The sequence below is a fragment of the Erwinia sp. JH02 genome, assembly GCF_013074405.1.
Lineage (GTDB): Bacteria > Pseudomonadota > Gammaproteobacteria > Enterobacterales > Enterobacteriaceae > Erwinia > Erwinia rhapontici.
On the sequence record NZ_JABANZ010000007.1, the window covers coordinates 115,344 to 173,014 of the forward strand.

The following is a 57,671-nucleotide window of genomic DNA, read 5'->3' on the forward strand; positions in this document are numbered from 1 at the left end:
TATCATCTTAATATGAAAAGGAGAGCATAAAGCAGTAGAGGAGCCAGATAACTGTTGCATTTCGTATTATCTGACTCACTCAATTCCTAATCCGTGATTAATGAATAATCACGGATTAATTACCCGCCAAGTATTCAGGGGTTTTATGGGTAACTCAGGGTATACAGGGCTGTAGCGGTAACAAGACCTGGGGTTGTTGCAGCAGTCGCATAATAACCACCATAATAGCGCATTGTTGCTGTTCCTCCTTCCTGAACATCAAATGATGCACCCGTATCACCCAGTAACAGCTGATTCTGCTCTGCATCAGAGTTATACAGACGGATTTGAACACCTGTTGCCGGTTTATCTTCGCCTACAGTCACTGCCTTATTTTCCAGGTTGCCTGTTTTTGAATCCACGCCAGTGCTGCCAATGGCTTCAAAGTGTGCTGCAACCTTTGTTATTTCAGTAGGGCAATCTTTAACCTTGATCTCAAAAACCTTACTACCTGCTGTGGCACCAGCAGTTGCGAGCGTTTTTATCGATAATGTTGGCAGGGGAACGATAATATCATCCATGCCATCTACAAGCTGACAGGTTTCAGTAATCAGTTTTCCGTTGAATGTCACTTTACCTTGGCCGACCCCTAGATCTTCAGCATAAGAGTAAGAAGCTGTGAGGCTAAGTGCCAGAACGGTTGCATAAATCTTCATCTTTTCCATGATATATAACCTCTATAATCCTAGTGATAATGTTTTTGTACTTAAACTATTGCGCTGCTTGCCCTTTTGACTTTTCCTTTTTGTGAAATCTCCTTTTCTGGGAATAGTATGGTTATTTCCTTATCCGCATTTATGCTTAAGTTGATATTTTTTCCATCAACACCATTTTCACTGCTGAGTATTTTACGTGCCATCTCTGGCATGATGTTTTGCTCAATAAAACGAATTAGCATACGTGCACCTGTTTCTGCGACAGGACACTGTTCTACAACGAACTTCACCAACTGATGATCATACTGAAGCGATGCATGATGTTGTTCATGTAAACGTTTTCCGATTCTATCCAAATGAACTCTTACAATATGCTCAAGTGTAGAATGTTGTAATGGTAAGTAGGGAACAACACTGACACGCCCTAAAAATGCCGCTGGGAATGTTTTTAATAGCTCTGGTTGTAATAATTTTCTTAAGCCATTTATGTCTGGGGCCGTATCAATATCCGCATAGACACTGCTGATCACTTCACTACCCGCATTACTCGTTAACAGTAAAATAGTATTTTTGAAATTTATGTGGCGCCCCTCACCATCCTCCATCCAGCCTTTATCAAAGACCTGGAAAAATAGCTCATGAACATCTGGATGCGCTTTCTCAATTTCATCCAGCAATATGACGCTGTAGGGTTTCCGGCGTACGGCTTCCGTTAAGACACCACCTTCACCGTATCCAACATAACCTGGAGGCGATCCCTTTAGCGAAGAAACGGTGTGGGCTTCTTGATATTCACTCATATTGATAGTGATAAGATTCTGCTCACCGCCATACAGTTGCTCAGCCAGTGCCAGTGCAGTTTCTGTCTTTCCTACACCAGATGGCCCCACAAGCATAAACACACCAATAGGTTTTCCGGGATCGGCTAAACCTGATCGGGAGGCCTGAATACTCTGGCTCACCAAATCTAAAGCATGAGGCTGGCCTGTCACTCTTTCCTCAAGACGTGATGGCAACTCCAGTACAGTCCGAATATCATCCTTCATCATCTGGCCGACGGGTATACCTGTCCAGTTAGCAACAATACTGGCTATGACTTCGGCGTTAACCTCAGCCTGGACCAGCGGATGTTCCTGTCGGCTCTTTTTGAGCTTTGTTTCCAGTGCGCCAAGTTTCTTCTGGGCTAGGCTGATCTCTTCTGATGATGATTCTTGTTGGATGAGTGTATTGAGCTCTTCTCGGGTTGCGACGATGTCAGCAACCAGTGTTCTTTCCTGCTCCCAACGTGAAGAAAGAACCTGTGCCTGCTCTTCGTATTGCGTAATATCTTGCTGTAACTCATCAATGCGCTGACGTTGCTCTTTACCGAACGCAAGTGCTTTCTCTGCGAGTGATAGCTCAGTTTGGGCTGTTTCTGCCTGGAAGTTTCTGAGCAGAAGCTCAGCTGGCGGTGCATATTGCATGACTGCAACACGTGCGCACGCCGTATCCAGTAAACTGATCGCTTTATCAGGCAACTGACGGGCAGGAATGTAACGATGAGAAAGTCGCACTGCGGCCTGTAGTGCTTCGTCCATTATCCAGACTTTATGGTGCTTTTCGAGCATAGGAACCAGACCACGTAACATTGAAGTAGCGGTGTCTTCATCAGGCTCCTCGACTTGCAATACCTGAAAACGTCGCGTTAACGCAGGGTCTTTCTCAATGTGACGTTTAAATTCACTCCAGGTGGTTGCACCAATCGTACGAAGCTGGCCACGGGCAAGAGCGGGCTTAAGCAAGTTGGCTGCATCGCCAGTTCCTGCATTGCCTCCTGCACCAATAAGCGTATGGACTTCATCAATAAAGAGAATAACGGGTTGGGGTGATCCAATGGCTTCATCTAGCACGGATTTCAGGCGTGCTTCAAACTCGCCTTTCATACTGGCACCCGCAGAGAGAGCAACGATATCCAGAGATAACAGGCGTACTTGAGAAAGCGAAGGTGGAACTTTACCAGCAACAATCGCCTGGGCTAATCCTTCCACTACTGCTGTCTTACCTACGCCAGCTTCACCGGTTAATAGCGGGTTATTTTGGCGTCTGCGCAGCAGTATATCGACCATGGTATTGATCTCATGGTCTCTGCCCAGCACGGGATCAATTTTCCCCTCACGTGCTAATGCAGTAAGATCTGTGGAGTATTGCCTTAGAGACGCTGAGTTTTCATTTGTATTGATAGCATTGCTGGCCTGACCCGGCAGATCGCTATCATGTTGTACATCATCTTCTGACTCATTTGCTTCAGTAGATGAACGCGTAATGTAGTTAAAATCTTTAGTTAATACATCAAGTTGAACATTGTCGAATACTGGAGAGATCGCGGATAATACACGCCGCAATTCCATCGTCGTCAGCATCGCAATCAATAGGTGACCGCTTCTGATACGACTGGCGTAGCATTCCAGACTTGCATAAATCCATGCACGCTCAATGGCGAGCTCAATGTGATATGAAAAATCAGAAATAGTACTGGCACCTGTAGGTAATCTGATGATTGCTTCAGAAAGATTCCGCTCCAGGGTAGCAGCATCAAGTTCAAAATGCCTGAAAATACTTTTCAGATCACTGTCTTCTTGCTGCCATAACTGGTTGAGCCAATGGGTTATTTCGACATATGGATTGCCGCGAAGTTTACAATAAGTTGTCGCACTTTCAATGCTTTTAAACAACGAATTGTTAAGTTTTCCAAATAAGTTTTTTCTTGTGATAGCCACTAATTCATCCCTTAATCCTAATGAAGAAGAAGCTGATAAAATTAACTTCATCTGTTTCTCAATAGTACTAAATTTCAATATGGCAACTGAAGATAAACTTCTTGTCTGAATTTGATTTAGGAATATGAATCGGTCAATATTCCTAAAGTCATTTTTTGGACAATTTTTGTGGTTTTGTTTTTCTTTTTTTATGTTATGTTCTTTCGTCTATATAGATGAAGTAGAACCTTGAAAATATAAAAAGGGTCGATTTCCATCATTAGTGGAAAATAGCTAGCGAAAAATCATTATTCGCTAATAAGAGTGGCTGATACAAATCTAGTGAGAAATGTCAGTGGAGCATAAATTTCTTGATTATTATAATCAGGAACTTACGTTTATGAAAGAAATGTCACGTGAGTTTGCTGAGAAACATCCTAAAATTGCTGGCCGCCTGGGAATGCATGGCATAGATGTTGCTGATCCTTATGTTGAAAGACTTATTGAGGCATTTTGTTTTCTTTCCGCCCGAACTCAAATAAAACTGGATGCTGAATTCCCTAAATTTACTCAAAGGTTATTGGATGTTGTCTATCCAAATTATAACTCTCCTACTCCTTCAATCGGTGTTGTGCAATTACAGCCTAATCTGAAAGAAGGTGATTTGATGCAGGGGTATTTAGTTCCCCAAAATAGCACTTTTCATACCAGGATTTTACCGGGCGAGGCTACCCGTTGTGAGTTTCGCAACGGACAGGATCTCACACTTTGGCCGGTTGAAATTATTGACGCACGCCTGACCTCTATTCCTCCTGATCTCCCCAATCTGGAGCGATATCGCATATCTAATTCCCGACTCAAAGGTGCGTTACGCATCAAGCTAAAATTACAGGGTGATATCGTATTCTCACAGCTAGAAGGTCTCGACCAGTTACCTTTTTATATTGATGGTGATGAAAGGATCGTCTCACATATTTTTGAACTATTACATACCAGCCATGTGGCTATGGTTGTGCGCGCAGGTGATGCATCAGGTGAGACTAAGGTAGAAGATGTCGTTGTCAGTGAAAAACCACTTACCTTCGAGGGGCTAAAACCGGAACAAAGCGTTTTGCCGCTTTCATGGAACATGTTCCACGGCCATAACCTCATCCAGGAGTATTTCTCCTGTCGTCAGCGATTTTATTTTTTCACGTTAAATCATCTGGCAAATAGTCTGAAAAAAAATAACTCCAATGAGGCTGAACTCATTATTTTACTTGACCGATTGCCACAAGATTTAATCGGCCATATTGACGCATCCCGGTTTCTTCTGCACTGCACCCCGGTTATCAATCTTTTTCCTAAGTTAGTTGATAGAATCGAAGTTAACAGGGCACTGAATAGTTTCCATGTTGTTCCTGACCGGAGCAGGCCTTTAGACTATGAAGTTTTCTCAGTAAATCGGCTATTGGGGCAGAAAGCTGAAAGCAGTGATGAGGTTGTTTTTAAACCCCTGTACCATACCCGACATTCTGATGATGGAAACTTTGGGCGCTATTTTTCTATTCGTAGAGAAGCCAGAGTCAAGGATAGAAATACCCGAAAATATGATACTCGGATCCCCTATGTGAGCACTGAAGTATTCGTTTCACTGGTCGATCAGAATGAGGCGCCTTTTAGCGATGATATCAGGTATCTGTCTATTGATGCGATGGTGACTAATCGGGATCTTCCTCGCCTTATCAAGGCAAGTGGTAGCTTCGATCTGACAATGCCAGGTTCAGTTCCTGTTCATGGTGCAACGTTTGTCTGCCAACCCAGTACTCCGCGTGCGGCATTTGCCTTGGGAGAAGCATCATGGCGGTTAATTCGTCAACTAAGTTTTAATTACCTTCCACTCTCGGATATGGACCATGGGTTAGGTGGGGAATCGCTGCGTAATATGCTTAGCCTCTTCCTCAATGGTGCGGATCAGGAGTCGATCGCTCAGGTTAACAGTCTTGTGGGATGCAAAAGTGAACCTGTCATTCGGCGTATTCCAGGAGATGGCCTGCTGGTTTACGGTCGGGGAGTTCGCTGTACCTTAACGGTAGATGAAGAGGGATTTTCGGGCATTAGTCCATACTTATTTGGCCTTATCATGGAAAACTATCTGGCTCGCCATGCTGCGATAAATATTTTTACTGAGACAGAATTACACTCAATGCAGAGAGGGCTTATTGCACGCTGGGGAGCGCGGCCTGGAAGGCGTGGAGCACTTTGAATATGAAAGACAATTCGCATATTCAACCAACAGCCTCCGAGCTAGACACGTGGTTCAAGCAGGATGAACCCTGGAATGCGGGCTACATTAGCTTAATGCGTGCAATAGCGGCAAAGACGACTGATATGCCACCGATTGGCAGGGCTAAACTTCCTGTGCAGGAGGCTTTCCGGGTCGGGCAGTGTGCTTATATGGCTTTTGCTCCGCGTGAAATATCGGCTATTTCAATGGAGAACGGCAAGGTTAACCTTGAGCTATTTGGTTTAGGAATATGGGGCCCTCAGGGGGCGATGCCGCTGCATTTTTCTGAGTTGGCCTATTCTCGATCAGAAGCTTACGATAATACGCTGATTGATTTTGTTAATATATTTCATCATCGCGCATTATCGTTGCTGTATCGTGCGTGGTTTTTATCGCAGGATACGGCCTCTCTTGACCGTAAATATGATGAGAGATTTTCATTTTATATCGGAAGCCTAATCGGTATTGATGCACAAGAACTTGAACATTCTCACTTACCGCCACACGCTCGATTAGCATCATCTTCTCACCTGATTCGTGAATCCCGTAACCCGGAAGGGATCATTGGCGCTTTACATTATTATTTTCAGGTACCTGTGCGAATGGAGGAGTTTGCAGAACAGTGGATACGTCTGGATAAGTGCGATCAAACTATTTTAGGCGATGATGCCTGTGCGATGCTGCTTGGCGACGGGGCTATTCTAGGCAATACCGTGAGAGATTGTCAGCACAAGTTCAAACTCATTTTAGGCCCTCTAACCCTTAAAGAATATATGCAGTTCAGTCCCTGGGGAGATGATCTTCCAGTCTTGCAGGAGTGGGTAAAAAACTTTGTTGGGTATGAGTATGCATGGGATATACAGCTGGTTTTGGCTGCAGAAGAGGTTCCTCATGCAACGCTAAATGGTACACATCAGCTTGGCTATGCGACCTGGCTCGAAAGACTGAATAACATAGAACCGGTTTCTGGCATGAGCTTTGAACCGGAAATTTATTGCCACAGCTAGATGGTCTGTGGTTTTTATCTCGTGTATGCCGGGGATGGGCATATATGCCAGAGGTTAATTAGGAGGGAGCCTGTGTCTGATACTATCATCACTGAACTAAGTCAATTTTATAGTGGATTTTTGCAGCCTGTTTCGGATGAATTTCCATGTGGCGACAGTCTTGAGTATGATTCAGCCTTTATTCTTCTCCTGTCTAAAATTCAACCGAAACAGGGTGCTGAATACGGTAATTTTGTTGAACAGGCAGAACCTGTAAATTGGTCAGAGGTTCAGCGCGAGTGTGCTGCCTTGATGCAGAAAAGCAAAGATGTACGTTTGTTTATTATTATGATCCGCTGTCGCTTAAGGCAAATCGGTTTACTGGCGGTAGAGGAAGGAATCACAGCCTTAAAAGCCCTCATCGAAATTTATCCTGAACAGTATTACCCCTTATTGCTTGATGAAGGTGACTTTGAGCCCGTCATGCGGGCCAATGCATTTTCAGAAATGGATGATGCTTCGGGGTTAATTACAGACTTAAGAAATCACAAATTGCCTAAAGCGGCGGGCCAGGTTATTTCCTTAAAGGATTTTGAGAAATCATTCGCCACTCCTCGTGAACCGGATGCGCTTCCCGAAGCGATGATCTCTGCAATGTTAGAGGAGTGGCATCAACAGGCTGATAAAGAGATTATCTCTTTGAACTGTGCAATGAAATCTTTGCTGGCAATCCGGCACTCCTTGAGGGACAGCCTCGGTGAAGAGGCTCCCGAGTTGCCGGTTATCACCCATCTCCTCACTCTTTTTCCACAATCGTCATCTGTTGTTGAAGCGGATTTATCTGAACCTGAAAGCGATGAAACCCATCTTGAATCAGTGCAGGACGATGCCAGCACCACACCACGTGAAGTGCAAAAAGGTGCATTGCAGTCTGCAAAGTGCTCTGTTTCAACAGCGAAAATTAACCATAAGATAGAAAATCGCCAGGATGCTTTAGCACAGTTAATTGAGATTAGATCGTGGTTTACGCGTATGGAGCCAAGTAGTCCAGTGATCTTATTACTGGAACTAACAGAAAGCATGGTTGGAAAACGTTTCACTGAGCTAATGAAAATCCTTCCATCAGAACTCATTAATAAAATTGACAGCGAGAACACATAAATGAAATTTTTTGGAGTGAAAATTTTAATGGCATGTTGTGCGTTAGTCAGTACCGCTTTGCAGGCTGAATGTACCCTCGACACAACCGGGGAATCAGATAGGGGCCCCCCCGTTACGTTTATTCTCCCTGCGCAGGTTTTGAGTATCAGTGCCGATAAGCCCGTCGATACCGCCATGCCATTCGCTACGATCACTTCCCCCCTGGCGGGACACGCTGTGACCTATATCAACTGTACGCCTGGCATCTCTTATGGAGGAATGCCTTACGGTCTTCCTACTCCGGATGGAAATAATATGTACTCTACCAATATTCCTGGTGTGAGTATGAAAATTCGGTGGGATAATGGCACTGTTAAAAAAGACATCCCTTATGCCGGTAATCTCCCTATGCAGTTAAGTCGCATAGTCTATTTTGCTAATTCTTATTTCGTAGTTGAGTTTTTTAAAACGGCAGAAGTGATTCGTTTGATGCCTAATAAAGAAAATGTTGTCTTTGATGGCGGTGATTCCGCCTATAATTATGTTGGTGTCAATGCAATGTCGAATTATGCACAAAAACTTAATATAGGAAAAATTACACTCAATAGTACACCGGCCTGTACTTTTGAGAGCACAAAAAACATCGATTTTAATACTGTCACACCAGCCCTGGCGGATTCAGGGGTTGAACGTCCCCTCGACTTTGAAATGAACTGCAGGACTGACTATGGAAGCTATTCTGTCTTTGCTTCAATCATTGCGGACGCCCGTACCCCTGATGGTAAATATATTACTGTCACCGATGCCGGAGGATATACGGATCGTCTGAGAATTCAAATAAGAGATAATGAAGGAGCCAGTATTGCCGTGGATGGTTCAAGTTTGAGAAAAGTAACAAGCAACGATAAAGTCCCTGCGCAGTTTAAATGGACGGCGACATTAGCGTCACCTGGCAAGACAAGTAAAAGACCCACCGGTGGTAAATTTGATGCCAGAGCTGAGATTGTATTACAAGTAAATTAACACATATTTAATATTTAAGATGAGGGTATAAAATGGATAATGTACCTTGTGTTTTTGTTAGCATCGCGAGCTATCGCGATTCAGAACTTATTCCTACTTTAATGGATATGATTTCTCAGTCTGTCAGCCCACAGTCCCTACATATCAGTATTTGCTGGCAGTGTGATGAAGACATCTCTATTTTTCTCGATAAAGGAATGCAGCTTACCCAGCAGCGACTTCATCATGGCTTTCAACTCTATCTCTTCAGCTATCGAGGCGCGGTGATCCATGTGATAAGCGTTCATTATTACCAGAGCCAGGGTGCCTGTTGGGCCAGACATATTGCAGAAACACTTTATAATAAGGAAGAATACTTCCTGCAGATTGACTCCCACTGTCGTTTTATATCCGGCTGGGATAGCCAAATGGTTGAGGTATTGAATTATTTAACTGTTTTGAGTCCTAAACCTATTCTCACATGTTATCCACCGTCCTATCAACCGGATAATTTAGAGGATAGAAAAAACGATCTGACTCGATTAATGTTCAGAGGGTTTTCTCAGGAGAAAATTTTACAGCTGAGCCCTTATGTGATGACTGACGATGTTACGTACCCGGTCAGAGGAAGTTATCTTGCTGGAGGATTTATTTTTTCATTAGGGAGCTTTGTTACAGAAGTTCCTAATGATCCTCAGATATTTTTTGAGGGTGAAGAAATAGCCATGGCAGTCAGGGCATTTACTCATGGCTATGACATTTTTCATCCTCAAAAAGTATTGCTATGGCATTTTTACGGCAGAAAAGACCATGTGAAAGTCTGGACAGATCATGGCAATGAGGCAAAAACTAAAGGCAGCATTGATCAAGCTTGGTGGGAAAGAGACGCTATATCTAAAAACAGAGTAAAAACCTTACTCGGCCATAAGGCCACTGAGCAGTGTGATCATGGCATTTACTGTCTTGGTAAGCAACGTAGCCTGAGTGATTTCGAGAGAACGGCAGGAGTGGATTTTTCTCGCTGTCTGGTTCATCCGGATGTCATTGGAGATGAGCATAAAGCTTATTTCGCCAACGGGGAATTGATCGAAGGGCTTTGGCGTTCATTGCTTGTCGGTGTCAATAAAAGAACGGTTAACTTTGACTCATCCAGAATAACCACGTTAGGAAAAGATGCTCTTTACTGGTATGTCGGTGTCTATACGGAAGATAACACGCTGCTCGAACAGCATACTCTCTATAACGCTGAAATAAATGAGAGAATTTCAAATTCGGAAGATGGCAGTTTTTCACTATCGCTTGATTTTACTTCGGAAGAAAGTTTAAACCCTCATTCTGTTCGTATTAGTCCATTCATCGACAAAGCAGGGTGGGGTGAAGTCATCGAGGAAAAATGGTAGCGGCTTTTTCTTTTTTAACAAAAAAATCACAGCTTTATTAAGTTGTAATATTTTCTATTTAACAAGCGAGTTATCAAATGATTACTTATGAAGTATTAGAGGGCGATTTCCTCACTGATATCCCTGTTGTCGATGTTACTGTTAATGTAATGCGTTTTCGCGATCCTGAAAATTACGAATATAATATCATTATTAACCGGGTTATGATGGCAGAAGGCCAAACGGTGGTGACTTTTTGCGAGAAGCAGATGAAAACAATGCAAAATACCCTTCCTGGCTTTAAGAGTGAAGGAAAACAACTCGAACATAAAATTGGGCCTGCAAAACTCCCCGTCGTTCAGGTCGCTCATCGTTATCTTGAAAATGGCAATTTTGTCCGTCAAGTCCAGTCTTATACGCAACTGCCTAAGCATCCAGACTACAATCCTGGAAATAATATGTTGATGATTTTTACTCTTGTCGCCGATCAGGATTTCACTGATTTTCAGCGTAAGCATTATGTTCAAATTATGAATTCATTTACACCTAAAACTAAACCACTAGGAAATAAATAACGTTTACCAAATGTTTTACTTCCATTTGAATCCTTGATTTTTCTTTACTGAGGAGGTCCGTGATAAAATCGACCTCCTCTTAATGATTCATTCGAATATTCAATGTTGTACGTTATATACATAACGTTTTTCTTTCATTTCGTCGACAGGTTACAATAAATTTTGCATAATTATAAAAGTCAGTTTTTTTATTGAATTTCATCTTCCTTGATGCGTTTCTAAAATGAACGTTAATCGTTCTCTCAGAACGATTTATCTGTCTTGATATATTCCTTATGTTATTCCCCCTGCCTAGTAATAGCATTATTTTAGTTTCGGTTAGAGACAGTTGCTCATGTTTTTTTAATCCTGTTATTCTGTAAAAATCATCATTTATGAAGTCATTGCTATCCATGCTTGCGATGAAAATTATTTTTTCAATTATCCTTTTTATATCAGTTATTTTTTTATTTTTACAAGCAAAAGGAATGTGCAAAGTTGATTTTTCTTTGCTGATGTGTGGTTCATCCAATTTTTTTGTGTTTTTGAATAAATTTATACTTATAGATGAATCTCTGAGTGTAATATTAGTTATCTCGCTCTTCTCTGTGCTATCATCATCAGTAATAAATCCAAAGTCGCTTAATGCACTTTCTAGTGCTGATTGTTGAAGCAACGACTCCAATCCTTTTTTATAGAAAAAATTTTCACTTTCAATTAAAATTTTCATAATATCTGACTGTCCATGTCGTGAGTTGGTTATTTTCTTTATCATATCCTTAAAGACAAAATACATTTTGTCATTCTATGTTAATTCCGTTTATTTGGAGTTTTCTTCTGTTTTTATTGTGTTGGCGATGTTTTTTATGGAAGCATACAATTTCTCTTTCTGAACTGTCTCTATTGAATCATGCTATTTCTTATCGGTCCTCGAGGGGTAATCACCAGTAGACAGGTTGCTTTTTTTTTCTGCTGCAGTCTATAAAGAGGATTAACCACAGTCGGCGTGTGACCGTTCAGTGTCAATAATCAGTCTTCAGGAGCGTGTTGTGAAGCAAGGGGATATCGGTCGTTTAATGTTACTCGCGGCGATTTGGGGAGCCAGTTTTTTATTTATGCGCGTAGCCACTCCCTATTTTGGTTCGCTGAATACCGCGTTTTTACGCGTGGTGTTTGGCTGTGTTGGCCTGATAGCGCTGTTGCTGGTACTACGGACCCATATCGCCTTTCATGGTAAAGCGTTGCCGGCGATGTTACTGGGGGTGATCAACTCGGCTGTGCCTTTTGTGATGTATTGCCTGGCGGCAAAATGGCTGCCAGCGGGCTATTCGGCGATCCTGAATGCCACTACACCGCTGATGGGTGTGCTTATTGGGGGTCTTTGTTTCAGTGAAACCTTTACGCTGAGAAAAATCGTTGGGGTGGTACTGGGCCTGGTGGGAATTGTACTGCTGACCACTACCGGCAGCCTGGCCCTGACACATGAGGTGCTGCTGGGCATTGCCGCGTGTCTGGTGGCGACGGCTTGTTACGCCAGCGCCGGGTTTCTGACTAAAAAGTGGATTGGCGATCGCGGTGGTCTGGATGCCCGGCTGGTCGCGCTGGGCAGCCAGATTGGCGCCAGTATCTTTCTTCTTCCGGTGTTTATCGGTTCGCTGATCATCCAGCCTGTAGTGCAGTGGAACCATCCAGGCGTATGGCTTTGTGTGCTGGCGCTGGGGCTGATCTGTACTGCCTGGGCTTATATTTTGTTCTTTCGTCTGATTGCTGATATTGGCCCGCTAAGAACGCTGACGGTGACTTTCCTCATCCCGCCGTTTGGCATTCTGTGGGGTTATCTGTTCCTTGGAGAAACCCTCTCAAAAGGATTTATCGCCGGAGGATTGGTGATCATCGTCGCGGTATGGCTGGTCGCGGGGGGTATCACGCCAAAACCAAAGATTAAAGACGTGGTGATAAAACCCTGACGGAGCATGACTTCAAAGATGAACAGCTACGTTATTTAGTCATTATCAGCGCGACAGGGCAATGCCCTGTCGCCATCATCATCGATTCCCCTGTTTTCACGCCCATTTTTATACTTTCTTTACACCCCAGCCCTGCATTTTTACATCAACTTTGCACGCTACTCGCAACAATAGCGTTACTGAAAAACGCCTTTGGAGGTGTGTTGTGAGCGTCGCTGTCACTACTGGCATTGTGCTGGTCTGTTTGCTGCTGGGCTACCTGGTGTATGCCCTAATCCATGCGGAGGAATTCTAATGGCCGCACCTGCTTTTTTACTGATTGCCAGTTACATGGTGTTGCTGATGCTGTTGGCCCGTCCGCTTGGGAAAGGGCTGGCACGTCTGGTGGATGACCGTCCGCTCCCCGGATTGGCTGGTGCGGAACGCATCCTGTGGCGTCTTAGTGGTGTGGCCTCGGAAGGCATGAGCTGGCAGCGTTACCTTTGGGCGATCCTGCTGTTCAACGCCTGCGGCTTACTGCTGCTGTTTGTCATGCTGGCGAACCAGGCCAGTCTGCCGTTGAACCCTCAGCAGCTACCGGACCTCAGCTGGCATCTGGCGCTCAACACCGCCGTTAGCTTTGTCACCAACACTAACTGGCAGGCGTATGCCGGGGAAAGCACCCTGAGCTATTTCAGCCAGATGGTCGGGCTGACTGTTCAGAACTTCCTCTCGGCTGCCACCGGGATCGCCGTGGCCTTCGCGCTGATGCGCGGATTTGCTCGGCGAGCATTGGGGGAGCTGGGTAATGCCTGGCGCGATATTACCCGCATTACGCTGTATGTCCTGCTGCCGCTGTCGCTATTGATGGCATTGTTCCTCGTCAGCCAGGGTGTGTTGCAAAATGTCGACAGCTATCTGAGCCTGACCACGCTGGAAGGTGTGAAGCAGACGCTGCCGATGGGGCCTGTCGCTTCGCAGGAAGCGATCAAAATGATTGGCACCAACGGCGGTGGTTTCTTCAACGCCAACTCTGCTCATCCGTTTGAAAACCCGACGGTATACAGCAATTTTGTCCAGATGCTGGCGATCTTCCTGATCCCGGCAGGGTTGTGCTTTGCCTTCGGTGAGGTGGTGCGCGATACCCGTCAGGGACATGTGCTGCTGTGGACGATGTCACTGATGTTTATCCTGGCGGTGGCGGTGGTGATGTGGGCCGAGCTCAATGGGAATCCACACTTCCTCACGCTCGGTGCTGACAGCGCTATCAATATGGAAGGCAAGGAGACGCGCTTTGGCATCCTCAATTCCAGCCTGTTTGCGGTGATTACCACTGCAGCCTCCTGTGGTGCCGTCAACGCCATGCACGATTCGTTTACCGCACTTGGCGGCATGGTGCCGATGTGGCTGATGCAAATCGGGGAAGTGGTCTTCGGCGGCGTGGGTGCCGGGCTGTACGGCATGCTGCTGTTTGTGATGCTGGCGGTCTTTATCGCCGGGCTGATGATCGGTCGTTCCCCGGAATATCTCGGCAAGAAAATCGACGTATGGGAAATGAAAATGACCGCACTGGCGATCCTGGTGACACCGAGCCTGGTGCTGCTGGGCACGGCGCTGGCGATGATGACTGAGGCCGGGCGCAGCGGCATGCTGAATCCCGGCATACATGGCTTCTCGGAAGTGCTGTATGCCGTCTCCTCGGCGGCCAATAACAACGGTAGCGCCTTTGCCGGGCTGAGTGCGAACACGCCGTTCTGGAATCTGCTGTTGGCGTTCTGCATGCTGGTGGGCCGCTTTGGCATCATTATTCCTGTACTGGCGATCGCCGGTTCTCTGGCGCTGAAAAAGGTTCAGCCCGCGGGCCAGGGCACGTTGCCGACTCACGGGGCGCTGTTTATTGCCCTGCTGGCAGGCACCGTGCTGCTGGTCGGCGCGCTGACCTTTATCCCGGCGCTGGCCTTAGGGCCGGTGGCGGAACATCTGCAAATGATCGGTCGTTAACGGGCGGAGAAGAGACATGAGTCGTAATCAACAGGCGCTATTTGATGGGGCGCTGATGCGTGTCGCGCTGCTCGATGCGTTGAAAAAACTGGACCCACGCATTCAGGTGCGCAACCCGGTGATGTTTGTGGTGTGGCTGGGCAGTGTGCTGACCACGCTGCTGGCCATCGCAATGGCTGCCGGTAAAACCCCGGGTGAAACAGGCTTTACTGCCGCTATCGCCGTCTGGCTGTGGTTTACCGTGTTGTTTGCCAATATGGCGGAAGCGCTGGCCGAAGGGCGCAGTAAAGCGCAGGCCAACAGCCTGAAAGGTATCACTAAAACCAGCTTTGCCAAAAAACTCGCAGAGCCTGAATACGGCGCCAGCCATCAGTCAGTGGCGGCTGATTCGTTGCGCAAAGGTGACTGGGTACTGGTGGAAGCGGGCGATATGATCCCCTGTGACGGGGAGGTGCTGGTGGGTGGCGCATCGGTGGATGAAAGCGCCATCACCGGCGAATCGGCCCCCGTCATCCGCGAATCTGGCGGTGACTTCTCATCCGTCACCGGCGGTACACGGATTCTCTCCGACTGGCTGGTGGTGCAGTGCAGCGTCAACCCGGGGGAAACATTCCTCGACCGGATGATTGCGATGGTGGAAGGGGCGAAACGGCGTAAAACCCCGAATGAGATTGCCCTGACTATTCTGCTGGTGGCGCTGACCATCGTGTTTGTGCTCGCCACCGCCACGCTCTGGCCGTTTACCGCCTGGGCAGGGACGCCAGTGAGCCTGACGGTGCTGGTGGCGCTGCTGGTATGTCTGATTCCCACCACTATCGGCGGTTTGCTGTCGGCGATTGGCGTGGCGGGCATGAGCCGTATGCTGGGGGCCAACGTGATCGCCACCAGTGGACGTGCGGTGGAAGCGGCGGGGGATGTTGATGTATTGCTGCTGGATAAAACCGGCACCATCACGCTGGGTAATCGCCAGGCAACGCAGTTCCTGCCTGCCGCGGGTATCAGTGAACAGCAGCTGGCCGATGCCGCACAGCTGGCCTCACTGGCCGATGAAACCCCGGAAGGGCGCAGTATTGTCGTGCTGGCGAAGCAGAAATTTAATCTGCGCGAACGCGACCTGAAAAGCCTGGATGCCACTTTTATTCCATTCTCGGCGCAGACGCGCATGAGCGGGGTCAACGTGCAGCAGCGCACGGTGCGTAAAGGTGCGGTCGATGCGGTGCGCCGCTATATCGACAGCAACGGCGGCCAGTTCCCGCCAGAGGTTAACGGCCTGGTGGAACAGGTGGCGCGTGCGGGCGGCACACCGCTGGTCGTCTGTGATGGTGTAACGGTACTGGGCGTGGTGGAGCTGAAGGACATTGTGAAGGGCGGCATTAAAGAGCGCTTCGCCGAGTTGCGAAAAATGGGCATTAAAACAGTGATGATCACCGGGGATAACCCGCTGACTGCCGCCGCGATCGCCGCCGAGGCTGGCGTGGATGATTTCCTGTCAGAAGCGACCCCCGAAGCCAAGCTGGCACTCATCCGTCAGTATCAGGCCGAAGGACGGCTGGTGGCGATGACCGGAGATGGCACCAACGATGCCCCGGCACTGGCGCAGGCTGATGTGGCGGTGGCCATGAACTCCGGTACCCAGGCGGCAAAAGAGGCGGGTAACATGGTCGATCTCGACTCCAACCCGACCAAACTGCTGGAAGTGGTGCATATCGGCAAACAGATGCTGATGACGCGCGGTTCCCTGACCACATTCAGTATCGCTAACGATGTGGCAAAGTATTTTGCCATTATCCCGGCCGCGTTTGCTGCCACGCTGCCGCAGCTCAATATGCTGAACGTGATGCAGTTGCACTCACCCAACTCCGCCATTCTGTCAGCGGTGATCTTCAACGCGCTGGTGATTGTGTTCCTGATCCCGCTGGCGTTGAAAGGGGTGAGCTATCGCCCGCTGAGTGCTGCCGCGCTACTGCGTCGTAATCTGTGGTTGTATGGTGTCGGCGGCCTGCTGGTGCCATTCGCTGGGATTAAACTGATTGATATGTTACTGACCCTTCTGGGCATGGCATAAGGAAAATATGATGAGCCAATTACGTCCTGCTCTGTTTTTACTGATATTACTGACGCTGGTCACCGGGCTGCTCTATCCTCTGTTAACCACCGGGCTGGCGCAGTGGTGGTTCCCGCAGCAGGCCAATGGTTCGCTGTTACGCCAGGAGGGTACCGTGCGCGGTTCGGCCCTGATCGGCCAGAATTTTACGCGTGCTGATTATTTCCAGGGGCGGCCATCGGCCACGGGTGATGCGGCGTATAATCCGCTGGCCTCTTCTGGCAGCAATCTGGCGGGCAGCAACCCTGCGCTGGACAAGGCGATTGTTGAACGCGTGGCGGCACTGCGTGCGGCGAACCCGCAGGCCAGCCATCAGGTGCCGGTGGATCTGGTCACTGCCAGCGGCAGCGGGCTGGACCCGCAGATTTCACCTGCGGCAGCGCACTGGCAGGCAGCACGCGTAGCGCAGGCACGCCAGCTTCCACTGGAAACGGTTGAACGGCTCATTGCCGATAATACGATGACGCCGCGCCCGGCGTTTATCGGGGAGCCGGGTGTGAATGTGCTGGCGCTGAACCTGGCACTGGATGCATTACAGCGTTAAACCCTGACGGGTCGGGTATGCCCACCACTACGGTGGTAAGGGCTCGCTCACCTGCGAAACTCGCGTAGGGGCGAGGCATGTCTCGCCCGTTGTTTTCCCTGTTTAAGGAATCGGATGAACGACGAACTCCAGCGCCCTGATCCGGATGCGCTGCTACGCCTGGCGGCAGAAAGCCATCGCGGTAAGCTGAAAATTTACTTTGGTGCCTGTGCTGGTGTGGGAAAAACGTGGGCGATGCTCCAGGAGGCCCGCCGTCTGCGTGCACAGGGGCTGGAGGTGCTGGTAGGCGTGGTGGAAACCCACAACCGCCCGGAAACGGCTGCGTTGCTGGCCGGGCTGACCCTGCTGCCGCGACGGGCCACCGGGCAGCATCGCCACCCCGAATTTGACCTTGATGCAGCGCTGGCCAGCCATCCGGCAGTGATTCTGATGGACGAACTGGCGCACAGTAACGCCCGTGGCTCACGCCACCCGAAACGCTGGCAGGACATTGAAGAGCTACTGGATGCCGGTATTGACGTGATCACCACGGTCAACGTTCAGCATCTGGAAAGCCTGAACGATGTGGTTGGCGGCGTGACCGGCATCCGCGTGCGCGAAACCGTGCCTGACCCGTTTTTCGATGCTGCTGACGATGTGGTGCTGGTGGACCTGCCGCCGGATGACCTGCGTCAGCGGTTGAAAGAGGGAAAAGTTTATATCGGTGAGGGCGCAGAACGCGCCATCGAAAACTTCTTCCGTAAAGGTAACTTGATCGCTCTGCGCGAGCTGGCGCTGCGGCGCACCGCCGATCGCGTCGATGACCAGATGCGTGCCTGGCGTGATACTCAGGGACGGGAAAAAGTCTGGCACACGCGTGATGCCATTCTGTTGTGCATTGGTGATAACAGTGGCAGTGAAAAGCTGGTGCGCAGTGCTGCCCGGTTAGCGGCCCGGCTCGACAGTGTCTGGCATGCTGTTTATGTCGAAACCCCACGTCTGCATCGCCTCTCTGAAGCGCGGCGGCGCGGCATTCTGCGGACGCTGCAACTGGCGCAGGAGCTCGGTGCGGAAACCGCCACGCTTTCAGACCCGAGCGAAGCCAGTGCGGTGCTGCGTTACGCTCGCGAGCACAACCTTGGCAAAATTATTATCGGCCGCCGTCCGACCCGCCGCTGGTGGCGCGAACGTTTTGCCGACCGTCTGGGCGAACTGGGGCCGGATCTCGATATTCTGATCGTCGCGCTGGATGACCCGCCGCCAGATGCCGTCAGTCCACTGGCTCCACGCGCAGGCGGAGGCGGCAATGAAGGAAAATGGCATGCACAACTGCGGGGTTGCGCCGCCGCGTTGTTACTCTGTGCGCTGGTGACCGTTGCCGGGCGCTGGCTGCTACCGGCGGTCGATTCGGTTAACCTGGTGATGGTTTACCTGCTGGCCGTGGTGATTGTCGCGCTGCGTTACGGGCGCTGGCCGTCGGTGGTGGCGACACTGCTGAACATTGTCGCCTTTGATTTAGTGTTTGTGGCACCCACTGGCACGATGGCGGTGTCGGACGTGCAGTACCTGGTCACCTTCGGCGTGATGCTGGCGGTCGGCGTGATCGTCGGTAATCTGACCGCCGGGGTGCGCTATCAGGCACGGGTGGCGCGCTATCGTGAACAGCGGGCGCACCATTTGTATGAAATGGCCAAAGCCCTTAGCCGGGCGCTCAGTCAGCGTGATATTGCCGCCACGCTCCAGCGCAGCGTAGAGAGCACCTTGCAGGCCCGCAGTGAGCTTTATCTGCCTGATGAACAGGGCGAGCTGGTCGCGGTGGGGGAAGCCCATCTCAGTGCCGTACCGGACCGGGCAATTGCCCGCTGGAGCTTTGATAAAGGCCAGCCCGCCGGGGCCGGAACCGATACGCTGCCCGGTGTTCCCTGGCAGATGCTGCCGCTGAAAAGCGGCAGTGAAACACTGGGCCTGTTGATCCTTGAACCTCTCAACCTGCGTCAGCTGATGATCCCCGAACAGCAGCGATTGGTCGAAACGTTCACCGTGCTGATCGCCAACGCCTTAGAACGTATGAATCTTAGCCAGCGTGAGGCGGTGTCCAGGCTGGCGGCCGAGCGCGAACAGCTGCGTAATGCGCTGTTATCTGCGCTCTCCCATGACCTGCGCACCCCGCTGACGGTGCTGTTTGGTCAGGCTGAAATTCTGACGCTCGACCTGGCTTCAGAGCACTCACCATATGCTCCGCAGGCCAGTGCCATGCGAGAGCAGACGTTGAACACCATCCGGCTGGTGAATAATCTGCTGGATATGGCGCGGTTGCAGTCCGGCGGCTTTCATCTGAAACGTGAGTGGATGGCACTGGATGAATTGGTCGGCAGCACGTTGCGCCAGCTCTCCGTACTGCTGGCCGGACGCAATATCGCGCTCGATCTGCCGCCGATGCTGCTGATGGATGTCGATGGTCCACTGATGGAGCGTGTGTTAAGCAATCTGCTGGAAAATGCACTGAAATATGCAGGTCCTGCGGCGAACATCGGCATACGTGCCACACAGTCGTCAGCGCAGCGGCTGATGCTCGAAGTGTGGGATGACGGCCCGGGCATTGCTGGTGGGCAGGAGCAGTTGATTTTCGAGAAGTTCTCCCGGGGCAACAAAGAGTCGGCCGTGCCGGGTGTCGGGCTGGGGCTGGCGATTTGTCAGGCGATAGTCACTTTGCATGATGGCACCATCCATGCGGAGAACCGGCCGCAGGGCGGTGCTCGTTTTATCATTACGCTGCCGCTTACTCCGCCGCCGGTGATTGAGGATTATGCGGAATAGATCGGGCCGGGCATGCCCGGCCCCTACGGGGATCACGGCAGGGCGAGGCATATCTCGCCCGTTTCACCCCAGACGTGCAGCAATAAACGCCACTGCCTTTTGTGCGCCCTGAGCCGAAATGGTGTGCCCGATGCCCGGCTCAAACTGGCTGCTGACCTGCACACCCAGAGCGCGCAGACGCTGCTCTGCCGATTCGCTTTCCTGTACCGGGATCACCCCATCGGCCATGCCGTGCACCAGCAGTACCGGCGTATTCAGCGCCGGAGTGAACGGCTGTGGTGATGACAGTCGACCTGAGAATGCCACCATCCCGGCTACCGGCCAGCGGCCTGACACCAGCGTATCGAGCGCCATAATCGAGCCCTGCGAGAAGCCGACCAGCACCACCTTATCCAGATGCTCGCTCATCTGATGCCGATCGAGGATCGCCTGGAGAGTCTGGTCAAAGGCGGCACGCGCTTCTGCCACACGTGCAGGGCGGTTTTCCGGCGTAATACCCGCCAGGCTAAACCACTGCCAGCCTGCACCCTGTTCAAAGTGGTACGGTGCATTGGGGCTGGCAAAGCTTACGCCTGGCAGGGAGGGCGCCCAGTGGTCTCCCAGGCCTGCCAGATCATCGCCGCTGCTGCCAACGCCGTGCAGTAAAATAACTAATCCTTTCGACATTGTTCGCCTCGTAAATCAGATTAAAAACCGTAGCCGCTCATGTCTGGCCCGGCGGGCACAATCCCTTTAGGGTTCAGTGCCTTAATAGAGTAATAACCCTGCTTAATATGGTCGATGCTGACCGTTTCACGCACGCCGGGGATCGCCAGCAGACGTTGCAGGTAAGCATTCAGCGCCGGGAAGTCCCGTAACTGGCGCAGGTTGCACTTAAACAGACCGTGATAGGCAACGTCAAAGCGAATCAGCGTCACGAACAGGCGAATATCGGCTTCGGTCAGAACAGCATCAAACAGATAAGGACCACTGTTGCTCAGACGCGTTTCCAGCTCAGCCAGCATGCCGAACACATCATTAAAGGCTTCACGGTAGCTGATGGCGGTGGTGGCAAACCCGGCGCGATAAACACCGTTGTTCAGTCGGGGATAGATCTCCGCGTTCAGCGCGTCAATCTCTGCACGCAGGGATTCAGGGTACAGATCGACAGACTGTGTTGCCAGCGCACCAAAGCCACTGTTGAACATGCGTACGATATCCGCCGATTCATTACTGACGATGGTGCCGGTTTTTTTGTCCCACAACACCGGCACCGTTGCCCGCCCGGTGAAACTGTCGTCGGCGCGGGTATACAGCTGATGCAGATATTCCGCGTGGTTCAGGGTATCGCGGTCGGCACCCGGGAAGTCGCCAAAGTGCCAGCCTTCATCGGTCAGCTGTGGCTCAACGACGGAGACGCTGATGACCTCCTCCAGCCCTTTCAGCTTACGGGCGATTAATGTGCGTGACGCCCACGGGCAGATCAGCGCCACATACAAATGGTAGCGATCTGGCTCTGCGAGGAAGCCACTGCTGCCATCCGCCGTCACCCAATGACGGAAGCTTGAGGTCTGCCGGACAAAGCCGCCTTTTTCATCGGTGGCCTGTACCGGGTGCCACTCTGCCGTCCATTTACCGTTTACCAGCATCAGTCGTTCCTCAGTTCAGGCGTGAAGCAGGCAGGGAGGCTTTCAGCGCGTATTTTCCGTCACCGATCAACGCCAGTACCAGCAGGCTGATTGTCCAGAATACCGGGTATTCCCAGCCGCCGTTCGGGTTGGTGAACCAGAAACCCGCCGCACCGTGCACTGTAGCAATCGCACCCAGCAGTACCGGGATCAGCAGCAGCGCGGCAATGCGTGGGCGGTAGCCAACAATCAGTGCCACAGCGCCCAGCACTTCCCAGGCGATGGTGACGTAAGCCAGCCCACCGGGCAGGCCCAGTGACTCAAAGAATTTCGCGGTGCCAGCCGGGGTGAAAACAAAAAACTTCAGGCCAGCGTGCGCCAGGAACAGGATGCCAAGCGAAAGACGCAGGATCAGCGCGGCCCAGGGGGCGGTACGGGTATCAGTCATGATGAGATGCCTTATAACGTGTGAGTGTCAGGGTTGATAAAACACACTCTACACTCATTCCTCCGCACTGATTATCCTGCCATTCGCGCAATGATTACTTCCATATTGGAAGTAATCACCAGCCCTGATCCCACTCTGGCTTCCCGGCATAATGGCTGACAAGGAAGTCGATCAGCGCCCGTACCTTATGGGCCAGATGGCGTGCCGGGGGATAAACGGCGTACAGGCCGAGCGGAGGAATTTCACTCTCAATCAGCAGAGGCCGGATGGTTCCAGTTCGTAAGGCGGCACCGGCAATAAAGGTCGGCAGTCGGGCAATACCCAAGCCGCTCAGCGCCGCGGTCAGGCAGGCCTCGGCATTGGAAAAACGCAGACGGCCACTGACGGGCACAGTTTCGCCTTCATTGCCGAACGGCCAGTTATAAGGATCGCGGAAGTTGGTGTCGATAATGCAGTTATGATCGGCTAATTGCTGAGTATGCGTTGGCATACCGTGCCGCCGCAAATAGTCATCGCTGGCGGCGATCACCACGCGCATATCGCTGAGGCGGCGGGCAATCAGGCTGCTGTCGCTCAGTTTTCCGATGCGGATGGCAACGTCAAATCCCTCATCGACGATGTTCACGATACGGTCTGAGAAGCTGACATCCAGTTCAATTTCCGGAAACTCGCGGGCAAAGGCGATCAGCGCCGGGGCCAGTTGGCTGGCACCAAACGTGATGGGCGCGCTGAGTTTGATGCGTCCTGAGGGTTTCCCTGCAGCGTGGCGCACCGAGGCATCCAGCGCATCCCATTCATCCAGCAGATGTTTGACCTGAGAAAAATAGGCCTGCCCGACTTCGGTGGGGGACAGCGCACGCGTGCTGCGTTTCAGCAGTTGCACGCCCAGCTCTTTTTCCAGTTTTGATACCAGTTTAGAGGCCTGGCCACTGCTGGTACCCAGCCGGGCCGCCGCTGCGGCAAAGCTGCCCAGCTCGAGCACCGCCACAAACATTCGATCGCAATCCAGACGTTCCACGGTTTTCCCTTGTGTGCAGAAAAACGGGCCGGACCTGCCCGGCCCCTACGTGATCCCATCGTAGGTGCAAGGTATGCCTCGCCCTGATGACACCATTAAACCAGCCGCGCACCGCTTTGTGCATCAAACAGATGGATTTTTTCGGGATTGATATCCAGAGCAAGGGATTGCTGCGGTTCCAGCGTCACGCGCCCGGCGAGCTGAATATGCAGGGGAAAACCCTGCCATTCGGCGTGCAGCAGGCTGGATTCGCCCGTGACTTCCAGCACCTTCAATAATGCCGAGGGATGGGTGGAGTGGCGTGCCTGGACAAAATCATGGGCGCGAATCCCGACGATCACCGGCTGGCTGCCCTGACGCCGGGCGCTGTCGTGCCAGCGAGCAGGCAGAGGAAACCACAGTCCGTTACAGTTGACGCCGGGAATGCCATCCTGCGTCTTTACTTCACCCGCCAGCAGATTCATCGGCGGCGATCCAATAAAGCGTGCGACAAAGGTATTCACCGGATGGTCGTAAATCTCCAGCGGCTTGCCCTGCTGCACAATCACCCCATCGCGCATCACCACAATGCGGTCCGCCAGCGTCATGGCCTCCACCTGATCATGGGTGACGTAGACCATAGTGGTTTTAAAGCGCTGGTGCAGCGATTTAATCTCCGCACGCAGCTCCATACGCAGCTGGGCATCAAGGTTTGATAGCGGCTCATCAAACAGGAAGACCTGCGGATTACGTATCATCGCCCGGCCCATCGCCACGCGCTGACGCTGGCCGCCAGAGAGGGCACGCGGGTAGCGATTCAGCAGTTTATCAATACCGAGGATGCTGGCGATCCGTGTAATGCGGCTCTGTTGTTCGTCCCGTTTGACCCGTTTAACCTGCATATGGAACGCCAGGTTTTCAGCCACCGTCAGATGCGGATACAGGGCGTAGCTCTGAAACACCATGGCGATATCGCGATCCGCGGGATCAAGATCATTTATTCGCAGATCGTCCAGCAGGATCGCCCCGTCAGAGATCGTATCCAGCCCGGCCAGCAGACGCAGCAGGGTGGATTTTCCACAGCCGGAAGGACCGACCAGCACGGTAAAACTGCCGTCCTCGATCGTCAGATCGAGCGGGTGCAACACCGTTTGCGTACCGTAACGTTTCGTGACTTTGACCAGTTCAACCCGTGCCATACTGTTTTCCCGTGGTGACGGGCGAGGCATGCCTCGCCCCTACAATTAACAGGCTGCGTGTTCCCGCATGGAGCATGCCTCACCCCTGCAATTAACAGGCTGCATGTTCCCGTAGGGGTCGGGCATGCCCGACCCGATTTGCCGACATAATTACCCCTTGCTGCCGCCACTGGCCAGCCCGCCGACCAGGCTTTTTTGCAACCACAGGGCGATCAGCAACGGCGGTAATGAGGCGAGGATGCCCACGGCGGCGATCAAGCCGTCATCGGTGGCGCGTCCGGCAGTAAATCCGGCGATGGTCACTGGCAGCGTTTGTGCGTCGAGATTACTGGTAAACAACAGCGCATAGAAAAATTCATCCCACGCCAGCAGCCAGCCGAACAGCGCCGAGGCGCCCAGCACCGGTTTTGCCAGCGGCAGGGTAATACGCATCAGAACCTGCCAGAAGCGCAGGCCATCCAGGCGGGCTGCCTGCTCAATATCGCGTGGCAGGGCATCAAACTGGTTTTTCAGCATCCATGTCAGGAACGGCAGGATCAGCGAACAGTAGACCAGCACCAGACCAAGATGGGTGTTCAGCAGGCCGAGCTGTTGCAGCACAAAATAGAGCGGCAGTACAAAGGCCACGGGTGGCACCATGTAGATCGCCAGCGCCGCGAACAGCCACAGATCGCGCCCGACATAGCGCGAGAAGCTGAACGCAGCGGGAACCGCCAGCAGCAGGGAAATCAGTGTGGCAAACCCCGCGACCAGCAGGCTGTTGCCCAGCGCATGCAGAAACAGTTCGCCGGGCTGACCGGGGGTGAGCGACAGCAGCGCGCGGTAACGGCTGAAGTCCCACTGGCGCGGCAGCCACTCCAGCGGAATACGCGTCAGGTCGCTGTTGGCGCTGACGCTCATCAGAAACAGCCACAGCATTGGCCCGAGAATCGACGCTGCCAGCAGCAGCGCGGCGGCATACAGTAAAACGCGGCGCAGTTTACGTTTCATCAGCAAGACTCCTGCGGCGCTGGCGGTAGAGCATCGCCATATACAGCGCAATCAGTACGCTACACATCAGCGTCATCAGAATGGCGTAAGCCGCACCGCTACCGGCCCGCAGATAGCTGAAGGATTCCTGATAGACATAGAAACTGAGGGTTTTGGTGCTGTCGACCGGGCCGCCGCGCGTCATCACATAGATAATGTCGAACACTTTGAAGGCGTCGATGGTGCGTAGCACCAACGCCACACTCAGTGCACCGACAATGGCCGGAAAGGTGATGGCGCGAAAACGTCGCCACGCCGGCGCACCGTCCAGACGTGCAGCTTCATACAGATCTTCAGGAATCGACTGCATGGCGGCCAGCACCAGCAGTGTCACCAGCGGATAGTTTTTCCATACGTCAGCCAGCATCACCGCATTGAGGGCTGAGTCCGGGGAACCGAGCCAGCTGCGGTAGCCGTCGATAATGCCTGCCTGAGTCAGCAGCGCATTGATGCTGCCGTAATCCGGGTTGAAATTCAGTCGCCACATCATGGCGTTAACAATGGTGGGCAGCGCCCAGGGCAGGATCACCAGCACGCGCAGCACGTTGCGCCCGATAAATTTTTGGTTCAGCAGCAGCGCGACGAGTACGCCGATCACTCCCTCAAGCGCCACTGATATCATCGTGAAATAGAGCGTACGGCCAATCGCCGCACGAAAATCCGGGTCGGTCAGGGCGTAGAGGTAGTTATCCAGTCCGATGTAGCCGGTCTGTGCACCGCTGCCAATCAGCTCGGCATCGGTAAAACTGAGCCAGATAGTGCGCAGCAGTGGCCAGGCGGTTAACAGGGCCATCACAATCAGCATGGGTGCCAGAAGCACCCATGCCTGACGCTGCTCACGACGTTGCAGACTGAGCATGGCGTTCCCTTAACGCAGTCGGGCTGCGCTTTTCGTCACCGCTTCCATTGCGGATTGCGGCGTTTGCTGGCCCTGAAGGACCTGCTGCAGTTGCTGTTGCAGACTGTTCGACAGACGTGAGTAGTCGGCGGTAATCGGGCGCATCAGCATCACATCGAGGGATTTTTTCGCGGCTGCGATTAACGGCTCCTGGCCTTTCTGCACGGCGGGATCGTCGTAGGAGTCTTTCCAGACAGGCAGGCTGAGTTTGGCGTATTTATTCTGCACCGGCTGGGAGGTCAGGTAACGGATATACTGCCAGGCCTGATCCTGGTGGGCGCTGGTCTGGGTCACGCCCAATCCCATCGAACCGTTCATTGCTGCGACTTTGCCCGGTTGTTCAGAGGGGGCCGGAACAATTCCCACATCACCGGCGACCTTGCTCTGCTTCGGATCGTTGGCCATGTTGTACATATAGGTCCAGTTCAGGGCAAAGGCCGCATCGCCATTGGAAAACACCTTACGCACGTCCTCTTCCAGATACTCGCGTGAGTTCGGGTTTGTGACGCCTTTATCCAGCGATTCTTTCATAAAGGTGACGGCTTTCACCGATCCGGCATCACTGAAGTTCAGCTTACCGTTCTGGTAGAACTGGCCGCCAAAGGCTGACACCAGGGTGGTGTAGTCGCACACCAGCGCTTCAGCCTGGGACCAACTCCACACCAGCGGATATTTAACGATGCCTTTATCCTGCAAAATTTTGGACTGATCCATCACCTGCTGCCAGGTGGTCGGTGGGTTCGCAATACCTGCTTTAGCGAGCATGGCTTTGTTGTAGAAGAGGTATTTTGTATCGAGGATCCACGGCATGCCCCACAGTTTTTTGTCCCAGCTGACCGTACTCCAGGCGCCGTCGAACACCTTCGCTTTCTCATCGGCGCTGACCTGGCGGGTGATATCTTTTAGCAGGCCAAATTTGGCAAATTCTGCGGGCCACATATCGTCAAACAGCACCACATCGTAGCCATCGCTACCTGCGCCGCGTGCCGCGATAATTTTATCGTGCAGGGCTTCATAGGGCACAAATTCAAGATTAACGGTGACACCCGGATTGGCTTTTTCAAAATCGCTGGTCATGGCACGCACGTCGCTTTCGCTGTAGGCGGCCTGAGACATAAACAGGGCGTTGAGTTGGGTTTTTGCAGAGGCAGCGCCGGAGGCGCTCAGAGCAAGCAGGGTCATCAGGCAAGCGGTGGATCTCTTCATTACTTACTCTCCATTTAACCTAAAAAGGAAGCGGTCAGAACACGTTCTTATTCGCCTGGATCAATAGAATGGCTGAGCCGCACAACTTAACCGGCCCAGACATTTATTATTGTCGTAAATATTTCAAAGGTAGAACTTTATTATCAAGAACTGCTTTATAGGTCGTGCTTATTATGGTTGACGGGTTCCCCTGAGTGTTGGCAGTATCGCCGCCCCGAGCGCGCCCGCCGCGTCGCCCAGAGAAGATGGAATAATATGCTTGTTAACCGCATAGCCGCTGGCCCGCGCCAGCGCTTTCTCCATTCCTCCCTGAAACAGCGGAAACAGTGCTGCTGCGCTGCCGCTGAGAACCGTCACATCCGGTCCATACAGCGCCAGCAGGGTATTTAGCCCCCGGCCAACGATCTGGCCGTACTGATAAAGAATGCCGCTGATGCGCGGATTTTCCGCGGCCAGATGGCTTAATCTCTGACTGAACGTGGCATCCCAGCGCAGGTCGGGAATCGCGGCGGTCAGCGCCTGCTGTAGCCAGCCGCGTGAGGCCAGCATTTCCCAGCAACCCTGCAATCCGCAGTAACACACTACCGGGTCATCGGAAACCGGGATGTGGCCCGCTTCCGGATGGCTGCCATCAATGTTGCGAAACGGGGTGCCGCCTTCCAGCATCGCTACGCCAATTCCCGTACCGAGTGTGACCATCAGCATGCGGCCGCTGCCCTGGCCTGCCCCTAAGTGAAACTCACCGAGGGCGGCGGCAACGGCATCGTTGTCGATTGCCACGGGGACACCCAGCAGTTCCCGCAACTGTGACACCAGTGGGAAGCCGGAGAAGCAGGCCAGCGTGTCCTCGTTTTCAATGATCTCATTGTTCATGTTCACCGGGCCGCTGGCACCGATGCCGAGGCTGGCTAAACGCTGCCCGGCGGGCACTAACTGACGCACTTTCTCTGCCAGTGCGCTGGCACGTTGCCAGGCGGGCAGCGTGGCGAACCACGCGGTCGGTACGGTTTCTGACGCGATTTCGCGCTGCCCGGCCAGCAAAATAATGCGTGTGCCGGTACCCCCGATATCCATGCCTGCCTGTAGAGAGAGTGCGTCAGAGGTTGTCATGTTTTCACCGTTATCTTTTGGCCGTAGAGAAATTCCCCTGGTATCCGCCCATTGCCACGCGCCAGCGTGACAGTCAGATGCTGGACCCACAGCATTGCACACAGTAAACGCGGCAGCGGTTCGGTGGGTGTGGGCAGATGCACGCTGTCGGCGTACTTCTCCGGCCCTACGCTGACCACCAGCGTCCCGTTCTGGCGCAAATCGGCTGCCAGGGTGTTCAGGGTGTTGTCGCTGCCATCACCAAACAGGAGGGCCAGCATCCCCGCGCCGGAGGTTTCCATCGGACCGTGGCGGAACTGGCCACCAATAAAACCTTCTGCGGCCACTTTGGACGCTTCTTTGGTAATCAGTGCTCCGGTTAACGCCGTAGCGGCATCGGCCCCGATACCAATCATCGCGACGCGGGGCAGGTTATGGGCCAGCAGCGCATCGCTGAGCGTTTGTGCTTCGGCGCGCTGGCGAATAATTTGCGCGATATCGGGCAGAATAGCATGCACGGTCGCCAGCAAAGGTTTCTCATTCCGCCCGGTCAGGGCGTACAACACCCGGTAACTGGCGACTAACGTGTTGAGGTAGCTTTTCGCACTGACGGTGGCTTCTGACCCGCTGTGCAGCAATACCTGAACCTGTGCCTTTTTTGCCAGTTCGCTGGCGGTATCATTGGTGATGCCAATCAGCGTTTTTGGCGGGGTGATGCTGTTCAGCAACGCCACCACTTCGCCACTCATTCCTGACTGCGATGTCAGCCACAGCAGACTGTTGGCGGTGACCAGGTTTGGCATATCGAGCAATCTGCCCGCATCAATACGCCATACCGGGTAACCGCGCTCGATCAGTTCACGTTCGATCGGGATCAGGGCGTAATCAGAGGATCCCATTCCGGCCAGCACAATACGATCGTAGTGATTGAGATCCAGTGCGCTGAGTGCCTGCGGTAGCTGGTAAGCTAACTGGTCACGCAGGGCCTCGACCTGCTGCTCAATATCTTTTTCGTAGTCGCTGAGAATCGTTGCTGACATCGATAGTGCCCTCCCGAAAGTTGTTACCGATGAGTTAAATGTAGCTGCACGAATTCGTGCAGTCAATGTGCATTATTCGCGCAATAGCACAAATATTTGCCTGTTTTTTGTCTGCTATACTGACATCAGGGCAATGTTCGTACAGTATGTGCATGAAAGTGTGCAGGTATCGCAACAGGAAGGACACATGAGCGCATCAAAAAGACGATTGCAAATAATTGAGATGATCAGGGAAAAGGGCTATCTGAACGCCGTAGAGCTGTCCGAAGTGTTCGGTGTTGATAGTTCGACTATCCGCCGCGACCTGTCGTTGCTGGAAAAAAACGGGATGGTGATGCGCACGCATGGGGGATTGCTGCCGGTATCCGGCGTGACGGAGAGCAGTCTGGATACGCCTTACAGCGTACGCCGTCAGATGAACAATCCGGCGAAAGCGGCGATTGCACGTTATGCGGCAAGCCTGGTGCAGGACGGTCAGTCGTTGATCCTGGATAACGGCTCCAGCGTCTATGAACTGGCGCTGGCGTTGCGCGATAAGCGTAATCTGACTGTGGTGACCAATGACGTCCTGACCGCCGTGGCACTGAGTGCCTGCCCGGGGATCACCATTCACGTCACCGGGGGCATGATGCTGAATGCTGTCTATACCCTGATTGGCCAGGAGACGGTGGATAAGATTAACAGTCTGCACGTCGACTGGGCGTTTCTTGGGGCGGAAGGGGTGCACTTTGACAGCGGTATCACCAATATCAACACCGTCGAAATCCCGGTGAAGAAGGCGATGATCGCGGCGGCAGAGAAAACCGTGGTGCTGGTGGACAGCAGTAAAATGGGCTATCGCGCGCTGGCACATGTGTGTCCGTTGGCGGAAATCGCGCTGATTATCACCGAGGAGTCCCCGGCCCTGAAACAGCGAACGAAATATGGGGATCGGCTGCGGGTAGTGACGCTCGCGTAGCGGCGTGGCGAGGCCCGCAGGGATGCGGTCGTTGCTTATTCGGCATGCTCAAACTGGCCTCAGACCCGAAGCCACACTGTCAGCCACTAAAATTTGTGGGAGGCTCTATGAGGTCGACCCTCACCCCGGTTATGCACTAAGCTGAACAATCCTGCCGTACACATGAGCCTGCTTTATGCTTTATCGCCGTTTTGAAAGGATGATCAACATCTTCAGGGATGCCCCGGCCGACACGCCACCCAACAACCTCTGGGCATTCTATCTGTTCTATCTGCGTCAGGTGTGGCCGTGCTTCGCGCTGTTACTGGTGATTGGACTGGTAGCCTCACTGATCGAAGTAGCGCTGTTCCGCTATCTCAGCCGTATCATCGACCTGGTGAATAGCAGCCCCGCCGCCACCTTCTTTAGCGACCACGGCAGCGAACTGCTGTGGATGGTGGTGGTGGCGCTGATCTTCAGGCCACTGTTTATTGGCCTGCACGACCTGCTGGTGCACCAGACCATCAACCCCGGCATGACCAGCATGATCCGCTGGCAGCATCATAACTACGTGCTGCGTCAGAGCCTGAACTTCTTCCAGAATGATTTCGCCGGACGTATCGCCCAGCGCATTATGCAGACGGGCAACGCGCTGCGCGACTCTGCGGTGCAGGCGGTCGATGCCCTGTGGCACGTGCTGATTTACGCCGTCACCACGCTGGTGCTCTTTGCCGAAGCAGACTGGCGGCTGACCATCCCGCTGTTGATCTGGATTGTCGGTTACGTGTTGTGCCTGCGCTACTTTGTGCCGCGCGTCAAAGCCCGTTCGGTGGCGTCGAGCGATTCCCGTTCCCGTCTGATGGGCTGCATTGTTGACGGTTACACCAATATCACCACCCTGAAGCTGTTTGCCCACAGCGATCTGGAGCGTCAGTACGCCCGCGAGGCGATTGGCGACCAGACGGTAAAAACCCGCAGCCAGGGACGTATGGTCACCGGCATGGATGTGGTGATCACTACGCTGAATGGTCTGCTGATTATCAGCACTACCGGGCTGGCGCTGTGGCTGTGGACGCAGTCACTGTTAAGCGTTGGGGCGATTGCGCTAGCTACCGGGCTGGTAATCCGCATCGTCAACATGTCCGGCTGGATTATGTGGGTGGTGAACGGCATCTTTGAAAATATCGGGATGGTGCAGGATGGCCTGCAAACCATTGCCCAGCCCGTCAAAGTCAGTGATAAAAACCAGGCTCCGGCGCTGCGGGTGCAGCAGGGCGAAATCCAGTTTGAGGCTATCCGCTTTAACTACGGCGGCGAACGCACGGTGATTAATGACCTGCAGCTGACCATCCGGCCCGGTGAAAAAATCGGCCTGATTGGCCCCTCCGGCGCGGGAAAATCCACGCTGGTGAATCTGCTGCTGCGGTTGTATGACCTGAACGGTGGCCGCATCCTGATAGATGGTCAGAACATTGCCGATGTCACTCAGGAGAGCCTGCGTGCACAGATTGGGATGATCACCCAGGATACCTCCCTGCTGCACCGTTCGATTCGCGAGAACCTGCTGTACGGTCGGCCGGATGCCAGCGAAGAGGCGTTAACGCGCGCTATTCATCAGGCGAGAGCCGATGAATTTATTCCCCTGCTGTCCGATCCGCAGGGCCGCACCGGGCTGGATGCCCAGGTGGGTGAACGCGGCGTGAAGTTGTCCGGTGGGCAGCGCCAGCGTATTGCGATTGCCCGCGTACTGCTGAAGGATGCGCCGATTCTGATTATGGACGAAGCCACTTCCGCGCTGGATTCCGAAGTGGAAGCGGCGATTCAGGAGAGCCTGGAGACGTTGATGGGAGAGAAAACCGTGATTGCGATTGCCCACCGGCTATCGACCATCGCCCGTATGGATAGGCTGGTGGTGCTGGAGCAGGGCCGGATTGCCGAAATTGGCAGCCACAGCGAACTGCTGGCAAAAGGCGGCCTGTATGCGCGCCTGTGGCGCCACCAGACCGGCGGATTTGTCGGCGAAGGATGATGGTCATGCCCGACGGGTATCACTGCCCGTCGGGCTGCCGCCACGGTAGCGAGGCTTTGGCTTCCTCTGCCCAGTTGCGCACGCCTTCACGCTCCTGATGCAGGAAATCGGCGACCGCATCGTGCAGCCCGGCGTGGCGCAGCAGGTGCCAGGATTCTGTCAGCACCGGTTCGAAACCACGAATCAGCTTATGTTCACCCTGAGCACCGGCATCAAAACGCTGCAGCCCGTGCTCAATGGCGTACTCCATCCCCTGATAGAAGCAGGTTTCAAAATGCAGGCGGTTGAACTCTTCCAGGCAACCCCAGTAGCGGCCGTAGAAGGTGTTGCCATCCACCAGACTGAACGCCATGGCCACCGGCTCTCCGTGCTGGCTGGCGATCACCACGCGAATCGCTTCCGGCATGCGCTCGGCCAACAGGCTGAAAAACAGGCGCGGCAGGTAAGGCTGACGGCCGCGCACGCGGTAGGTATTGGCGTAACAGGCGTAAACAAAATCCCACTGCGCCTCCGTCACCTCTGCGCCCTGATACCAGACAAACTCCACGCCCTGGCTGGCAACCAGCTCGCGCTCTTTGCGCAGCTGTTTGCGCTTGCGCGAGGTGAGGAGGTCGAGAAAATCCTGGAAATCGCGAAAACCCCGGTTGTGCCAGTGATACTGGCAGCCGAGGCGCGGCAGCCAGCGCGGATCCTGCTCCAGCCCCTGGTGAATACGCTCATCGCTGAAATTAATATGGCCGCTGAAGAGCTGCCGTTCGGCCAGAAACGCAGGTAAGGCCTGTAACAGCTGCGCGGCCTGGCGATCGCTCCCAAGCAGTCGTGCGCCGCTGACCGGACTGAATGGCACCGCCGACAGCCACTTCGGATAATAAGGAATCCCTGCCCGCTCGCTGGCCTCTGCCCAGGCGTGATCGAAAACGTATTCTCCCATCGAATGATTTTTCGCGTAGCCAGGCATGGCCGCACGCGGCGTTCCCTCTTCCATCCACAGCAAATGCTGCGGCAGCCAGCCCGAAGCGCGGCTGACCGCACCGCTCTCTTCCAGAGTGGAGAGAAAAGCATGACGTAAAAAAGGCTGAGAGTTGGGGGCCAGGGCATCCCACTGACTGGCCGGAATATCGGCCAGTTGCGTCAGGACAGTCAGGGACATCGGCGTGCTCCGCATTTACCACAGGGAAAGCGCTACGTTGACGGCTTTTTGCGCCGGGATCAATCCGTTATTCCATGAGGGTGATGTAAAGAAGCCTCGTTCTCATTCTCATTATCATCTGGCTTTGCTATTCTTGCCGACCTTATGTGCGTTATCACACGTGCGCGGCTTTCAGGTTTACAAGGCGGGTTTATGGCGAGTGTTCAGGGTTATCGCTTGTTTAATGTAGTGCTGGCGCGTAAGCAGGTACTTTCTCCTTCGATGCTGTGCTGCGTATTCAGCGGTGATGACGTGCGTCAGATGAAAATGGATGCACCGGATCAGCGGATAAAACTGCTGTTTCCTTCCCTCAACGGCACGCCCTCAACGTTGACCGATGAGGGTGATAAAACCTGGTGGGAAACAGCCCGCGCGATGCCGCAGGATATCCGTCCGATTGCCCGTACCTATACCCTTCGTCACGTCAATGCTGATGCCGGAGAAGTAGAAGTCGAGTTTGTGATGCACGGTACCGAAGGCCCGGCTTCGGCCTGGGCGCTGAATGCTGAGCCGGGTGCAGCGCTGCAAATGGTGGCACCAAATCGCGCCTGCCCGACCAGCAGCGGTGGCTACGAGTGGGACCCGCACCCTGACGTGGAGCGCGCGCTGGTCGTTGCAGATGAAACGGCACTCCCGGCGGCGAAAGCGATCCTTGAACAGCTGGCTGGCTGGAGCAACCCGCCGCAGTTACAGATGTTCCTGGAAATGCCGAAACGCGGCGACTGTGTTGATCTCAGCCACTATACTTTTGCCGACATCCACTGGCTGCCGCGTGAAGAAACCGGTGCCTCTCATGGTGAAGCGTTACTGCAGGCGGTGCAGCAGCGGGTGATGCTGCCGGAAAGTGCGTTGGTGCGCGGTGAGCTGCATGAAGAGAAGGATGGCGATATCCTCTGGGACCGTGCCGATAGCGGAGATAAACGCTTTCATGGCTGGGTTGCTGCCGAGTCCAGCGCCGTTAAACAACTGCGCCGCTATCTGATTGGTGAGCGCGGCCTGTCGCCGGAGTGCATCAGTTTTATGGCCTACTGGAGCCGTGGCCCGCGCCGCAACGACTAACCCTCTGTTACCGGCGGACCATCAGCAATGGGCTGACGTTTTTCAGCAGGTTATAGAACCAGGTTTTGGCAGTGATATCCCCGATCTCGGTGTGCCCGTACAGGTACACCTCAAGATTCGGTAGCTCAAACGGCAGTTCGATGATGCGCCCGTTGCCTCGTGCGACATAGATTTTCGCCGCGCTGGAGGGCAGCGTCACCAGCAGTTCGCTGGAGGCAATCAGCTCGCCCAGCGCCGCAAAGTGCGGGACTTCCAGTGCAATGCGGCGCTCATAGCCATACTCTTTTATCCGCTCTTCCACCATATAATGCCCGCTGATGGTCGACACAATAATGTGTTGTTCCTCCAGGTAGGCATCCAGCGTCAGGGTGTCGCCAATGCGCGGGTGCTGGTCGTTCAACAGGCAGACATAACACTCGTCCATAATCCGGTCACGCTGCGCCAGCGAAATACTCTCGTTACGGCTGCACAGCGCGGCATCGACCTTTCCGGTCAGCAACCATTCATCCAGTTTTCGCATCTCTACCGGGATCACCTCCAGCTGCACGTTAGGGGCAACGGCGCGCAGATGTTTCACCAGACCGGGTAGCAACAGCAGTTCGCCAAGGTCAGAGAGGGCGAGACGAAATTTGTGAAAGGATGTGTCCGGAGAGAAGCTGCGGGTGTCTGCCACCGCCTTCTCAATGCCACTGAGAGACTTTTTAAAAACCGTATAGAGCTGACTGGCGGTGGGAGTCGGTTGCATCCCTTTACGGCTGCGTTTAAACAGCTCGTTACCCGTCGCAACCCGCAGCCGGGCTAGGGCATAGCTGGCAGAGGGCTGAGTAATGAACAAACGTTCGGCAGCCCCGCTGACACTTTGGGTTTCATAAATGGCGATAAATACCCGCACCAGGTTGAGATCCATGTTAGCTGGCATATAGCCCTTATCTATTATCAAAGATTTATATTATCTATTTGAACTATTTTAAGCGGTCTAATACCATCCCTTCCACGTTTTTTTGATATGTTCTCCCTTTTTTTTCATATCGTAATTACTTCAATAAAATCAAAATAATAAATAACTTCCTTGTTCTTTTAAGGCAGGAGTGGGCGTCATGCGCCCGTCATCGCGGAGCTAAAAATGAAAAATGAAATCGTGGACGTTATCGTCGACTGGATCGACGATCACTTAGAAGAAGGCCTCAATATTGAAGCCGTGGCGGCAAAATCTGGCTATTCGAAGTGGCACCTGCAACGTGCGTTTAAAGAGCAAAGGGGCATCACCCTGGCGACGTTTATTCGCAGCCGCCGTCTTGATCAGGCTGCACGCTGCCTGGTCAGTTCGACCAAAAGCATTATGGCGATCTCGATGGACCTCGGTTTCTCTTCCCAGCAGTGCTTCCAGCGGGTGTTTAAAAAGCACTTCAATGTTACCCCGCGCGATTACCGCATTCAGTTCCGTCAATATCATTAAGTCCGGAGGACCCGTGCGCCAGTTGACTAAAATGGCCGCCGTGCTGGCGGTGCTGTCTCTTCATCCTTTCACCCAGGCCTTTGCGGCAAGTCAGCCACAGCTTACGATGCAGACCGACAGCGGTCAGGGCAGCCCGTTCGGCTATGAGCGCCAGATGAAAAAGATGATGCGCCCGATTAACGATTTGCTGCCACAGGGCAGTAATGAAGAGGCGCTGCCGGTCCGGGAATAATATAGGATCTGTGCGGATTTATCAGCACAGGGCTGGATGTCTGAAGAGTAGTCAGTTAGATTTGTAAGAACTAATCTTACAGAGCGGAATGCAATGGCCAGAACCATGACAGTGGATTTAGGTGACGAGCTGCGCGGGTATGTTGAATCTCTGATTGAATCGGGTGATTACAGAACGCAAAGTGAAGTGATTCGTGAGTCGTTACGATTGCTCAGAGAGCAACAGGCACAATCGAAACTTGCGCAATTAAGATTGCTCCTCGCCGAGGGATTAGAGAGTGGCGTTCCGCAGGAGTGGGATCGCAATGCCTTTATCAGGGAAGTGAAGGGAAAACGCCATGACTCAGGGAAAACGGATTAAGCTCACGCCCAAAGCGCGGGACGATCTCAAAGATATCTTTAGCTATGGCGTGAGTCACTATGGAGAGGTAGCCGCTGATGCTTATATTGATCGTATTTTCACTGCACTGGATATGCTAAAGCACCATGAAATTGGTCAGCGGCGTGCAGAAGTTGGCGAAAATATGTTCTCTTTAGTGGCGGCAGAACATCTTCTTTTTTTCAGACCAGAATACGAAGATATTCTGGTTGTCAGAGTGTTGCATCATTCACGGGATGTAAAGCGACAACAACATTGGTTCTGATTCTTGCCCCTTCATTGATGTTCTCAACGTAAAGTCGCTTAAATTCTGTTGTTTTAAGCGCGCATGCCTTGAAAAAGTCTATCAGCCATCGGGTATACTGTTCGCCCTGTTGAATTGTGAACTGGATGCTATGGAACGTTTCGTCGAAAACCTGATTTACTCTGCGCGCTGGCTGCTGGCACCGATTTACCTCGGACTGTCGCTGGGGTTAGTGGCGCTGGCCATTAAGTTTTTCCAGGAGCTGATCCATCTGCTGCCACACGTGCTTGAGATGTCGGAAAATGACATGGTGCTGGTGCTGCTTTCGATGATCGACATGACGCTGGTTGGTGGTCTGCTGGTGATGGTGATGCTCTCCGGCTACGAAAATTTTGTCTCTAAGCTGGATATTGATGAGAACAGAGAGAAGCTTAACTGGCTGGGCAAGATGGATTCGGGGTCGCTGAAAAATAAGGTTGCGGCATCGATTGTGGCCATCTCCTCTATCCATCTGCTGCGGGTGTTTATGGATGCGAAGAATATCCCGGATAACAAGCTACTGTGGTACGTGATTATTCATCTGACGTTTGTGCTGTCGGCGTTTGTGATGGGGTATCTGGATAGCATGTCGAAGAAAGAGAAGATTTAAGCTCAGGCGTAAAACGTTTTGTTTCCCGCTCTGCGGGCTGACCCTTTTTCCGGTCGGCCCGCAACATCGATACCACCGTTATGACTTAACCTGAACCCGCCGTCTTGCTACACCGTACCCCACCACTAACAATGCCCCAATGGTCCCGGCAATCCAGTGCAGATGCGGGATCGCAGCGGTATAACGCAGCAGTGCCGGGTCAGTGACCAGCATACTGCCCGCAATCCAGCCAATCAGTGCTCCGCCGAGCGTGACGATAAACGGGAAGCGCGTCAGCAGCGTCAGTACCAGTTTGCTGCCCATGACAATAATCGGAATACTGATCAACACCCCGAACGACACCAGCCAGACGTTGCCTTTACCCGCTGCGGCCACGGCCAGCACGTTATCCAGCGACATCACCACATCGGCCAGCGTAATGGTCAGCACGGTTTTCCACAGACGGTTATCGCCATTGATGTTGGCTTCTTCCTCTTCACTGCCGACCAGCTTAAAGCCAATCCACAGCAACAGCAGGCCTCCGACGATCTTCAGCCACGGCAGCGCCAGCAGGTGAACGGCAATAATCAGCAGCACAACGCGGGCAACAATCGCCCCGAGCGTGCCGAGAATAATCGCTTTTTTCTGCATGTGCGGTGGCAGTTTACGGCAGGCGAGGGCGATAACGACGGCGTTATCGCCACCCAGTAACAGATCAATTAATACGATTTGTAGCAGGATAACGGCAAAATCAAGATGTTCGAACCACATAAGCACTCAGTCAACACAGCGAAAGGGTCACCGCAGTGACCGAAGCGATCAGCGGCGAAACTCGTCAGCACTGATCTGATATTTCTTCAGTTTATTATATAACCCGGCGCGTGACAGCCCCATTAACTGAGCTGCCTGGCGCAGATTGCCGTTCAGTGCATCCAGCGTGCTAATAATATGCGCGCGCTCATTCACATCAAGCCGAACGGCCTGCTGCGGCTCCGCGGGATGGGCCGCATGGGTGGAGGACGTGCGCCGGATGACTTCATCGGGCAGATCCGGCACATCAATAAACAGTCCGTCGTTCATATTGATCACCCGCTCAACAATGTTCTCCAGCTCACGGACGTTACCCGGCCAGTGGTAGTGGCTTAAAGCGTCCATTGCCCCGGCGGTAAACTGCACGTTGATCTTTTTCAGCTGGGTGCAGACTTTTTCGCGGAACCACTCGGTGAGCGCCGGAATATCGCTGCTGCGTTCGCGCAGGGCGGGAATGGGAATAGAAATCACGTTCAGGCGGTAGTAGAGGTCGCGGCGAAACGCGCCGGTTTCCACTGCCCGGATCAGATTGCAGTTGGTGGCAGCGATAATACGGACATTGACTTTCACCGGCTGCGACGCGCCAATGCGCACCACTTCACTCTCCTGCAATACGCGCAGCAGGCTGGTCTGCGCTTCCAGCGGCATATCGCCAATTTCATCAAGAAACAGCGTCCCGCCTTCTGCCAGTTCGAACTTACCTGCGGCACCGCCGCGCCGCGATCCGGTAAACGCACCGTCCATATAACCAAACAGCTCACTCTGTACCAGATCGCGCGGCAGCGCACCGCAGTTAACAGCAATAAAAGGCTCGCCGCAACGCAGGCTGCCGTTATGGATCGCCTGAGCAAACAGCTCCTTGCCGGTGCCGCTCTCTCCGGTGAGTAACACGGTGCTGTCGCTGCGACAGCAGCTACGGGCTTTATCCATCGCGACCTGCAAAGCCGGTGCGCTGCCGCACAGCATATCAAAGGTATAGCTGGCGCTCGCCCCCATCACCCGGCGGGTAATGGCGCGGATACGCTGATTCTCTCGCAGGGCGATAATCTTACCGCCGCCTGGCGCGGGCATCACCGATACCAGGCAGCAGACGCGCTGATTCTCGGCAGGGCTGAAGACGATTTCGCGGTCGTTGCAGAAGGTCATGGTCGCCAGGCACGTATGTTCCGGGTTCAGTACCGCATCCACTTGATGGCCGGCGCGTGCCAGTCCGTGGAAGATCTGTCGGGCATAGCGGTTGATGGTTTTGATCACCCCTGAGCGATCGAGCACGATCACCCCTTCGTTCAGCGTTTCGAGGATCGACTTCTGCTCCGCCAGCAACGCACGCAGGATCAGCTGCTGGCCGATCGCTTCGGCGGCCGCCTGCACGGTACCGAGAGTATGGTAGTGGAAATTGTCCTGGCTGGCGGTCAGCGTCAGTACGCCGATCATCCGTCCCTCAGCATCGCGGATGGGCGCGGCAGCACATTGCAGATGGCGCTCACGCAAGGCCGCTTTCCAGTTTTCACCGTTGAGCATATACACCAGCCGCTGCTGTTTCAGGCAGCGCGCGGTACAGTTGGTGCCCATCTCTGATTCGGTCAGGATGCTGCCTATCGGGGTCAGATCGCGACCGCAGCAGGAGAGCGTAACCCCCTGCGCATTGGTCAGATTAATGTGGCCGTCCGGGTTATAGGCCAGCAGATTTTCCATAATGCTGCCCGCCACCTCAATCAGCTCGGCATTGTCGGCCAGAATCTGTTTGACCCGTTCCTCGGGTGGGAAGGTGTAAGCAAAATACGCAGGATCGATCCCGGCAGCACGGCTGCTTTTCCATGAACTGAGGACATCCGGGCGGACAAACTCCGGCTCGCGCCCGGCATCAAAATCCCGCCTCGCCTGTTCCAGCAGGCTGTCCCAGCGGCTGGCTTCACTGCCCGCAGGCAGGCTTAGTTGTCCATCACACTCTGCGTTGATCGCACCGGCTAACGTCGGTTGATTCATTTTGCTTCCCTCCCACTAATGGAATGTCCATTTTATAGACATGTTAAGTTGACATGTTTTTTTTGTGTGCATTTTGTGATCGCGACAGGAAGAGAAAGGCACGCCCTGCAGTGTTCCGCACTCTGGCATAGGGTTTGCTTATGTCTGTTTAACGACAAAAAAACAGTCAGCCAGCCACCTGAAGGGGAACAAGATGTCAGTAACAAAACAGATCGTGCGTGTGGGGTTAATCGGAGCAGGGCGCATGGGGAGCTTCCATGCGACCTCGTTGGCGCAAAAGGTTCCGGGGGCGGTGCTGGCCGCGGTGGCCGATCCCGTGCCGGGAGCTGCGCAGCGTCTGGCGGAGAAGCTGGGTGCGGGCAAATATTATAGCGAGCCCCAGTTGATGCTCGACGATCCTGACATTGATGCGGTGCTGATCGCGACACCGGCACGGACGCATGCGGAGCTGGTGGCCGCGGCTGCCCGGGCCGGGAAACATGTTTTCTGTGAAAAACCGATGGCCATCACGCTCGAAGAGGCTGACCACGCGATTGCTGCCGCGAAAACAGCGGGCGTGGTGTTGCAGGTGGGCTTTAACCGCCGTTTTGCTAACGGCTTCGCCGCCGCGCTGGACGCAATCAAAAAGGGTGAGATCGGCACGCCGCAGCTGATCCGTTCCCTGACCCGCGACCCTTCTCCATTGCGTGACCCGAGCGGCATCCCGCCGTGGACTATCTATCTGGAAACGCTGATCCACGATTTTGACACGCTGCTGCACTGCAACCCCGGCGCGAAACCGGTGGAAGTGTATGCCATTGCTGACGCGCTGGTGCGCCCGGACTTCAAAGACAAAGGGCTGCTGGATACCTCGGTGGTGACCATTCGTTTCGATAACGGCGCGATTGCCGTCGCGGATGCCAGTTTTGAAGCTGTCTATGGTTATGACGTACGTGCGGAAGTCTTCGGCAGTAACGGCATGTTCCAGATGGGCAATATTAACGTCAATAACTGTGTGCGCTACGGCGCTGCCGGAATTGCCATTGAGACCTCCCGTCAGGATACCGACCTGCTGGCCGATGCCTACATTGCCGAACTGACCGAGTTTGTCCGCTGTGCCGCCAGCGGTGAAATCCCACGCGCCACCGGCGAAGATGCGCGTAATGCGCTGGAAATCGCGCTGGCCTGTATTGCCTCTGTTCAGCAGGGCAAACCGATTCAATTACGAGGATAACAACGATGTCGGATTATCGTCTTTCGGTCTCAGCCGAAATGGTTTTTCTGGATTTACCCTTTATCGAACGTGTGAAGCTTATTCATCAACTGGGTTTTGGCGTTGAAATCTGGCACTGGAACAATAAAGACATCGATGCGCTGGTTGCAACGGGGGCGAGTTTTACCTCCATGACCGGCTACCTGACCGGCAATCTGACGGACGATGACGAGATCGCCAACCTGTTAAGCAGCGCCGAAGAGTCGCTGGCCGTGGCAGCACGTCTTAATTGCCCGAGCCTGAACCTGCACGGCACCGGCCTGGATAATCAGGGGCTGCCCGTCAAGCCCGTGGAGATTGTCACTGGCCCGATGTGGGTAAAAGCCGTGCGTACGCTGGAAAAATTAGCCGCATTGGGTGAGAAAGCCGGGCGCGTATTTACTCTGGAAAATCTCAACCTTGCCGTTGACCATCCGGGCACGCCGTTTGCCAAAGCCGCCGATACGCTGGCGCTGGTGGAGGCGGTAAACAGCCCGTATCTGAAAATGAATCTTGACCTGTACCACGCGCAGATCGGCGAAGGCAATCTGATCGAACTGGTGCAGCGCAGTGGCGATGCGATTGGTGAAATCCAGGTCGCTGACGTACCGGGCCGCTGTGAGCCGGGGACAGGTGAGATTAACTACCGTGCAGTGGCGAAAGCCCTGCGGGCCATGAATTATCGGGGGGTCATTGCACTTGAAGGCTGGGCGTCAGGGGACAGCGAAGCGGCCCTGGCAAGCTTTAAAGCGCACTTTGATTAATTAAACATGATGCGGCCAGCCCTGGCCGCTTTTTTTTCAGGAGGACCTGCACCGTTCATTCTTTTCACTACTCAAAATAATAACTTACCTACACCTACAGGAATCCATCCATGAACGTGAATAAAATCGCACTGTTGATTGGTGCTCTTGCACTGGCACCCGCTTCCCAGGCAAAAGATCTGCGTATCGGTGTTGCACTGGCGAACTTCGATCTTAACTTTGTCTCCATTCTGCGTACGCAGATGGCGAAAGAGATGGAAAAAGAGAAGATCCAGGGACAGTTTGAAGATGCTAAAGGTGATATCGCGGTACAGGTACAGCAGGTTGAGAACTTTATTAACCAGGGCGTGGACGCCATCATCCTCAATCCGGTGGATACCCAGGGAGTAAAACCGATGATGGAGGCGGCAAAACGCGCCAATATTCCGCTGATTTTTGTTAACCGTAAACCGGAAGTCGAACTGAGCGGAAAGATGGCTTATGTTGGCTCCGATTCGCTGCTGGGCGGGCGCATGGAGATGGAAGCGCTGGCGAAAAAAATGAACTACAAAGGGAATGTCGCCATTCTGATGGGCGCCCTGTCGGCAGAAGAAGCACGTCAGCGCACCAAAGCCACGGAAGATGTCATCGCCAAATATAAAGAGATGAAAGTGGTTGAGAAGCAGTCTGCCCAGTGGATGCGTAACGAAGCCGTGGATGTCACTTCCGGCTGGTTGCTGTCCGGCAATAAGATCGATGCGATTGCTGCTAACAACGATGAAATGGCGATTGGCGCAATCATGGCGCTGAACCAGAGCGGCAAGAAAGATATCCTGGTCGCCGGGATCGACGGCACCCCGGATGCGCTGCAATTTATTAAAAACGGCAAACTGGCATTAACCGTTTTCCAGGATGCCGCAGGTCAGGGTAAAGGCGCGGTTACCATGGCAAAACAGGTCATTGACGGCAAAAATGGCGACAAGTTTATGTGGATCCCGTATCAGGTGATCACCAAAGATAACTACGAAGCCTTTGTCAGCAAAAACGTGAAATAATTCCCGCCGGGCCCTGGCCCCCAGGGCCCGCTAGACACCTTCCTGACTATTTTCCATTCCGTGATGAAAAAAGTGTGATCTCAGTGGCATTTTCTTTTCGATATGCATACTATTTCGCCACTGAGCCTATTCCTTAGTGGCTTAACAATACCTTCCCTGTTTTCTGCTGAGAATGTTGGACATGCATCTTGATTAGTCGCCGTCGGTTCATCCTGGGCACCGGCGCGTTTATGCTTGCCATGAGCACCGATAAGCTGTTCGCCCGTCAGGACTTTTTCCCGCTATGGCCGGACGAACCGCCAGGCGGCGGCGGCCCGACGGGAGCGCTGCGCATTTCTGCGAATGGATCGTGGTCAAACATTGTCAGCCCGGGCATTCAGCGCTTTGTGCCGGAGAATCCTAACGGTAAGGCGGTACTGATCGCCGCTGGCGGTGGCTATCGCTGGATTGGCATGGGCCGGGAAGGGTGGCCGGTGGCGCGCTGGCTGAACAGCAAAGGCTATACCGCCTATGTGCTCAGCTATCGTCTGCCGGGCGAACACTGGCAGGATGGCAACCGCGTGGCGTTTCAGGATGCACAGCGGGCGATTCGCCTGGTGCGTTCAATGGAAAACAATGTGCACCTGCTTGGCTTCTCGGCGGGCGGGCATATGCTGGGTCTGGCGGCTGCGCGCCCGGATTACGCATCCTATGCTCCGCAGGATGCGATTGACCAGATTGTCCCCAAAGCTGACAGCGTGGGGCTGATTTACCCGGTGATCACCCTCGAACCCCCTTACACGCACACCAATACACATCTGTCGCTGGTGGGCAATCATCCGTCCCCGGCGGAAGAGGCCAACTGGTCAGTACAGAACTATGTCACCCGTGCTTACCCGCCCTTGTTCCTCGCTCAGGCGGAAGATGACCGTACCTCAGACCCGGAAAACAGCGTGATCATGCACGATATCTGCCGCAAGGCCGGGGTTTCGGTGCAGATGATCCGTATTTCGCAGGGGGGGCATGGTTTTGGCCTTGGCAAGGCAGGAACGCCTGCCGCCATCTGGGATGAGGCCTATGCCGTGTGGCTGGCGGCGCGCAGCTGATGCGGGTCAGGCATGCCTGACCCCTACGTATTACCCTGCAAAGTAGGGGCGGGGCATGCTGACCCCTACGTATGACCCTGCAAAGTAGGGGCGGGGCATGCTGACCCCTACGTATGACCCTGCAAAGTAGGGGCGGGGCATGCTGACCCCTACGTATTACCCTGCAAAGTGTAGGGGCGGGGCATGCCCCGCCTGCGATAATATCACCGCTGCAAAAACGCCAGCAGATCCTGATTTAACTGATCCTGATGGGTCACAGCAAAGCCGTGCGGCGCGTCGTCGTACACTTTCAGCTCCGATCCGGGGATCATCGCGGCAGCCAGTTTACCGGTGGCTTCAAACGGCACAATCTGGTCGTTACTGCCGTGGATCACCAGCGTTGGCACGGTCACTTTCGCGATATCGCCACGGAAATCAGTCTCTTCAAACGCCGTCACGCAGTCAATAGTGCCTTTCAGCGACGCCAGCAGCGCGATATTCAGCGTCTGGGCCAGCACGCCGTCGGAAATTGTTTGCCCGGCGTTAATGCCGTAGAACGGCGTGGCAAAGTCTTTGATAAACTGCGCACGATCCTTGCGTAATCCATCACGAATACCGTCAAATACCGCTTTTTCCACTCCTTCAGGATGGTCGTCCGTCTTACCGAAGATCGGCGTCACCGCCCCCAGCAGCACCAGCCCGCTGACGCGCTCACTGCCGTAGCGACCGATATAGCGCGACACATCGCCGCCGCCCATTGAAAAGCCCACCAGCGTAATGTCATGCAGATCAAGGTGCTGGATCAGGTCGTTGATGTCTGACGCAAAGGTATCGTAGTTGTACCCTTCCCACGGTTGGTCAGAGCGGCCAAAGCCACGGCGGTCAAAGGCGATAACGCGGTAGCCGCGTTCGGCAAGAAAATTCATCTGACTGTCCCACATATCGGCATCCAGCGGCCAGCCGTGGCTGAACAGGACCGGCTTACCCGTGCCCCAGTCTTTGAAATAAATTTGCGTGCCGTCCTGCGTAGTGAATGTGCTCATTTCTGTTTCCTCGAAGGTGGATGACGTGATGTTGTGACTAACAAAAAAATCTTAACGAGTTGCCCAGTTCTTTCCGCTATCAGCAAATTCTAGTCGCCATTAGTCTTGTTTCCAGCAGCGAAACACTCGCTCACTACATCGCTTACTGATAACGAAAAGAGGAATTGACCATGTCTACATTCGACCTACTGGACCCACAGAACACGTACGACGACGTGATGGATCGAGTGCGTGAGCACAGCGGTGCGTACGGCATGGGCGAACAGGCGGCTGCTGCACTTCGTCCTGGAGCCTGACCATGAAGACAACGTCATCCGGTGCTTTTGCGCCGCTTAAGCAAGGGCTGTTTGCGGTGATCTGGGCCGCGACCATCCTCGGCAATACCGGCAGTTTTATGCGCGATGTTGCCAGTTCATGGCTGGTGACCGGGCTGTCATCTAACCCGGCGGCTGTCGCACTGATGCAGACTGCCGCCACCTTACCGATTTTCCTGCTGGCAATCCCGGCCGGGGTGCTGTCCGATATTCTTGATCGCCGTCGCCTGCTGATTTTTGTCCAGCTGCTGCTGGCCAGCGTCAGCGGTACGCTGCTGATCCTCTCGCATAATAATCTGCTGACCGTCGAGTATCTGGTGGCACTGACCTTTATTGGCGGTATCGGCGCTGCGCTGATGGGCCCGGCCTGGCAGGCGATTGTGCCGGAGCTGGTGCCTCGTCCGCAGTTGAAGAATGCGGTGGCGCTTAACTCGCTGGGGATCAATATCGCCCGTGCAGTGGGCCCGGCAACCGGCGGTCTGCTGCTGGCAGCACTCGGTGCCTGGGCAGCCTACGGGGCGGATGTCCTGAGCTATGTGTTCGTTATCGCTGCGCTGATCTGGTGGAAGCGGCCGCATAAAGCGAAAAATGAGCTGTCTGAACATTTCTTCGGGGCGTTCCGTGCGGGCATTCGCTACGTCAAAGCCAGCCGTGAATTGCACCGGGTGCTGGTGCGCACCGCGATTTACTTCTTCTTTGCCAGCGCCATTTGGGCACTGCTGCCGTTGGTGGCGCGTCATTTGTTACAGGGCAGCGCCGGGTTTTACGGCACGCTGCTGGGCGCGGTTGGTATCGGGGCGATTACCGGGGCGCTGCTGCTGCCTGTCCTGCGTCAGCGGATGAACGTTGACGGGTTAATGCTGCTGTCGGCGGGGCTTTCCGCGCTGGTGATGGTGGTCATTGCCCTGCTGCCGATCAAAGCGCTGGCTCTGCCGCTAATGGTGCTGCTGGGCATCAGCTGGATTATTGCGCTGACCTCACTGAACGGTGTGGCGCAGGCGGTGCTGCCCGACTGGGTGCGGGGTCGCGGTCTGGCGGTCTATCTGATGATTTTCAACGGTGCTATGGCCGCAGGCAGCCTGTTCTGGGGGCTGGTGGCACAGGAAACCGGCCTGGTGGGAACCCTGCTGATTGCCGCTCTGGCGCTGACGCTTTCCGCGCTGTTGTGTCTGCGCCTTAAACTTCCGGCAGGCGAGGCTGACCTACAACCGTCCGGTCACTGGGATCAGCCCGCGTTAGAAACACCCGTCACGGCAGATCGTGGCCCGGTGATGATTCAGATTGAGTACCAGGTCGCACCCGAAGATCGTCCGGCGTTTCTGGCAGAGATTAAAAACCTGTCGCTTACCCGCCGCCGTGATGGGGCTTACGCCTGGGGCATTGCCGAGCACAGCCACGATGCCACCACGCTGATCGAGTGGTTCCTGGTGGAGTCCTGGCATGAGCATCTGCGTCAGCATCAGCGCGTCTCCCATGCCGATGCGGATTTACAAAGCAGCGTGACCCGTTTCCATCAGGGAGAGGAAAAACCGTTGGTCAGGCACTTTATTTCGCTGGGCTGAAGGGCAGTGATCTCGCAGCGATCAACGAACAGCGCAGGCTCCCACTCCCCACCGACAGAGTCGATATGACTGACTGCATGATAATCATCCCTCCAGGGCCGTTATTGCGGCCCTTTTGTTACGTCTTGTTCGTATTATCCTGCTGGCACTCTAACGCCTGCATCAGCTGAGAGAGAGACGCATCAAGACTCGCCAGCACCTCCGCGGGCAACACCGATAGCATCTGACGTTCGTTCTCAACATGCGGCCCCACGGCGCGTTCAATCAGTTCCAGCCCCTCGGGTGTGAGCTGCACCAGGGTGCTGCGTGCATCTTGCTGGCTGGCTGTACGCATTATCAGCCCCCGGGTTTCCAGCCGCTTCAGGCGGTGGGTCATGGTGCCCGATGTCACCATCAATGTGGAGAATAGTGCGGTCGGGCTGAGGCAATAAGGTGCGCCAGAACGACGCAACGTGGCCAGCATATCGAACTCCCAGCTCACTAAATCAAAGCGGGCAAAACCCACTTCCAACTGCTGCTCAAGCAGGATGGCACAACGCTTTATTCGTCCGATCGGCCCCATCGGGCTGGCATCCAGATCGGGGCGTTCGCGCCGCCATTGTTCGAGAATGATATCGACCGCATCACGCGGCGTTGGAGGGGTTCGATTATTCATTTGCCTTGACTTCAAGATAGTTGATCAACAGAATCATAATATCTTGAATTGAAGGTAATGTCATGAACACTACACCCTCTTTGCGCTACTGGCGCGATGTCTTGCTGACCGCCCTGGCGCCTGCCATCTGGGGCTCCACCTATATTGTGACCTCTGAACTTCTGCCACCCGATCGGCCATTCACCGCGGCATTAATCCGCGTGTTGCCCGCAGGCCTGTTGCTGCTGCTTTTCACGCGACAGATGCCCGCCCGGCGTGACGTGTGGCGGTTGATCGTGCTCAGTGCCTTAAACATTGGTGTCTTCCAGGCTCTGCTGTTTGTCGCGGCCTATCGCCTGCCCGGTGGCCTGGCTGCGGTGCTGGGCGCTATCCAGCCGTTGCTGGTGATGGTGCTGGTCTGGGCGGTGGATCGCCGATCACCGGCACAAGCCACACTGTGGTCCGCGGTGGCGGGAGTGGTGGGAATGGCCGTGTTGCTGCTCTCGCCACAGACGGTGTTCGAACCCCTCGGCATGGCAGCGGCATTCCTGGGCGCCGCCTGCATGGCGACAGGTGTCTGGCTGACGCGCCGCTGGCGAGTGGATCTCCCCGTGCTGTCGCTCACCGGCTGGCAGTTAGTGATTGGTGGGTTGATGCTGGCGCCCGTGGCGTGGCAGATCGATGCGCCACTGCCGGAACTGACTCTGACGCAGTGGGCCGCCTACAGCTATCTCAGCCTGGCCGGGGCACTGCTCGCCTATTCACTCTGGTTCCGCGGTGTGGCCCGTTTGCCGACGGTGGCCGTGGCTTCGTTAGGTTTACTTAGCCCGCTGGCTGCCGTGGTACTGGGCTGGGCGTTACTGGGGCAATCCATCACCGGTACGGCGTTACTGGGGCTGGTTGTCGTGCTGGCGAGCGTATTTGCCGTGCAGTGGACAACCACACGCGCCCGCTAAGAGCGGCAAAGGCTGATGCCCGGGTGACCCCGGGCGCAGTATTCACTCCGCGGCATACACGCTGCGAATACCCTCGAAGTTCTGGAGCCGCTCACGCCACCACATGGCCGCATTCCCGGTGGCGCTGTCGCTCCAGGCCAGAAATGCCTGGTCACGCCGGGTTTCACTGTCCAGCTGGCGTTCGACCAGCGCGCCGCTTTCCAGATGCGGGGCCGCCAGATAGCGCGGGAGATAGCCGCAGCCCAGCCCGTCCACCTGTGCCTGCAGTTTATCGCTGAAACTGTGCACGCTGAGAATCGGCTGCTCATCCAGTACGCGTAAATCGGTGCCTTCGGCATGGCGTGAGCTGTCGTGGACCACTACCGCGCGGTACTGGCGGATCTGCTCGCGCAATAATGGGGCAGGCAGCGCCGCCAGCGGGTGATGGGGCGCAATGGCGAAGGCATATTCCAGCCAGCCAACCGGCACACAGCTGACACCGCTGTGGCGCACCGGTTCCTGAACCGCGCCGAATACAATATCGGCCAGCCCATAACTCAGCGCCTCCCAGCAGCCCGCCAGCACATCCTGGCGGAACAGCAACTGAGTATGATGATGCTCCTGATAAAACGCATCAATCAGGCCAGAGAGCAGGGAAAACGGCACCGAAGCATCAAGGCTGATCGTGAGCTTACTTTCCCAGCCGCTTTCCACATACTGCGCCTGCTGCTCAAGCTCCCCCACGGCGCGCAAAAGAATGCGACCTTTTTCCAGCATTAAGCGCCCGGTGGGGGTAAATGTTGCACGATGACCGGAGCGATCCAGCAGCGTGATATTCAAATCGCTTTCCATCTTTTGCACCGTGTAACTCAGCGCAGAGGCGGTTTTAAACAGCCTGGCCGCCGCTGCGGCAAAGGTTCCGTGTCGGTCCAGTGCATCCAGAATCAGCAGCGCTTCAAGGTTTAATCGCATGGTTTTCCCCAAACCCAAAATTTGTTTAACAACAACCTCAATTCTTTCCGTTATCAACCCGGGCGGCCATTTCGTATTGTGTTAACACGCAAGACAAACCCGAAACCTGAAACGTAAAAGGAATAAAAAAATGTCTAAATTCGACCTGCTGGACCCACAGAACTCCACCCTGATTTTCATCGACCATCAGCCGCAGATGTCCTTCGGTGTTGCCAACATCGATCGTCAGCAGCTTAAAAATAACACCGTTGCTTTGGCAAAAGCAGGAAAGATTTTTAACGTGCCGACGATTTACACCTCGGTGGAAACCGAAAGCTTCAGCGGCTATATCTGGCCGGAGCTGCTGGCAGTGCACCCGGAGTCTACGCCGATTGAGCGTACCTCGATGAACTCCTGGGAAGATGAAGCGTTCGTGAAGGCAGTGAAGGCCACCGGGCGTAAGAAGCTGATTATCTCGGCCCTGTGGACCGAAGTGTGCCTGACTTTCCCGGCGCTGATGGCGATGAAAGAGGGCTTCGAAGTTTACGTGGTGACCGATACGTCCGGCGGCACCAGCGTGGATGCGCACGAGCGCTCTATCGACCGTATGGTGCAGGCGGGCGCGATCCCGGTGACCTGGCAGCAGGTGTTGCTGGAGTACCAGCGCGACTGGTCACGTAAAGAGACGTACGACGACGTGATGGATCTGGTGCGCGAGCACAGCGGAGCGTACGGCATGGGCGTGGATTACGCCTACACGATGGTACACAACGCCCCGGCCCGCAAAGCCTGATGGCCTGGCCCCCCTGGCGGGGGGCATTAAGGAGAACGTCGTGGATTACCCCCATCAGCCTGAACACATTACCCTGGTGATTACGCATCGCCTGCTGCCCGCGAAGCAAGACGACTATCAACGCTGGCTGGAAACTATTTTACCGCAGGCGGCGCTGTTCCCCGGTCATCTTGGCGTGAATGTACTGCGCCCGGTACACGGTGAAATGACCTGGACGATACTGGTCAGATTCGACAACCTGGATAATCTTTATCAGTGGCTTAACTCGCCACAGCGGGCGGCGCGTGTGGGAGAGCTGGCGGGGATGCTGGCGGGGCAGGAGCATATTGAGATGCGCCCCGGGGCGGCGTTCTGGTTTACCCCGGCCGAGCCGGGACGGGCAGCACCGAAACAGTGGAAACAGTTTCTGGTGACGCTGGTGGTGATTTTTCCCTCCACTAATCTGGTTCCCTGGTTTTGGGGGGCGTTGCTGCCCGCCAGTAAAGGAACGCTGTGGGGACACTTTCTTAACGATGCCTGCGTGGTTGGCCTGGTGGTATATCTGTGGATGCCGGCGATAACGCGCTTATTAAACGACTGGTTGTCCCCGCGCGGGAAAACCAGCCTGGAGAGTAATGATGAATAATGCCTCATTGATTCTGACCAACGGTAAATTCCATACGGTTGACCGTGAAAACCCACTGGCGACGGCGGTAGCGATTAAAGAGGGTAAGTTCCTGGCCGTAGGCAGCGAAGCAGAAGTGATGCAGTTTGCCGGGGATGACACAAAGCGGGTGGATCTGAAAGGCCACACCGGTATCCCGGGGCTGAACGACTCGCATCTGCATTTGATCCGCGGCGGGCTGAACTACAACCTTGAGCTGCGCTGGGAAGGCGTGCCGTCGCTGGCCGATGCTTTACGTATGCTGAAAGAGCAGGCGCTGCGTACGCCAAATCCACAGTGGGTGCGTGTGGTCGGTGGCTGGAACGAGTTCCAGTTTGCCGAGCGCCGTATGCCAACGCTGGATGAAATCAATGAAGCCGCACCGGACACGCCGGTCTTTATTCTGCACCTCTACGATCGTGCGCTGCTGAACCGTGCCGCCCTGCGTGTGGTGGGTTATACCAAAGATACGCCAAACCCACCGGGCGGCGAGATCCAGCGCGACGGTAACGGCAACCCGACCGGGATGCTGATTGCCCGTCCTAACGCGATGCTGCTGTACTCCACGCTGGCAAAAGGGCCGAAGCTGCCGCTGGAACAGCAGGTGAACTCCACCCGCCAGTTTATGCGCGAGCTGAACCGTCTGGGCCTGACCAGCGCCATTGATGCAGGCGGCGGTTTCCAGAACTACCCGGATGATTACGAGGTGATCAGCGAACTGCACGAGAAAAAGCAGCTGACGGTACGCATTGCCTACAACCTGTTTACTCAGCGACCGGGTCACGAGCTGGAAGATTTTGAACGCTGGACCGATATGCTGAAACCGGGGCAGGGCACAGACTTTTATCGCCATAACGGCGCGGGCGAGATGCTGGTGTTCTCGGCCGCTGACTTTGAAGACTTTCTGGAGCCGCGTCCGGACCTGGCACCCGGAATGGAAGATGAGCTGGAGCGTGTGGTACGTCACCTGGTCGAACACCGCTGGCCGTTCCGTCTGCACGCCACCTATAACGAATCGATCAGCCGTATGCTGAACGTGTTCGAGAAGGTTAACCGGGAGATTCCGTTCAACGGTCTGCACTGGATTTTTGACCACGCAGAGACCATTACCGAAGCCAATATCGAGCGGGTTAAAGCGCTGGGCGGCGGGATTGCGGTCCAGCATCGCATGGCGTTTCAGGGCGAATATTTTGCCGAGCGCTACGGTCATGAAGCGGTGAAGCAAACGCCTCCTGTGGCGAAAATGCTGGAAGCGGGGGTGCCGGTTGGTCTGGGCACGGATGCCACCCGAGTGGCCAGTTACAACCCGTGGACGGCGCTCTACTGGCTGGTGTCTGGCCGCACCGTGGGCGGTATGGCGATGTATGACGTCAATGCTCGTCTGGACCGTGAAACGGCGCTGATGCTGTGGACGCAGGGCAGCGCCTGGTTTTCCAGCGAGCAGGGGAAAAAAGGGCAGATCAAAGTGGGGCAACTGGCTGACCTGGCAATCCTGTCACAGGATTATTTCAGCGTGCACGAAGAGGCGATCAAAAGCATTGAGTCGGTGCTGACCGTGGTGAATGGCGACGTGGTGTATGCCGCAGGCAGTTTCAGCCCGTTGTCACCGCCGCTGATACCGGTCTTGCCGGAATGGTCTCCGGTCGTGACCACACCAGGCCATTACCGCAGTGCGCCACCGCTGGCGAATGGTCGCGTGGCCTTTGCCTCACAGCCGCACCAGTGCAGCGGACCTTGTGGTGTGCACAGTCATTCGCATGATGTCGCGCGCCGTTCCAGCGTGCCGGTATCCGATGACAATGCCTTCTGGGGGGCGCTGGGCTGTTCCTGCTTTGCGTTCTGATCGCAGGGGGTCAGGCATGCCTGACCCCTACATTGACCTGCTAATCACAGGTTCCTGTCACGGGCTTAGGGCACACTCAGTGCACGAATCACCGGGTCGCGATAGTTCTCATCAATCCTGATGCCTGCCGCGCGCAGTCGTGCTTCCTGCTGCGCACGCTGTGTGGCCATCTTTTTCAGTAATGCAGGCAGCAGGGTTTTCCAGCGGTGGCGATCCTCATACTTGAAGTAATCCTGGTACGTCTGTTCCTCACTACGGAACGCCAGGGTGAACAGATAAGTGCCGCGCTCGGCGGGCGCGGTTTTACTGTTCTCACGCTGTGCGCTGAGGGTCAGGTATTCGTTACCACGATAAAAATACCAGTCCGCTAAAAACGGCAGTGCCAGCCACTGGGCGTTATTGAGGTGGGATGACGGATCGTTAAACGGTGTCGAAAGGCTGGAAGCGGTCATCACCTGTTCAATCCGCATGGCATTAGCCACTTCAGACCCCGGAAGACGCGGTTCATTCTGGGTGATAAAACGCTGCCAACCGGCAGCCTGAAGGCGGCCGACCAGTTGATAGAACCACACCCTGCTATCCGCCAGCAGGCTGTCTTCCGGCAGGCCGAGAGGGTAAATATTGATTTCATCAAAACGATCGTGGTTCTCTTTGTAGACCGGGGCGGAAAAAGAGAACACACCATTGATGGTGAAAGAGCGATCGCCGCCGAGGATCAGATTGAGGGTATTGCCGCTTTTCGAGGGCTTGGTGAAATTATACCAGCACATCGTGTCATCGCAGTCGCGGGTGAGATCCTTGCCTAATGCCGCCTGCATCGGTTCGATACTGTCGCCCAGCCACACCTTTACGGTGCGGGTCACTGGCGTACTGGCGTTATCACACCCCGACAGTAGCACCAGCAGAAAAAGCAGTAACGATTTCACTGTCCAGCCTCCCTGTCTGATCATCAGCGCTGCTCTAGTTTCAGCAGTTTTAACAGCTCTTTGTCATTGAGATGAAACGCCAGTTTTTCAGGTAAGGGGCGTTCAAAGTCGCGTAGGTCACTCAATTCATAGAAAAAATTGTTGCTGTAGAATGCATTAATCGCGGCCAGCTCGGGCATGAGATCCAGCATCGGGGTGGCGGTGTTGTAGCCCGATCGCACCCGGGCCAGCGACTCGAGGGGAGAACTGCATGCGGCGCATCCCAGATTCACCCCTTTTGCCCACAGTCGGTAAGCGTCTAAACGATGTCCCTGCATCCATGCCAGCTTGCCAAGGCTGGCATACGCTGGGGCATAACCCTGTTTAACGGCACATTCCAGCATCGCTTTGCCGATCGGATGCAGCTCTCTGGCCTGCGGAACAATGGTCCCACCGGCCAGGTCCATCGCCTGCGGGCTGCCGTGATCGACCGCCGCTGACAGCAGCGTATACATGGTGTTGTAATCACGGCCATACAGTGAGGCAGCATAGTCAGACATGGCAATGGGGATACCCTGTTGAATCATCTTTTGCAGGGTGGCACTGGCCTGTGTTGCGGCCTCAGGGGTGGCCGGATAACGCAGCGTCCAGAGAGTATCAAGGTAAACCGCTTTCCAACTGCCGGCCTTCACCGCGGCTGCCAGCAGGTCTTCGCGTTTTTTTCGATGCCCGGCATCCAGCCAGAAGTTTTCCACCGGGTCGCCCTCTGCTGCATAGTCCACCAGCTGGCGGAAGGCCGCGGCTGCCGCGGGGCTTTCCTTCGGCGTGGCGTCCTTCTCCGTGCGGCAGATAAATTTTTTATCTTTAAATTCTGCCAGCAAATGCGGTTCAGGGGAGAGTTGATCCGAACTGCCATAGACGGGGGGCAAGTGATTGAAGTCTTCTAATGATTTTGCCGATGCGCTGGCACAGAACGCAAGCAGGCCGGAAAACACCAAAGCAGAAAGCGAAACGAGTTTCATTGAGTCCCTTTAAGCGGGCCTGGCGTATTGGCTGGCCCGTCAGAATACGCGACACTGCACGCAAAATGGCAATAATCCATTAGAGCATTGTTCGACTCAGGGGGCTATCAGACCCATAAAAAAACAGGCCAGCAATCGCTGGCCTGTTTCGTTCTTACCGGGTTCAGAATGCGTCAGGCTTATGGCAGCGCGTAAGCAATCACATCATCACCACGGTTGTCGTTAGTGCCGGTGCGCGTAGCGCCGCCTGCGACTACGACCACGTACTGCTTACCGTCTTCCGCGATATAGGTCATCGGTGCGCCCTGTCCGCCAACGGGCAGACGGCCACGCCACAACTCTTTACCGGTGTTGTTATCCAGCGCACGAACGAAGTAGTCCAGCGAGCCGTGGAAGAAGGTCAGGCCACCTTTTGTCACCAGCGGGCCACCCATGGTTGGCATACCCAGTGGGATATCCAGACCCGGTGCCACGCCATTGATTGGCGCATCTTTAATGCTGCCCATCGGCATCTGCCAGCGGGTTTTGCCGGTTGCCAGATCGATAGCGGTCATCGAACCAAACGGCGGTTTGAAGCAAGGAATGCCCAGTGGCGACATAAACATCGAACGCTCCACGCCCCACGGCGTACCCAGCTGTTTGGAGTACTCGCCCTCGGTGCTGGCTTTCATCCCTTTCTTCTCGGCATCTTCACGTTTAATAAATTTGCCCCACTGCGCCATACGAATATCGTTGACGATCAGCGTACCGGTAGACGGGTCAATCGCCCCGCCGCCCCAGTTGAAGCCACCGTAGTAGCCCGGGTAAATCAGGGTGCGTTTTTTGTCAGAGAGCGGAGTGAACTCGCCTTCCCAACGCATCTCTTTAAACTGCACGCGGCAGTAAAGCTGGTCAAAGATGGAAGCGCCCCACATGTCAGATTCTTTCAACGCGGCGGTGCCCACGGAGATCGCCGAGTACGGCTGAGTTGCCGCCACTTTCATGCCCGGCATCGCGTCGGTAGAGACGTTACGTTCCTCAACCTGCACCACTGGCTTACCGGTACGACGGTCAAGCACGAAGATCTGGCCACGTTTGGTCAACTGGATCAGCACTGGCGTGGTGGTGCCATCTTTGCCCGGCATATCGTAGAGGATCGGCTGGGAAGAGACGTCATAGTCAAACTGGTCGTGATTGGCGGTACGGAAATGCCAGATCTCTTTACCGGTTTTCAGTTCAACGGCAACGATAGCGTCATTGTATTCATCAGAATAGTCATGACGGTTACCGGTCCAGAAGTCAGGCGTCTGGTTACCCGTAGGGAAGTAGGCAATGCCCAGCTTCGCATCATAGGCCGCCGTACCCCAGAAGTTCGGGGTTTCAATGGCGTAGGTCTGGCCTTCCGGCAGCGGAGAGCTGTCTTTCGCGCCACGGGATGCATCCCATGCCCAGAGGATTTTGCCGCTGCGGGCGTCGAAGCCACGCACCACGCCGGAGGCTTCACCGGTGGTCAGGTTATCGTTCAGCTTACCGCCGACCATCACCACGCCATCAGCCACCAGCGGCGCAGACGTCAGATAGTAAGAGCCATGCGCCGTTGGGCCAAGGCCGTTCAGCAGGTTCACAAAGCCGTTGTCACCGAAGCTAGTGTCCAGCTTGCCGGTTTCGGCATCCAGCGAGAAGATGCGGCCATCAACGGTGGTGCTGATAATGCGTTTGTTACCGGCAATCGCAGGCGGAGTGCCATCCTGTTGTGCCGGGCTTAGCTCGGTATATGCCACGCCACGGCAGCGTTTCCACTGCTTGTTACCCTCGGTTTCTTCGATTTTTGGATCGAAGCGCCACTTCTCTTTCCCGGTGACCGGGTCAAGTGCAATGACTTTGTTCAGCGGGGTACACAGGTACATGGTGTTACCGACTTTCAGTGGCGTAACCTGATATTCGGAGCCGTTAATCGCCAGATCGCCCGTGTGATACGTCCAGGCAACCTTCAGATCTTTCACGTTAGTGGTATTGATCTGGTTGAACTGCGCGAAACGTTGACCACCGGTATTACGACCATAGGCCGCCCAGTCGTTGCCGCTGTCGTCAGCTGCTTTTTCATCCAGAACGGTGGCAGGCTCGCCGCTGGCTTCCACTTCCGGATGGATACGGAACATGTTGGCAAAAATCGCCACGATAGCGATAGCCAGTACCACGGAGAAACCGCCTGCCACTTTGCAGCCGATGACGCGGGTCTGGTCTTTTTTGCGCAACAGCGGGGCACACAGCGTGGCCAGCAATGCGACAACCAGGAAGGTGACGGTACGCGGCACTAACTGCCAGAAGTCAGTACCGACTTCACT

General features: G+C 54.4%; 52 protein-coding genes (1 of these 52 only partly in view). 29 read left to right on the forward strand and 23 right to left on the reverse strand.

Annotated elements, in window-relative coordinates; genetic code table 11:
* Window positions 1-143: 143 nt before the first annotated feature.
* Together HHI26_RS18170 and tssH are read right to left on the reverse strand one after the other, a co-directional pair.
* Window positions 144-704: a fimbrial protein gene (locus tag HHI26_RS18170; RefSeq protein WP_133844499.1), complete on the reverse strand. Its 561-nt coding sequence runs from the start codon at window positions 702-704 to the stop codon at window positions 144-146.
* Window positions 705-745: 41 nt separating this feature from the next.
* Window positions 746-3,451 carry a type VI secretion system ATPase TssH gene (gene tssH / locus HHI26_RS18175; RefSeq protein ID WP_133844912.1) on the reverse strand — a complete coding sequence of 902 codons (2,706 nt, stop codon included), beginning with the start codon at window positions 3,449-3,451 and terminating at the stop codon, window positions 746-748.
* Between the two features lie 334 nt (window positions 3,452-3,785).
* Between tssH and tssF the strand changes: the two genes are divergently transcribed.
* From tssF to HHI26_RS18205, 6 genes are all read left to right on the forward strand, one after another.
* A complete protein-coding gene (tssF, locus tag HHI26_RS18180; protein ID WP_171149471.1) occupies window positions 3,786-5,675 on the forward strand; it encodes a type VI secretion system baseplate subunit TssF in 1,890 nt (629 codons plus the stop codon).
* Window positions 5,676-5,677: 2 nt separating this feature from the next.
* The gene (tssG, locus tag HHI26_RS18185) at window positions 5,678-6,703 is read left to right on the forward strand and encodes a type VI secretion system baseplate subunit TssG (RefSeq protein ID WP_133844495.1); all 1,026 of its coding nucleotides are present in this window, start codon (window positions 5,678-5,680) and stop codon (window positions 6,701-6,703) included.
* Window positions 6,704-6,775: 72 nt separating this feature from the next.
* On the forward strand, window positions 6,776-7,843 hold the full coding sequence (locus HHI26_RS18190) for a type VI secretion system ImpA family N-terminal domain-containing protein (protein ID WP_133844492.1): 1,068 nt from the start codon (window positions 6,776-6,778) through the stop codon (window positions 7,841-7,843).
* Window positions 7,844-8,845 carry a fimbrial protein gene (locus tag HHI26_RS18195; protein WP_159337700.1) on the forward strand — a complete coding sequence of 334 codons (1,002 nt, stop codon included), beginning with the start codon at window positions 7,844-7,846 and terminating at the stop codon, window positions 8,843-8,845.
* Window positions 8,846-8,877: 32 nt separating this feature from the next.
* Window positions 8,878-10,224, forward strand: a complete 1,347-nt coding sequence (locus HHI26_RS18200) for a GlcNAc-transferase family protein (protein ID WP_171149472.1) — start codon at window positions 8,878-8,880, stop codon at window positions 10,222-10,224.
* Between the two features lie 77 nt (window positions 10,225-10,301).
* Entirely contained in the window at window positions 10,302-10,778 is a 477-nt protein-coding gene (locus HHI26_RS18205; RefSeq protein ID WP_133844486.1) for a DcrB-related protein, read from the forward strand.
* Window positions 10,779-10,890: 112 nt separating this feature from the next.
* Here HHI26_RS18205 and HHI26_RS18210 read toward each other — a convergent pair whose 3' ends face one another.
* Complete coding sequence (locus HHI26_RS18210) at window positions 10,891-11,487, reverse strand: LuxR C-terminal-related transcriptional regulator (protein ID WP_159337706.1); 597 nt, start codon at window positions 11,485-11,487, stop codon at window positions 10,891-10,893.
* Window positions 11,488-11,806: 319 nt separating this feature from the next.
* Here HHI26_RS18210 and HHI26_RS18215 point away from each other — a divergent pair, with 319 nt between their 5' ends.
* The 5 genes from HHI26_RS18215 (at window position 11,807) to kdpD (ending at window position 20,148) form a co-directional block, all read left to right on the forward strand.
* A complete protein-coding gene (locus HHI26_RS18215; protein WP_171149473.1) occupies window positions 11,807-12,724 on the forward strand; it encodes a DMT family transporter in 918 nt (305 codons plus the stop codon).
* Between the two features lie 294 nt (window positions 12,725-13,018).
* Window positions 13,019-14,704: a potassium-transporting ATPase subunit KdpA gene (kdpA, locus tag HHI26_RS18225; RefSeq protein ID WP_159337708.1), complete on the forward strand. Its 1,686-nt coding sequence runs from the start codon at window positions 13,019-13,021 to the stop codon at window positions 14,702-14,704.
* A gap of 16 nt (window positions 14,705-14,720) precedes the next feature.
* Entirely contained in the window at window positions 14,721-16,769 is a 2,049-nt protein-coding gene (gene kdpB, locus HHI26_RS18230) for a potassium-transporting ATPase subunit KdpB (protein ID WP_159337710.1), read from the forward strand.
* A 10-nt stretch (window positions 16,770-16,779) separates the two neighbouring features.
* Window positions 16,780-17,352: a potassium-transporting ATPase subunit KdpC gene (gene kdpC, locus HHI26_RS18235; protein ID WP_133844473.1), complete on the forward strand. Its 573-nt coding sequence runs from the start codon at window positions 16,780-16,782 to the stop codon at window positions 17,350-17,352.
* Window positions 17,353-17,466: 114 nt separating this feature from the next.
* Window positions 17,467-20,148 carry a two-component system sensor histidine kinase KdpD gene (gene kdpD / locus HHI26_RS18240; protein ID WP_133844470.1) on the forward strand — a complete coding sequence of 894 codons (2,682 nt, stop codon included), beginning with the start codon at window positions 17,467-17,469 and terminating at the stop codon, window positions 20,146-20,148.
* A gap of 63 nt (window positions 20,149-20,211) precedes the next feature.
* On the opposite strand, the gene HHI26_RS18245 is transcribed toward kdpD, so the two are convergent.
* The 10 genes from HHI26_RS18245 to HHI26_RS18290 form a co-directional block, all read right to left on the reverse strand.
* Complete coding sequence (locus HHI26_RS18245; RefSeq protein ID WP_133844468.1) at window positions 20,212-20,814, reverse strand: dienelactone hydrolase family protein; 603 nt, start codon at window positions 20,812-20,814, stop codon at window positions 20,212-20,214.
* Window positions 20,815-20,834: 20 nt separating this feature from the next.
* Complete coding sequence (locus tag HHI26_RS18250; protein ID WP_171149474.1) at window positions 20,835-21,776, reverse strand: glutathione S-transferase family protein; 942 nt, start codon at window positions 21,774-21,776, stop codon at window positions 20,835-20,837.
* 10 nt (window positions 21,777-21,786) lie between these two features.
* Window positions 21,787-22,203, reverse strand: a complete 417-nt coding sequence (locus HHI26_RS18255; RefSeq protein WP_133844464.1) for a DoxX family protein — start codon at window positions 22,201-22,203, stop codon at window positions 21,787-21,789.
* A 115-nt stretch (window positions 22,204-22,318) separates the two neighbouring features.
* A complete protein-coding gene (locus HHI26_RS18260; RefSeq protein WP_133844462.1) occupies window positions 22,319-23,221 on the reverse strand; it encodes a LysR family transcriptional regulator in 903 nt (300 codons plus the stop codon).
* A 95-nt stretch (window positions 23,222-23,316) separates the two neighbouring features.
* On the reverse strand, window positions 23,317-24,399 hold the full coding sequence (gene ugpC, locus HHI26_RS18265) for a sn-glycerol-3-phosphate ABC transporter ATP-binding protein UgpC (protein WP_133844460.1): 1,083 nt from the start codon (window positions 24,397-24,399) through the stop codon (window positions 23,317-23,319).
* Window positions 24,400-24,549: 150 nt separating this feature from the next.
* Window positions 24,550-25,389 (reverse strand): carbohydrate ABC transporter permease, encoded by an 840-nt coding sequence (locus tag HHI26_RS18270; protein ID WP_133844458.1) that lies wholly within the window; start codon window positions 25,387-25,389, stop codon window positions 24,550-24,552.
* The gene (locus HHI26_RS18275) at window positions 25,379-26,287 is read right to left on the reverse strand and encodes a sugar ABC transporter permease (RefSeq protein ID WP_133844456.1); all 909 of its coding nucleotides are present in this window, start codon (window positions 26,285-26,287) and stop codon (window positions 25,379-25,381) included. Before HHI26_RS18275 ends, HHI26_RS18270 begins: the two co-directional genes overlap by 11 nt.
* Window positions 26,288-26,296: 9 nt before the next feature.
* Window positions 26,297-27,532, reverse strand: a complete 1,236-nt coding sequence (locus tag HHI26_RS18280) for an extracellular solute-binding protein (protein WP_133844454.1) — start codon at window positions 27,530-27,532, stop codon at window positions 26,297-26,299.
* A 171-nt stretch (window positions 27,533-27,703) separates the two neighbouring features.
* Window positions 27,704-28,642 carry an ROK family protein gene (locus HHI26_RS18285; protein ID WP_171149475.1) on the reverse strand — a complete coding sequence of 313 codons (939 nt, stop codon included), beginning with the start codon at window positions 28,640-28,642 and terminating at the stop codon, window positions 27,704-27,706.
* Window positions 28,639-29,661, reverse strand: coding sequence for an SIS domain-containing protein (locus HHI26_RS18290; RefSeq protein ID WP_133844450.1), 1,023 nt, complete (start codon window positions 29,659-29,661; stop codon window positions 28,639-28,641). The genes HHI26_RS18285 and HHI26_RS18290 overlap by 4 nt, the downstream gene beginning before the upstream one ends.
* A gap of 187 nt (window positions 29,662-29,848) precedes the next feature.
* Here HHI26_RS18290 and HHI26_RS18295 point away from each other — a divergent pair, with 187 nt between their 5' ends.
* Both HHI26_RS18295 and HHI26_RS18300 read left to right on the forward strand, forming a co-directional pair.
* Window positions 29,849-30,619: a DeoR/GlpR family DNA-binding transcription regulator gene (locus HHI26_RS18295; RefSeq protein ID WP_133844448.1), complete on the forward strand. Its 771-nt coding sequence runs from the start codon at window positions 29,849-29,851 to the stop codon at window positions 30,617-30,619.
* A 175-nt stretch (window positions 30,620-30,794) separates the two neighbouring features.
* A complete protein-coding gene (locus HHI26_RS18300) occupies window positions 30,795-32,627 on the forward strand; it encodes an ABC transporter ATP-binding protein (RefSeq protein WP_133844446.1) in 1,833 nt (610 codons plus the stop codon).
* A gap of 19 nt (window positions 32,628-32,646) precedes the next feature.
* Here HHI26_RS18300 and HHI26_RS18305 read toward each other — a convergent pair whose 3' ends face one another.
* Entirely contained in the window at window positions 32,647-33,777 is a 1,131-nt protein-coding gene (locus tag HHI26_RS18305) for a GNAT family N-acetyltransferase (protein WP_159337723.1), read from the reverse strand.
* 192 nt (window positions 33,778-33,969) lie between these two features.
* Here HHI26_RS18305 and HHI26_RS18310 point away from each other — a divergent pair, with 192 nt between their 5' ends.
* Entirely contained in the window at window positions 33,970-34,875 is a 906-nt protein-coding gene (locus tag HHI26_RS18310) for a siderophore-interacting protein (protein WP_159337725.1), read from the forward strand.
* A gap of 7 nt (window positions 34,876-34,882) precedes the next feature.
* Here the strand turns inward: HHI26_RS18310 and HHI26_RS18315 are convergent, their stop codons facing one another.
* Window positions 34,883-35,794: a LysR family transcriptional regulator gene (locus tag HHI26_RS18315; RefSeq protein ID WP_133844438.1), complete on the reverse strand. Its 912-nt coding sequence runs from the start codon at window positions 35,792-35,794 to the stop codon at window positions 34,883-34,885.
* 204 nt (window positions 35,795-35,998) lie between these two features.
* On the opposite strand from HHI26_RS18315, the gene HHI26_RS18320 reads away from it, so the two are divergent.
* From HHI26_RS18320 to HHI26_RS18340, 5 genes are all read left to right on the forward strand, one after another.
* A complete protein-coding gene (locus HHI26_RS18320; protein ID WP_133844436.1) occupies window positions 35,999-36,331 on the forward strand; it encodes a helix-turn-helix domain-containing protein in 333 nt (110 codons plus the stop codon).
* A gap of 13 nt (window positions 36,332-36,344) precedes the next feature.
* Window positions 36,345-36,563, forward strand: a complete 219-nt coding sequence (locus HHI26_RS18325; RefSeq protein WP_133844434.1) for a hypothetical protein — start codon at window positions 36,345-36,347, stop codon at window positions 36,561-36,563.
* A gap of 93 nt (window positions 36,564-36,656) precedes the next feature.
* Entirely contained in the window at window positions 36,657-36,923 is a 267-nt protein-coding gene (locus HHI26_RS18330) for a type II toxin-antitoxin system ParD family antitoxin (protein ID WP_133844432.1), read from the forward strand.
* Entirely contained in the window at window positions 36,901-37,206 is a 306-nt protein-coding gene (locus tag HHI26_RS18335; protein WP_133844430.1) for a type II toxin-antitoxin system RelE/ParE family toxin, read from the forward strand. The genes HHI26_RS18330 and HHI26_RS18335 overlap by 23 nt, the downstream gene beginning before the upstream one ends.
* 130 nt (window positions 37,207-37,336) lie before the next feature.
* A complete protein-coding gene (locus tag HHI26_RS18340; protein ID WP_133844428.1) occupies window positions 37,337-37,834 on the forward strand; it encodes a TIGR00645 family protein in 498 nt (165 codons plus the stop codon).
* Window positions 37,835-37,912: 78 nt separating this feature from the next.
* On the opposite strand, the gene HHI26_RS18345 is transcribed toward HHI26_RS18340, so the two are convergent.
* A complete protein-coding gene (locus HHI26_RS18345; protein WP_133844426.1) occupies window positions 37,913-38,584 on the reverse strand; it encodes a TerC family protein in 672 nt (223 codons plus the stop codon).
* Window positions 38,585-38,632: 48 nt separating this feature from the next.
* Window positions 38,633-40,609: a sigma 54-interacting transcriptional regulator gene (locus HHI26_RS18350; RefSeq protein ID WP_171149476.1), complete on the reverse strand. Its 1,977-nt coding sequence runs from the start codon at window positions 40,607-40,609 to the stop codon at window positions 38,633-38,635.
* 193 nt (window positions 40,610-40,802) lie between these two features.
* Between HHI26_RS18350 and HHI26_RS18355 the strand changes: the two genes are divergently transcribed.
* The 4 genes from HHI26_RS18355 (at window position 40,803) to HHI26_RS18370 (ending at window position 44,723) form a co-directional block, all read left to right on the forward strand.
* The gene (locus HHI26_RS18355; protein ID WP_171149477.1) at window positions 40,803-41,822 is read left to right on the forward strand and encodes a Gfo/Idh/MocA family oxidoreductase; all 1,020 of its coding nucleotides are present in this window, start codon (window positions 40,803-40,805) and stop codon (window positions 41,820-41,822) included.
* A 5-nt stretch (window positions 41,823-41,827) separates the two neighbouring features.
* On the forward strand, window positions 41,828-42,604 hold the full coding sequence (locus tag HHI26_RS18360) for a TIM barrel protein (protein WP_171149478.1): 777 nt from the start codon (window positions 41,828-41,830) through the stop codon (window positions 42,602-42,604).
* Window positions 42,605-42,714: 110 nt separating this feature from the next.
* Window positions 42,715-43,638: a substrate-binding domain-containing protein gene (locus tag HHI26_RS18365; RefSeq protein ID WP_159337734.1), complete on the forward strand. Its 924-nt coding sequence runs from the start codon at window positions 42,715-42,717 to the stop codon at window positions 43,636-43,638.
* A gap of 230 nt (window positions 43,639-43,868) precedes the next feature.
* Window positions 43,869-44,723 carry an alpha/beta hydrolase gene (locus HHI26_RS18370; RefSeq protein ID WP_159337736.1) on the forward strand — a complete coding sequence of 285 codons (855 nt, stop codon included), beginning with the start codon at window positions 43,869-43,871 and terminating at the stop codon, window positions 44,721-44,723.
* 203 nt (window positions 44,724-44,926) lie between these two features.
* Here the strand turns inward: HHI26_RS18370 and HHI26_RS18375 are convergent, their stop codons facing one another.
* Window positions 44,927-45,745, reverse strand: coding sequence for an alpha/beta hydrolase (locus tag HHI26_RS18375; protein ID WP_133844415.1), 819 nt, complete (start codon window positions 45,743-45,745; stop codon window positions 44,927-44,929).
* A 170-nt stretch (window positions 45,746-45,915) separates the two neighbouring features.
* Here HHI26_RS18375 and HHI26_RS25630 point away from each other — a divergent pair, with 170 nt between their 5' ends.
* The gene (locus tag HHI26_RS25630; RefSeq protein WP_259152251.1) at window positions 45,916-46,041 is read left to right on the forward strand and encodes a hypothetical protein; all 126 of its coding nucleotides are present in this window, start codon (window positions 45,916-45,918) and stop codon (window positions 46,039-46,041) included.
* A 2-nt stretch (window positions 46,042-46,043) separates the two neighbouring features.
* A complete protein-coding gene (locus HHI26_RS18380) occupies window positions 46,044-47,621 on the forward strand; it encodes an MFS transporter (protein ID WP_133844413.1) in 1,578 nt (525 codons plus the stop codon).
* A gap of 118 nt (window positions 47,622-47,739) precedes the next feature.
* On the opposite strand, the gene HHI26_RS18385 is transcribed toward HHI26_RS18380, so the two are convergent.
* A complete protein-coding gene (locus HHI26_RS18385; protein ID WP_133844411.1) occupies window positions 47,740-48,276 on the reverse strand; it encodes a MarR family transcriptional regulator in 537 nt (178 codons plus the stop codon).
* A 62-nt stretch (window positions 48,277-48,338) separates the two neighbouring features.
* Here HHI26_RS18385 and HHI26_RS18390 point away from each other — a divergent pair, with 62 nt between their 5' ends.
* Window positions 48,339-49,211, forward strand: a complete 873-nt coding sequence (locus HHI26_RS18390) for an EamA family transporter (RefSeq protein WP_171149479.1) — start codon at window positions 48,339-48,341, stop codon at window positions 49,209-49,211.
* A gap of 42 nt (window positions 49,212-49,253) precedes the next feature.
* On the opposite strand, the gene HHI26_RS18395 is transcribed toward HHI26_RS18390, so the two are convergent.
* Window positions 49,254-50,162, reverse strand: a complete 909-nt coding sequence (locus HHI26_RS18395; protein ID WP_133844407.1) for a LysR family transcriptional regulator — start codon at window positions 50,160-50,162, stop codon at window positions 49,254-49,256.
* Window positions 50,163-50,292: 130 nt separating this feature from the next.
* On the opposite strand from HHI26_RS18395, the gene HHI26_RS18400 reads away from it, so the two are divergent.
* Genes HHI26_RS18400 through HHI26_RS18410 form a run of 3 tightly spaced genes read left to right on the forward strand, consistent with a single transcriptional unit; the run spans window position 50,293 to window position 53,420 of the window.
* Window positions 50,293-50,934 (forward strand): hydrolase, encoded by a 642-nt coding sequence (locus HHI26_RS18400; protein WP_133844405.1) that lies wholly within the window; start codon window positions 50,293-50,295, stop codon window positions 50,932-50,934.
* A 40-nt stretch (window positions 50,935-50,974) separates the two neighbouring features.
* Entirely contained in the window at window positions 50,975-51,559 is a 585-nt protein-coding gene (locus tag HHI26_RS18405; protein WP_133844403.1) for an antibiotic biosynthesis monooxygenase, read from the forward strand.
* Window positions 51,549-53,420, forward strand: a complete 1,872-nt coding sequence (locus HHI26_RS18410; protein ID WP_171149480.1) for an amidohydrolase — start codon at window positions 51,549-51,551, stop codon at window positions 53,418-53,420. Before HHI26_RS18405 ends, HHI26_RS18410 begins: the two co-directional genes overlap by 11 nt.
* A 65-nt stretch (window positions 53,421-53,485) precedes the next feature.
* Here the strand turns inward: HHI26_RS18410 and HHI26_RS18415 are convergent, their stop codons facing one another.
* The 3 genes from HHI26_RS18415 to HHI26_RS18425 form a co-directional block, all read right to left on the reverse strand.
* Entirely contained in the window at window positions 53,486-54,346 is an 861-nt protein-coding gene (locus HHI26_RS18415) for a hypothetical protein (RefSeq protein WP_167864220.1), read from the reverse strand.
* A gap of 23 nt (window positions 54,347-54,369) precedes the next feature.
* Window positions 54,370-55,347, reverse strand: coding sequence for a hypothetical protein (locus HHI26_RS18420; protein WP_133844399.1), 978 nt, complete (start codon window positions 55,345-55,347; stop codon window positions 54,370-54,372).
* Between the two features lie 179 nt (window positions 55,348-55,526).
* Window positions 55,527-57,671, reverse strand: the 3' portion of a protein-coding gene (locus HHI26_RS18425) for a membrane-bound PQQ-dependent dehydrogenase, glucose/quinate/shikimate family (RefSeq protein WP_171149481.1). It continues 228 nt past the right edge of the window; only the last 2,145 of its 2,373 coding nucleotides appear in the window; its start codon lies off the right edge, out of view; its stop codon occupies window positions 55,527-55,529.

What these genes read in the sequence shown, in the direction of transcription:
- HHI26_RS18170 (WP_133844499.1), bottom strand. Translation starts at nt 704, where the DNA reads ATGGAAAAGATGAAGATTTATGCAACCGTTCTGGCACTTAGCCTCACA.
- tssG (WP_133844495.1), top strand. Translation starts at nt 5,678, where the DNA reads ATGAAAGACAATTCGCATATTCAACCAACAGCCTCCGAGCTAGACACG.
- HHI26_RS18195 (WP_159337700.1), top strand. Translation starts at nt 7,844, where the DNA reads ATGAAATTTTTTGGAGTGAAAATTTTAATGGCATGTTGTGCGTTAGTC.
- HHI26_RS18200 (WP_171149472.1), top strand. Translation starts at nt 8,878, where the DNA reads ATGGATAATGTACCTTGTGTTTTTGTTAGCATCGCGAGCTATCGCGAT.
- HHI26_RS18205 (WP_133844486.1), top strand. Translation starts at nt 10,302, where the DNA reads ATGATTACTTATGAAGTATTAGAGGGCGATTTCCTCACTGATATCCCT.
- HHI26_RS18210 (WP_159337706.1), bottom strand. Translation starts at nt 11,487, where the DNA reads ATGAAAATTTTAATTGAAAGTGAAAATTTTTTCTATAAAAAAGGATTG.
- kdpA (WP_159337708.1), top strand. Translation starts at nt 13,019, where the DNA reads ATGGCCGCACCTGCTTTTTTACTGATTGCCAGTTACATGGTGTTGCTG.
- kdpB (WP_159337710.1), top strand. Translation starts at nt 14,721, where the DNA reads ATGAGTCGTAATCAACAGGCGCTATTTGATGGGGCGCTGATGCGTGTC.
- kdpC (WP_133844473.1), top strand. Translation starts at nt 16,780, where the DNA reads ATGAGCCAATTACGTCCTGCTCTGTTTTTACTGATATTACTGACGCTG.
- kdpD (WP_133844470.1), top strand. Translation starts at nt 17,467, where the DNA reads ATGAACGACGAACTCCAGCGCCCTGATCCGGATGCGCTGCTACGCCTG.
- HHI26_RS18245 (WP_133844468.1), bottom strand. Translation starts at nt 20,814, where the DNA reads ATGTCGAAAGGATTAGTTATTTTACTGCACGGCGTTGGCAGCAGCGGC.
- HHI26_RS18250 (WP_171149474.1), bottom strand. Translation starts at nt 21,776, where the DNA reads ATGCTGGTAAACGGTAAATGGACGGCAGAGTGGCACCCGGTACAGGCC.
- HHI26_RS18255 (WP_133844464.1), bottom strand. Translation starts at nt 22,203, where the DNA reads ATGACTGATACCCGTACCGCCCCCTGGGCCGCGCTGATCCTGCGTCTT.
- ugpC (WP_133844460.1), bottom strand. Translation starts at nt 24,399, where the DNA reads ATGGCACGGGTTGAACTGGTCAAAGTCACGAAACGTTACGGTACGCAA.
- HHI26_RS18270 (WP_133844458.1), bottom strand. Translation starts at nt 25,389, where the DNA reads ATGAAACGTAAACTGCGCCGCGTTTTACTGTATGCCGCCGCGCTGCTG.
- HHI26_RS18275 (WP_133844456.1), bottom strand. Translation starts at nt 26,287, where the DNA reads ATGCTCAGTCTGCAACGTCGTGAGCAGCGTCAGGCATGGGTGCTTCTG.
- HHI26_RS18280 (WP_133844454.1), bottom strand. Translation starts at nt 27,532, where the DNA reads ATGAAGAGATCCACCGCTTGCCTGATGACCCTGCTTGCTCTGAGCGCC.
- HHI26_RS18285 (WP_171149475.1), bottom strand. Translation starts at nt 28,642, where the DNA reads ATGACAACCTCTGACGCACTCTCTCTACAGGCAGGCATGGATATCGGG.
- HHI26_RS18290 (WP_133844450.1), bottom strand. Translation starts at nt 29,661, where the DNA reads ATGTCAGCAACGATTCTCAGCGACTACGAAAAAGATATTGAGCAGCAG.
- HHI26_RS18295 (WP_133844448.1), top strand. Translation starts at nt 29,849, where the DNA reads ATGAGCGCATCAAAAAGACGATTGCAAATAATTGAGATGATCAGGGAA.
- HHI26_RS18300 (WP_133844446.1), top strand. Translation starts at nt 30,795, where the DNA reads ATGCTTTATCGCCGTTTTGAAAGGATGATCAACATCTTCAGGGATGCC.
- HHI26_RS18305 (WP_159337723.1), bottom strand. Translation starts at nt 33,777, where the DNA reads ATGTCCCTGACTGTCCTGACGCAACTGGCCGATATTCCGGCCAGTCAG.
- HHI26_RS18310 (WP_159337725.1), top strand. Translation starts at nt 33,970, where the DNA reads ATGGCGAGTGTTCAGGGTTATCGCTTGTTTAATGTAGTGCTGGCGCGT.
- HHI26_RS18315 (WP_133844438.1), bottom strand. Translation starts at nt 35,794, where the DNA reads ATGCCAGCTAACATGGATCTCAACCTGGTGCGGGTATTTATCGCCATT.
- HHI26_RS18320 (WP_133844436.1), top strand. Translation starts at nt 35,999, where the DNA reads ATGAAAAATGAAATCGTGGACGTTATCGTCGACTGGATCGACGATCAC.
- HHI26_RS18330 (WP_133844432.1), top strand. Translation starts at nt 36,657, where the DNA reads ATGGCCAGAACCATGACAGTGGATTTAGGTGACGAGCTGCGCGGGTAT.
- HHI26_RS18335 (WP_133844430.1), top strand. Translation starts at nt 36,901, where the DNA reads ATGACTCAGGGAAAACGGATTAAGCTCACGCCCAAAGCGCGGGACGAT.
- HHI26_RS18340 (WP_133844428.1), top strand. Translation starts at nt 37,337, where the DNA reads ATGGAACGTTTCGTCGAAAACCTGATTTACTCTGCGCGCTGGCTGCTG.
- HHI26_RS18345 (WP_133844426.1), bottom strand. Translation starts at nt 38,584, where the DNA reads ATGTGGTTCGAACATCTTGATTTTGCCGTTATCCTGCTACAAATCGTA.
- HHI26_RS18350 (WP_171149476.1), bottom strand. Translation starts at nt 40,609, where the DNA reads ATGAATCAACCGACGTTAGCCGGTGCGATCAACGCAGAGTGTGATGGA.
- HHI26_RS18355 (WP_171149477.1), top strand. Translation starts at nt 40,803, where the DNA reads ATGTCAGTAACAAAACAGATCGTGCGTGTGGGGTTAATCGGAGCAGGG.
- HHI26_RS18360 (WP_171149478.1), top strand. Translation starts at nt 41,828, where the DNA reads ATGTCGGATTATCGTCTTTCGGTCTCAGCCGAAATGGTTTTTCTGGAT.
- HHI26_RS18365 (WP_159337734.1), top strand. Translation starts at nt 42,715, where the DNA reads ATGAACGTGAATAAAATCGCACTGTTGATTGGTGCTCTTGCACTGGCA.
- HHI26_RS18370 (WP_159337736.1), top strand. Translation starts at nt 43,869, where the DNA reads ATGCTTGCCATGAGCACCGATAAGCTGTTCGCCCGTCAGGACTTTTTC.
- HHI26_RS18375 (WP_133844415.1), bottom strand. Translation starts at nt 45,745, where the DNA reads ATGAGCACATTCACTACGCAGGACGGCACGCAAATTTATTTCAAAGAC.
- HHI26_RS25630 (WP_259152251.1), top strand. Translation starts at nt 45,916, where the DNA reads ATGTCTACATTCGACCTACTGGACCCACAGAACACGTACGACGACGTG.
- HHI26_RS18380 (WP_133844413.1), top strand. Translation starts at nt 46,044, where the DNA reads ATGAAGACAACGTCATCCGGTGCTTTTGCGCCGCTTAAGCAAGGGCTG.
- HHI26_RS18385 (WP_133844411.1), bottom strand. Translation starts at nt 48,276, where the DNA reads ATGAATAATCGAACCCCTCCAACGCCGCGTGATGCGGTCGATATCATT.
- HHI26_RS18390 (WP_171149479.1), top strand. Translation starts at nt 48,339, where the DNA reads ATGAACACTACACCCTCTTTGCGCTACTGGCGCGATGTCTTGCTGACC.
- HHI26_RS18395 (WP_133844407.1), bottom strand. Translation starts at nt 50,162, where the DNA reads ATGCGATTAAACCTTGAAGCGCTGCTGATTCTGGATGCACTGGACCGA.
- HHI26_RS18400 (WP_133844405.1), top strand. Translation starts at nt 50,293, where the DNA reads ATGTCTAAATTCGACCTGCTGGACCCACAGAACTCCACCCTGATTTTC.
- HHI26_RS18410 (WP_171149480.1), top strand. Translation starts at nt 51,549, where the DNA reads ATGATGAATAATGCCTCATTGATTCTGACCAACGGTAAATTCCATACG.
- HHI26_RS18420 (WP_133844399.1), bottom strand. Translation starts at nt 55,347, where the DNA reads ATGAAACTCGTTTCGCTTTCTGCTTTGGTGTTTTCCGGCCTGCTTGCG.